A 56,692-nucleotide genomic window follows, 5' to 3' on the forward strand; every position below is an offset into this window, starting at 1 on the left:
GCCGTACGCGGCCTCGCGCAGCAGCGGGTGCCGGAACACCAGCCGCGGCTCGCCGTGGCCCAGCACGTTGGCCGCCATGGCGTCCTTGACCGCGCGCGCCACCTCGGGCACCAGCCGTCCGGACAGCCCGGCGATCTGCGCGATCGTGGCCTCGGCACCGAGCACGGCGGCCCAGCGCAGCACCTCGCGGGTGCGCTCGGGCAGCGACTGCGACGTCCGCTGGACGGCCGCGAACAGCGTGCGCGGCGCGTCCTCGGCCTGCGTCTCGTCCACGTGCGCCACGCCGTCGATCAGGTCGACGGCCTGGTCGCGGACCAGCGCGCCCACCATCTCCCGCAGGTACAGCGGGTTGCCCGCGGCGCGCGCGGTCAGCTTGCGCAGCTCCTGGCCGGGGCGGCCGCCGACCAGCTCGGCGGTCATCGAGTCCACGTCCAGGTAGGTCAGCGGTTCGAGGATCAGCACGTCGCCGTCGTTGGCCCGGACGCGGGAGCGCAGCTGGTCGAGCTCGGTCCGGCCGTGCCGCGAGCGCGAGCAGGTGACCAGCAGCAGCGGCAGCTGGCGGGTGGCCGCGGCGAGCCTGCGCCACAGCGACACCGACGACTCGTCGGCCCACTGGAGGTCGTCCAGGACCAGCACCGTGGGCGCCCGGTGGCACATCCGGTCCACCAGCGACAGGATCCGGTCCACCACGCTCTGGATCGGGTCGCCGTCCTCGGTGCCGCCGCCCTCCGGCCCGCCGGTGCGCAGCCTGCCCGCGAGGTCGGCGCGGTCCGGGTCGGAGGACGACTGGTCGATGCCGAGGCACTCGAGCAGCACCTGGAGGGGGAAGCGGCCCGCGAGCTGGTCGGCGACCGCCCAGCCGACCTGGCAGCCCAGCCGTTCGGAGTCCGCGAGGCCGACGGCGAGCAGCTCGGACTTGCCGATGCCGGGCTCGCCCTCGATCCACACCGTCCCGCCCACGCCCGCCGCGACGTCCACCAGCCGGTCCCGCAGCCGCCGCGCCTCCGCGTCGCGCCCGACGAAGACCTCGCTGTTCGCGTGCCGCAACGCGCTCGGACCGGACGGCTCGTCGGCCACCTCGACCCCGGCGGCGCCCTCGGGGGCCTCGTCGCCGCTGAGCACGACGGCGTGCGCCTGGCGCAGCGCCGGACCGGGCTTGGTGCCCAGCTCGCGCATCAGCGTCTCGCGCGCGTCGCGGAACACCGCGAGCGCCTCGGCCTGCCGTCCGCCGCGGCTGAGCGCGATCATCAGCAGCGCGCGCAGCGACTCGCGCAACGGGTAGTCCTGCACCAGCGCGCCGAGCTCGGCGGCCAGCTCGACGTGCGCGCCCAGCGCCAGGCGCGAGGTGGCCAGCGCCTCCACGGCGGCGACCCGGCGTTCGGCCCAGGTGGTGCGCATGTGCTCGGCGAACGGCCCCGGCACGCCGGAGAACGGCTCGCCGCGGAACAGCCCGAGCGCCTGCTCCAGCGTGCCCGCCGCGCCCCGGTGGTCACCGGCGCCCGCCATGGTCTCCGCGCGGGCGAACAGCTTGTCGAACGCCACCGTGTCGATCCGGTGCGGGTCGAGCCGCAGCGCGTAGCCGTGCTTGGTGGAGTGCAGCGTCTCCTTGCTGTCGGCCACCCCCGCCTCGGCGAGGGCGCGGCGCAGGGCCGAGACGTAGGTGTAGACGCTGCCCGGCGCGCTGACCGGGGCGGAGTCGCCCCACACCGCGGCGATGAGCTCCTCGCGGGACACGGCCTGGCCGGTCCTGGACGCCAGCACGGCGAACACCGCGCGCTGCCTGCTGGGTCCCAGCGGCACCTCCGCGCCGCCGAGCACCGCGCGGACCGGGCCCAGCAGCTCGACGTGCACCTGCTTGCCGCTTGTTTCCTGCACCTTCACTGGCGATCCCTCGAGGCGTCGGTGTGCTCATCTGGCTGGACGGACACCCCCGGACGCCACTGGTGCCAACGGGGCACGGGGGCGCAGCGGGGTCAAAGTATCAGGCTCGATCGAGTCGGGCGATCCTCTTGCGAACCTCCTCCGGTGTGAACAACGACGGTCCCACCCGGTGGATCCGGCTGTTCTCCACCAGTGCCGACGCCTCCTGCCACAGCCCCCGCGCGCGGACCGGGTCGCCCGCGCCGACGTGGGCGTCGCCGAGCAGCACCAGGCTCCCGACCTCGCCGACCAGGCTCGCCTGCGCCCGGTGCATGTCCACCGCGCGCTGCAGGCAGGTCACCGCCTCCTCGTACCGGTGCAGGCGCAGGTGCGCCTCGCCGAACTCCGCCCAGCAGTTGGCCTGGCCGTTGAGGTCGTCGGCCTGCCGGAACATCCCCATCGCGCGGTCCAGCAGGTCCAGGGCCTCGTCGGTGCGGCCGAGCCGCAGCGCGCAGACGCCCATGCCCTCCAACGAGATCGCCACCCCGCCGACGTGCCCCATGTCCCGGTACAGCCGGTGCGCCCGCTCGTAGTACCCGAACGCGCCCGCGTGGTCGCCGTACACGTCCTGTCCGCGCCGGGCCAGCACGTCGCCGATGTTGCGCTGCACGTAGGCCTGGTCGTCGACCCACCCGAGCCGGTCGAGCAGCTCGGCGGTGCGCCGCAGGTGCGCGAGCGCGCCCTCGGTGTCGCCCATGAAGTAGTGCGCGCCCGCCAGGCTGCGCAGCGTCCTGGCCTCGCCGACCTGGTCGTCGACCGACCTGGCCGCCCGCAGCGCCGCCCGCATCGTCGCGGCCCACGACAGGTGCACGCCCTGGCGCTGGAAGAACTCCTGCATGCTCACCGCGATCCGCCACGCGTGGTCGGCGAACCCGCGCTCCGCGGCCTGGTCGACGAAGTTGTGCAGCACGTGCTGCTCCGCGCGGAACCACGCCATCGCCCGGTCGCGGTCGCGCGCCACCTCGGGCGTGACACCGGGCGCGGGCGGTGCCTGCGGCGAGGAGGGCTGGTGCGGCTGGAGCACCAGGCCGATGCCGTGCGCGGAGTGCAGGTAGTGGTCGGCCGTCCGGCGCAGCGCCTCCCGGCGGTCCTGCTCGGTGTCCAGCCCGTCGCCCAGCTCCAGCCCGTACACCCGGATCAGGTCGTGGAACTGGAACCGGCCCGGCCGGTGCTCGGTCATCAGCCTGGTGCGGGTCAGCTCGCCCAGCGCGGCGCGCGCGGTCCGGACGTCCACGCCGAGCAGGCTCGCGCTCGCCGGCGTCGAGATGTCCGGGCCCCAGTGCCGCGCCAGCAGCCGGAACAGCCGGGCCGCCCGCGGGCTCAACGTGCGGTAGGACCAGGAGAACACCGCGCGCAGGTCGCTGGTGTCGTCGTAGGAGAACGCGTCCAGCCCGCCCTGCGCGTCGCGCAGCTCCCTGGCGATCGCGCTCAGCGGCACGTCGGGGTAGGCCGCCGCGCGGGCGGACACCACGGCCAGCGCGAGCGGCAGCCGTCCGCACATCGCGACGATCTCGTCCACGGCGTCGGGCTCGGCCGCGCTGCGGGCCGCGCCCAGCCGCAGCGCGACCATCGTGCGGGCCTCGTCGACCGGCATCGGGTCCAGCGTGAACGGCCGCGCGCCCTCCGCGGCGACCAGGCCGGTGAGCCGGTTGCGGCTGGTCACGATCGTCAGGCAGTCCGGTGCGCCGGGGATCAGCGGCAGCACGTGGTCGACGTCGCGGGCGTTGTCCAGCACCACGAGCATCCGCTTGCCCCGCAGCAGACTCCGGTACAGCCCGGTCTGCGCGTCCAGGTCCGGCGGGATGCGGTTGCTCGGCATGCCCAGCGCGTACAGGAAGCCGCGCAGCGCCTCGGCGGTCCCCATCACCGACCCGCTGGGGTCGAACCCGCGCAGGTTCACGAACAGCTGGCCGTCCGGGAACGCGTCGGCGGCCTCGCGGGCGAACCGGACGGCGACCGTGGTCTTGCCCGCGCCCGGCATGCCGTCGATGAGGGCCAGCGCCATCGGGTGGTGCTCGTCGTGCAGCGCGGTCAGCATCCCGGCCAGCTCGGCGTCGCGGCCGCTGAAGGTCGGCAGGTCGTTCGGCAGCTGGGCCGGTCTTATCAGGTCGATCACCTGGTCGCGGCGGCCGTCCTGGCCGTCGTCGCCGAGCAGCTGCTCGTGCGCGGCGCGCAGCCGGGGACCGGGGTCGATGCCCAGCTCGTCGACCAGCCGCCCGACGACGGCCCGGTGCACCGCCAGCGCCTCCGCCCGGTGGCCCTCGGCCGCCAGCACGAGCACCAGCCGGGCGTGCAGCTCCTCGTTCAACGGGTCCAGCGGCGCCAGGACGCGCAGCAGGTCGAGCACCTCGCCCGCGGCGCCGCACTCCAGCGCCACGTCGGCCATCTCGGCCGCGGCCGACAGGCATTCCCGGTCCAGCGCGGCGAAACCCGGCTCGGCGCCCGCGCTGCGGCGCAGCCCGGCGGCGCACCGGTCGTGCCACAGCCCCAACGCCTCGACGAAGAGCCGCACGGCGGCGTCGGGGTCCTCGCGCGTCACGGCCTCGCGCGCCCGGCCCACCAGCAGCCGGAACCGCGGCACGTCGGCGCACTCCTCGTCGACCCGCAACCGGTAGCCGCCGCCGTCGCGCAGCAGCCACTCGCCGGTCGCCCGCAGCGGCAGGCCGGGTTCCAGCACCCGCCGCAGCTGCCCCACGTTGCGGTGCACCACGTTGGCCGCGCTGGCGGGGGCGTCCTCGCCCCACAGCGCCCCGATCAGCTCGCTCAGCGGCACTGGCTGGCCCGCGTGCACGAGCAGCACGGCGAGGATCAGCCGCTGCTGCGGCGGACCGAGGTCCAGCTCCTCGTCCCCGCGCCACACCCGCACCGGGCCGAGCACCGAGAACCTCAGCCCCGCTAAGTCGTCGTACGCGGCAGGCATCACCGTAGAACCCTCCTCGCGGCCCGTGCTCCTCACCACCGCGGTGAACGGTGCCGCTCCACCCCGTGAAGCGGTGGTGCGCTCGGACCGGGGTGGTCCACTGCGGACGATCTTAGCGACGACGCCGGAGCAATTCGTTGATTGAGCAACTATTCCGGTCGTTTTCGATGCGGGGGATCCGCTGTGCCACCGGGATCCCTGCCGGCGCGCCGGGGCGATGTCAATCCGGATAGCGCGACGACTCCGTCTCATGTGGTCGGCGAAACCGCTCGGGGCGCACCCCTGGAAAGCGCTTCCGGATTGTGAGGATCTCATGAGGGGTGATAACCGCGATTCGGTGCGCGTTCAAGGGGTGGGCGGCGCGTCCCACTGGTCGCGAACACCCCCATTCGCCGCGCACCTGCCGCTGACCAGGTGTTCTTGTGGCGTGTTGTCGCCAACGTGCTGTCCACGGGGCGGGGTTCGGCACTACGGTGTCGCGACATCGGCCGTGCGCCGGTCCCGCGGGTGTCACCCGCCGGGCCGGGTCGTCACTACTTGGTCACTCTTTCCCCACAGGCTTCTGCCTACGCTGACGCGGACGCTTGGGCCGCGCCCTTCGGAGTTCTCGCTGCGGAGTCGGCCCCCGAAGGTGCCGGTCCCGGGATTCGCGCGCACGGGTATGGAGAAGACGATGACCGTTTCTGATGATCTGGTCCGGGTGGACAGGATGACCTCGACGCGCCACCGCGACGGCGACGGGGGATTCCCGGAATTGGCGATGCTCAACGAGCAGCAATTCCAGCTGATGCAAATGCTCGCGGGCGGCCTGCCCGACCGCTCGATCGCCCGCCGTCTTTGCCTCGCGCCGCGGACCCTGGCGCGCAGAATCTCCGAGATCTACCGCATCCTCGGTGTCGACACGCGCTTCCAGGCCGGTGTCGCGGCCCAGCGCCTCGGGCTCATCGGCGAGCCCGTCGGCGCCGGCAGGCCCGTCCGGGCCAGGGTCCAGGCCGCTCAGGGGTGACGTCCGGCGGGGGTGCGGTGGGAGGACCTCCTGGGCGGTGCCGGTCGCGCGAGCCGTGATCCGCGTCCTCCACCGCACACCTGCCGACGAAGTGCCGCGGCCGTCAAGGCCCCGGCCGCGTCCCGACGACGTTCAACCCTCGACGACCCCGCGGCGCGGCGGTCTCCGCGAGCCGGGAAGCCGGGCCTCCCAACAGGACCCCGCCCGCGGCGCGGTGGATCCCTTGGCCCGCCCCGTTCCGACGGCGCCGTCCACGCGCGCCCTCGTCAGATCCAGTAGGTGCGCACCTGGTTCACGCTGTCCACGAGCTCCTGCGGCACGGCCTCGGCCTGCTTGGTGGACGTGGCGTCGAGCGTGCGCACCACCGACTTCAGCCACCGGGTCGTGAACCGCGTCCGGCTGGCCACCACCGGGTCGGCCTCGCGGGCCGCCGCGGACATCGCGACCCGCAGGTCGGTCAGCGCCCTGGTCCACGCGACCGCCACGTCGACGGAGTGCAGCTCGACGATCCCACCGCGCTCCGGCAGCGTCGCCAGCACCGCGTTGAGCGCGTCGCGCAGCGGCCTGAGCACCTCGGGCTCCTGCCACCTCGACACCCCCGCGGACCGGCGCCGCAGGATCGCGCGCAGCCGCGGGTCGGTCGCCTCTGCGGCGGGGAAGGGCATGCCGAGCTCGCGCGACGAGTACCCGGCGAACCGGTCGTCCAGCAGGTCGCGCAGGCCGGTGAGGTAGGAGTGCAGCCTGCCGACCTCACCCCGCTCGAACACGCCCAGCACGAGGTGGTCGCCAACCCGGTCCCAGCAGATCATGACCGTCGCCTTCCTCGTGGTGCGTGGTACCCGTCGAGTAGACCACCGGGCGTTGCGCCGAATGCCGGGAACCGGGCGGAAGTGGTCGTCGGTACGTCCCACGTTGCACTTTCGCACCAAGGTCCGCGCAGGTCAGTGCGCGCGCAACAACCCGTCCCGCGATCCGGACGGCACCCGGTGGGCGCTCGGCTGGACGCGGCCCGCTGATGGCCCTCCGGGGCTGGGCGAGGCAAGTGGGAACCCGGTGCGCCCCGCAGCGGTGAGCGGGAACGACCGCCGTCACAACGCACTGGGCCCGCCGGGTACGGGCAGCGACGGCCAGCAGGTCCACCGGTGGGTGCCCGCGACCTCGGTCCGTCCGATGTGGACACCTGCTTCGCAGCGGCCTGCGGGCGCGACGCCGTGGCACCGCTGGAGCTGACGAAGTGGTTCGACACCAACCACCCCCACCTCGTCCCGGAGCCGGACCCGTCGACGGTGTTCGCGCTGACCGGTGACAAGCCGGTGGCGCGGTTCCGCGAGGCGCTCGCCCTCGGCGCGACGACCCGCCCGGTGCTCCTCGGTCCGGTGACGTTCCTGTTGCTGGCCAAGGCTTCCGCCGCGGCGCCACACGACTTCGTCCCGCTCGACCTGCTCGGCGCCCCGACCGCCCGCCCGGCTGCCTGCGCTGACGACTCCCCGCCACTCCCTTAACCTGGCCCGATGAGCATGCTGCTGGGAGTGGCGGGGACCGGCCAGGACGACGACGGCTGGGGAAGCGCAGCCCTGGACCTCGACGCGTACCTGGCCAGGATCGGCTACACCGGCGACCGCAAGCCCACCGCCGCCACCTTGCGAGCCCTCCAACACGCCCACGTCACCACCATCCCGTGGGAGAACGTCGACATGTTCCTCGGCCTCCCCACCCGCCTGGACATCCCTGGTTTGCAGCAGAAACTCGTCACCCGATCCCGCGGCGGCGCCTGCTCCGAACACACCACCCTCTTCGCCGCCGCCCTGGAGAAACTGGGCTACCCGGTCACCGCCCTCCAGGGCCGCGTCCGCATGGGCGCTAGAAAACGCCGCCCAGCCACCCACAACCTGCTCCGCGTGGTAGCCGACGACCGGATCTGGATCAGCGACGTCGGCTTCGGCAGCAGCCCCCTGGAACCCCTGGAACTGCAAGAAGGAAACGAGTCAACCCAAGGCGCCTGGCACTACCGCCTCACCAGGGAGGCGGACCTCTGGATCCTGCACTCCCACCGCGACAACACCTGGATCGCCGTGCACGCCTTCACCGAACAAACCCGCTACCCCGTCGACCTGGTGGTGACCAACCACTACAACGCCACCCACCCCAACTCCCCGTTCAACACCCGCCTACTGGCCCAGCACGTCACCGACAACCGCCTCGTGATGCTGGACAACACCAAGCTCATGACCGTCACACCACCAGCAGACCGCACAGACCGAACCCTGGAGCCCGACGAGGTCGCACAGGTGCTGGACACCACCTTCGGCATCAAGCTCAACAAGGACGAAGCAGCAAAGGCGACCAAGAAGCTAACCCTCCCAGCCACCTGACCGCCACCTCGCACCCAGCACTGAACACCCACCCGCTTCGCCCAACGCACAGCGAGGATGCCCTGTCCGACGCGCAGCGAGGATGCCTTCCCTGTCCGACGCGGAGCGAGGATCCCCACGTCGGGCGCAGCCCGCCACCCCGCCCCGTTGGGCGCAGCCCGCCAGCACGCATCCGGCGCGAAGCGCCTGGGGCCTTGTCGGCGCCAGCCGATGCCCTGAAGTCAGGCGCAGCCTGATGCTGGCGCAGCCAGACTTCCCCCTGCACCCCGATCCGAAGCCATCTCTATGCCCGCCCAAGCTTGTCAAGACAGCTTCACCGTCTTGACAAGCTTGGGCGGGCATAGAACACTCGGCGACCGGGGTAAAGGCACGTCCCCCAGTACCCAGCAGCCCCCGCCCAGCACCCCCTCACCCCGCATACGTATGCGTCTCCGTAGCCTTCACCGCCGCCCACAACCTCGCCCCCGGCACCAACCGCAACTCCGCCACCACCCCCGTGGTCACATCCGCCAACACCCCCGGACTCCCCTCCAGCCTCACCCGCACCGTGTGCGCGTGCTGCTCCACCCCCACCACCGTCACCGGCCACGTGTTCCGCGGACTCCCCTCCGGCCGGGCCGAGTGCAGGCTCACCGCCGACGGCGGGAACGCCACGTACACCACCCCCGACGCCGGCGCGGCGACCACCAGCTCCCCGCCCTCGTCCAGCGCCACGGACGTCCCCGACCCCCGCCCCCGGTACAGGTTCAGCCCCACCAGCTGCGCCACGTACTCGGTCCGCGGCTGCCGGGCCACCTCGGTGGGCGCCCCTTCCTGCACCACCCGCCCGCCTTCGACGATCACCAGCCGGTCCGCCAGCACCATCGCGTCCAGCGGGTCGTGCGTCACCAGCAGGGTGCGCCCGGTGTACTCGCCGAGGTGTCGCCCCAGTTCCGTGCGCACCAGCATCCGCGTGCTCGCGTCCAGCGCCGCCAACGGCTCGTCCAGCAGCAGCAACGACGGCGCCGTGGCCAACGCCCGTGCCAGCGCCACCCGTTGCGCCTGCCCGCCGGACAACGACCGCGGCCGGGCCCGCGCGTACTCCGCCAACCCGACCCGGTCCAGCCACTCCACGGCGGCGGCGTGCGCGGGTCGCCGGTCCATCCCGCGCGCCCGCAGCCCGAACGCCACGTTCTCCGCCGCGCTCAGGTGGGCGAACAGCAGGTAGTCCTGGAACACCACCCCGACCGGTCGCCGTTCGGGGCGCAGGAACACCTTCGGCGGCTCGTCCCACACCGCGTCGTCGACCCGCACGCTCCCACCGTCCAACGGCAGCAGCCCGGCCAGTGCCCGCAGCGCGGTCGTCTTGCCCGCACCGTTGGGGCCCAGCAGTGCGACGACCTCGCCGGGTGCGACGGACAGCGCCACGTCCAGCGCGAACGACCCGCGCGCCACCTGGAGGTCCGCGTGCAACGTCATGCGGCGCCGCCGACCCACCGGTCGCGCAGGCTGGCCAGCACGACGGCCGACACCAGCAGCAGCACGATACTCAGCACGATCGCCGCGTCCGGGTCGGTCTCCAGGGCGAGGTAGACCGCGAGCGGCATAGTCGTGGTCTTGCCGGGGAAGTTGCCCGCGAACGTGATGGTGGCGCCGAACTCGCCCAGCGCCCGCGCCCAGCACAGGACCGTGCCCGCGACGACGCCCGGCAGGATCGTCGGCAGCGTGACCCGGCGGAACGCCAGCCACCGCGAGGCCCCGAGCGTGGCGGCGGCCTCCTCGAACCTCGGGTCGGCCGCCCGCAGCGCGCCCTCGACGGAGATGACCAGGAACGGCATCGCCACGAACGCCTCGGCCACCACGACCCCGGCCGTGGTGAACGGCAACGAGATCCCGAACCAGGAGTAGAGGTGGGAGCCGACCAGGCCGCGCCTGCCCAGCACCAGCAGCAGCGCCACGCCGCCGACCACCGGTGGCAGCACGAGCGGCACGGTCACCAGTGCCCGCAGCAGCCCGCGGCCCGGCAGGTCCGCGCGCGCCAGCAGCCACGCGAGCGGGACCCCCAGCACCAGGCAGATCACCGTCGCCAGGCTCGCGCACAGCAGCGACAACGACAGCGCCTGCCCGACCGCCGGGCTGAACAGCTGGTCCGCCAGCGTGGCCCAGGGCGCGCGGACCAGCAGCCCGGCCAGCGGGACGAGCAGGAAGGCGAGCCCGACCAGCGCGGGCAGCACGAGGACGACGGGGAGCCGCCCCCGCGTGCCTGGGCGTCGGGTCACGGAGCGGCGAAGCCCGCCGCGGTCAGCACCGCGGTGCCCTTGCCGGACAGCACGAAGTCCACGAAGGCCTTGGCCGCGGCCGCGTTCGGGGCCTTGGCCAGCGGGGCGATCGGGTAGTCGTTGACGGCCTTGTCGGACTCCGGGAACTCGATGCCCTCGACGTCGGCGCCCGCCGCCTTCACGTCCGTCTTGTACACCAGCGCGGCGTCGACCTCGCCGAGCTTCACCTTGGTCAGCACGGCCTTGACGTCCTGCTCCAGCGTGTCCGGTGCCGCGGTGATCCCGGCGGTCTCGAACACCTTCTTGGCCGCCGCGCCGCACGGCACCTGCTCGGCGCACAGCGCGATCTTCAGGTCGGCCTTGCCGAAGTCGGCCAGCCCGGCGACCTTCGCGGGGTTGCCCTTGGGCACCGCGATCTCCAGCTTGTTCTTCACGAACGTGGTCGCGTCGCCGGTGATCCCGCCCGCGTCGCTGACCTGCTTCATGTTGGTCGGCGCCGCGGAGGCGAACACGTCGGCGGGCGCGCCGGAGTTGATCTGCTGCGCCAGCGCGGAGCTGCCCGCGAAGTTGAAGGTGACCTTGACGCCGGGGTTGGCGGCCTCGAAGTCCTTGCCCAGCTGCGTGAACGACTCCGTCAGCGACGCGGCCGCGAACACCGTGACGGCCCCGGTGACCGCGGGGGCGGACGATGCGGACGTGGCGCTGGGCTCCGTGGTGGACGCGGTGTCCTGCGCGGAGCACCCGGCCAGCGCCAGCAGGGCGAGCGCGGCCACACCAGTGCGACACAACATTCAGGCCTCCGGGATCTCTACGACGACGTGCGTGGACTTGATCGAGGCGACCGCGACGACCCCGACCTCCAGACCGAGCTCCTCGGCGGCCTCCCGGCTCATCAGGGACACCACGCGGAACGGCCCGGTCTGCATCTCGACCTGCGCCATCACGCCGTCCTTGACGACGCGGGTGACGATGCCGCGCATCCGGTTGCGGGCGGAGGCGGCGACGGTCGCGCCGGACTCGGGGTTGTCGGCGAGCTGCTGCGCGAACGCGGCGAGCGCGTGGCCCTCGACGGCCATCCGCCCGTTGTCGCCGTTCACCACGGGCAGTCGTCCCTGGTCGGCCCACCGGCGGACGGTGTCGTCGCTGACCCCCAGCAGCGCGGCGGCTTCGCTGATCCGCAAGTTCGGCATGAGGGGAAGTCTATAGCCGCGTCCACGGGAATCCGGCTAATCCGCACCTGCGGCACCAATCGTGATGATCCACCGTGAAGGCGCTCACTCTGTGATCCACGATCCGCATCCACGGGTGTGGAACTCACCACTGTTGGTGGCTTCTGCGGAGGCCTCCGTCGACCTACCGTGGTGGTCATGGACTTACTGCCGCAGGTGCGGGTCCCGGCCCAGCGTCCGCCGTTGCGCGACGACCAGGTGCTGGTCAGCGGCGACGTGGGCCGCGAGTGGGTCATCGCCACGCCGGACCTGCACGCCCACGCGGGCCTGCCGGTCGACGTCCGGTACGTCACGACCCGGCGCCGCGAGGTCCACCACGTGCAGGGCGTCCCGCTGCACCGGGTCCTCGCCAGGACCAGCCTGCTCGTCGACGACCGCCGGAAGATGGACCACCTGACGTTCGTGGTCATCGCCCGGTCCGAGGACGGCTTCCAGGTGCTGCTGTCGTGGGCGGAGGTGGACCCGGAGTTCGGCGGGTGCTCGGCGCTGCTCGCGACCCGCTACAACGGCGAGGTCCTCACCAGGCCGACGCTCGTGGTGCCGTCGGACGGCCGCTCCAGCCGGTACGTGCGGAAGGTGTGCGGGCTGCACCTGGCGCGGCTGGGCGACCGCGCGGGGGAGTAGCGCGCCTCAGGCGGCGGCCTCGCGGATCAGCTTCTCCGCGACCGGCCTCGCCGAGTCGAACGCCGCCACGTCGCCGGTCGACGTGGCCAGCGCGCTGGCGCCCTCGTAGAGCAGCATCAGGCTCCGGCCCAGGTCCTCGGGGTCCCGCAGGCCTGCCTCGCGCGCGGTGTCCGCGATCCGGCGGCGGAAGTTCTCCTTGTACGCGTGGATCACCGGCTGCGCGGGGTGGCCGGGGGTGGTCAGCTCCACGCTGGCGTTGTGGAACGGGCAGCCGCGGAACCGCTCGGGGTCCGGCCGGTCGAACAGCTGCGCCAACCGGTCGGCGGGCGCCAGCTCGTCGTCGAACAGCTTGCGCTCGACCGGGATCACCAGCTTGTCGCTCATGTGCTCCAGGTAGGCCGCGATCAGCTCGTCCTTGCCGCCGTAGAGCTGGTAGAGCGTGCGCTTGGAGACGCCCGCGACCTCGCACAGCTCGCTGACACCGGTCGACTGGATGCCGTTGCGGTAGAACAGCCTGATCGACGCCGCCAGCAGGCGCTTGCGCGGGCTGAGCGGTACGACATCTGCGCCGGTGTTCGCCATTGCTTTAGCCTACCGATCGCCCTTAGGTGAATAGGGCGTCGAGGTGAGCGAAATCTTGCCGGATCGCCGTCCGGGAAATCGCCAATTCGGTAGACGGCTGCCACTTCCGGGTAGAACGGGCAGTTCGGGGTAAATGTGCCCGATTCGCGGCGAAGTGGCATCGCACTACCGGTTGGCCGAGTGGTCCACCCGCGTCGGCGGCCGGCTCCGCCCCACGTCCCCTCGGCCCGGCACGGCGGGGGCTCGGGGTGCGGGTGTTCCGCCGCCACCTCCGGGTCGGGCTCGCCGCCGTCCGGTCCGCTTGTCGTGAACTGTCGGTTCCAGAGCTTTCATCACTTTTCCGCACGCCGTCGGCAATCGTTTGCACGGCCCTGGAAACCGTTCGGTACCCGATTGTCCGGCACGCGGTCGGGAAAGGTCACAGCAGCTTGCGCGCCCTGGCCCAGCGCGACAGTTCCCGCCGGTTCGGGAGCTGCAGCTTGCGCAGGACGGCGGCGGCGTGGGTCTCCACCGTCCGACCGGAGATCGACAGCCTCGCGCCCACCTCGCGGTAGGTGTACCCGGCGGCCACGAGCCGCAGGACGTCGCGCTCGCGCGGGGTGAGCCGGTCGAGGTCGGGGTCGCCGCGGAACGCGTCCAGCACGAAACCCGCCAGGTGCGGCGAGAAGTACGCGTCGCCCGCGTGCACCCGGCGGATCGCGGCCCGCAGGTCCGCGCCGGTGATCGCCTTGGTCACGTACCCCCGCGCGCCCGCCCGGATCACCGCGATCACGTCCTGGGTGGCGTCCGACACCGACAGCGCCAGGAACCGCACCGAGGGGAGTTCCGGCACGGTCGCCTCCAGCACCGCCCGCCCGCCGCCGCCGGGCAGGTGCACGTCCAGCAGCACCACGTCCGGCACCAGCGCGCGGACCGCCGCCACCGCCGACCCCACGTCCTCGGCCTCGCCGACCACGTCCACGTCGGACCCCATCTCGGCGCGCACACCGGACCGGACGACGGCGTGGTCGTCGACCACCAGCACGCGGATCACCGGTGCCCCAACGGCATGCGCAGCTCCACCTCGGTGCCCTCGCCCGGCGCGGTGCGGATCGCCGCCGTGCCGCCCTCGTGCGCCATCCGGCGTTCGATCGAGTCCGCGATGCCCCTGCGGTTCGCTCCACTCCGGACAGCCGGGTCGAAACCCCGGCCGCGGTCGCGGACCAGCGCGAACACCTCCGACTCGGTCACCTCCGCGAACACCGACACGCGCCGGGTCCCGCCGTGCTTGGCGGAGTTGGTCAACGCCTCCCGCATCGCGCCGACCACCGCGCGCGACCGGGGGTCCAGCTCGCACGTGCCGACGGACACCAGCTCCACCACCACGTCGAACGCGTCCTCCACGACCTCGGCGGTCGCCGCCACGGCGGCGGAGAAGTCGTTGCCCGCCAAGGGCTGCCGCCCGTACAGCCACGACCGCAGGTCGCGTTCGGTGCTCCTGGCCAGCTTGCGGACCTCCGTCGAGTCGGCCTGCTTCTGGATCAGCGTCAACGCCTGGAGCACCGAGTCGTGCAGGTGCGCCGCCAGGTCCGCGCGCTCCTCGGCACGGGCCCTGGCGGCGCGCTCCCTGGTGAGCATCCGGGTGGTCAGGAACAGCCACGGCAGCACCACCGCGCCGACCAGCGCCAGCCCGCCCGCGGTCAGGAACGACAGCATGACCGCGGGCGAGGCGAACTCCTCGCGGAACCCCTGCGGCAGCACGAACGCGACCCCGCCGACGGCGAACAGCACCGCCACCGCCACCCCCACCCGGAACAGCGGCAGCGCCTCCCGGTCGTGGCGCAGCCTGGTGTGCACCAGCGCCACCCACGGGCCCACGGTGATCACGACCACCACCAGCGTGATCGCGACCACCGCGGGCAGGCTGGGCCGCGCGGTGTTGCGCACCACCCACAGGAAGCAGCCGAACGCCAGGATCCCCAGGCACCCCAGCGCGACCAGACCGCGCGACCCCATGCGCATCCCCCTAGGAGACCCGGAAGACGGACCGGGCCAGATCGCGGCGCGGGACGTCGGTGTTCAGCGCGATCAGGTCGCCGAGGTCGTGCCGGTAGTCGACGCCGAACCGCTGCCGCAGCATCGTGAGCACCGGGTCCCCGGCGTAGAAGAACCGGTCCCCGTCGCGCATGGCCTCGAACTGCTTCTTCCAGATCGCCAGCTGCAGCTCGCCGAACTCCGTGCCCGGCACGTGCGGCTCGGCGCCCATGCCCACGAACGCGTCCAGCCCGACCACGTCCCCGTACAGCGCCTTGAGCCGCGCGGCGACCGTGGTCCGCCGCACACCGGGTGCCACGAAGTCGATGCTGTCCGGGTCGTCGATCTCCGCGCCCGGCGTCAGCTCCGGGTCGACCGGGAACGCCTCGGTGGCCTCGCCCGTGACGGCCTTGAACGACGTCCGCGGCGCCAGCCCGTAGGCCGCGCGCAGGTCGTTGTACGCCGGGATCCCGTGGTCGCGGCCGCGTTCCACGTCGATCGCCGCGATGTCGAAGATCGCCGTCTGGCAGTTCGGCTCGCACCCGGCGCGGGTCAGCGCCAGGCTGCGCACGACGTCGTCGACCTGCTCGTCGTTGCGCGACTGCGCCTGCCCGCCGAGCCCTTGCAGCAGCGGCCCGAGCTGCACCTCGCCGACCAGCTCCGGCCGGAACGCCCCGAGCGCCGGGGGGATCGTGATCTCGACGGTCGACCCGCTCTCCGCGATCCGCGCCCCCTTGGCGCGCAAGGCGTCCAGCTGCGCGGGTGCGTAGCGGGACTTCTCCGTGCGCACGACCACGTTGCCGCGCAGCATGCTGTGCGCCCGGTAGCCGACGGTCGCGAACTCGTTGGACAGCGTGGCGTCCACCGCCGGGTCGTACCCGCGGTAGGGCGCGAGCCGCACGCCCAGCGCGGGCAGGAACTCGGTGTAGGTGATGTACTGCTGCGTCGCGATGACCACCTTGCGCGCCAGCTGGAACCGCTGCTCCTCCGGCAGCCACGTCGGCAGCAGCCCCACGATCCTGTTCTGCTCACGCGCGAACAACGTCTGCACCGCCGTCAACGACACGTTCTCGTTGCCCCGGTCGTCTCCCGTCACCACCGCCCGCGCACCCATCCCGATCGGGTCGTCCGCCTCCGGCGCCGTCGCCACGTCCCCCCGCGCGTCCCGTCGAGGCAGCAAATCGTCCGGCATGAACAACTTCGCCCCGTCCCGCATCCACGCCAGCCGATCCGGCACGTGCCCGTACACCGCTTCCGCGTCCAGGTAGGAGTTGAGCTCGTTGCCCTGCTGCCGCGGCGTGGTCACCCCGCTCCCCGGCGAAGCCGCACTCCGCCCGAACGGCACCACCGGGATGTCGCTGTGGAAGTCCTCCATCGGCGCCCCGTTGACGAACGGCACCTCCACCGCCTCACCCCCTCCCACCCGCAGCCCGAACGAGTGGTCGAGGAACTGCCCCCACGCCGTCCCCCACTGGCTCACCCCGCGCTCCGAGACCTGCACCACCCCACCATCCGCGAACACCCTGTTGCTCACATACCGCGGACTGGGCCCACTTACCGGCACCCCGATCCCATCCCCATAACGCACCCCCGCCACCCGCGAGTAATCCGCCCCAGCCACCCCCCACTCCGGATGCCCCCTGTTGTTCCCCCTCCCATCCAACGCAGGCACCTCAAACCCAACCCCAACCCCAACACCCGCACCCGCCGTCCCCACCACCAACGACGACCCGGCAACAACAACCACCAACAACCCCAGCACTCTCCGATATCCCATACCCCCATGCTCACAACCCCCACCCACCCCCACATCCGTATCAGGCCCGCGCCATCCCCTTAGCCCAAACGGTCCCACCCACAAGCAGTGACACAAGAAGACCCAACAACGCTGGGAGCAGGCCACAAGCCCCTATCGACGCCGGAAGCGGCCAGCAAGCCGCCCTACCCAACGACGCTGGAAGCGAGCATGCTCGTCCGCTAGTGCGGTCGGCTTGACTTGGGGTTTTTGGGCTTAAAATTGGTCGGCGGGCAGGCTCTACCACCTGCCCTTTTTCGCCCGACGAAGCCCAAAAAAGGGGCCCCAAGTCAAGCCGACCGCACCCGGAGACAGCTGTAGCGACACCCCGTAGTCCGCTGCACCGACCCCCGGAGTCCGCTGCACCGCCCCCCGGAGCCCCCGCCACCCCACCAACGGTCCTCAAGGGAATCACCCGCGGCCACAACGGGGCGCATCACCCCCACACCCTGGCCCCCCGCACCCCATTCCACTTAGCTGCCCCCTGCCCCCACCGTCCGCACCCCCAGCAGGGAGACCCCCATGCGCTTCGCCCTGCTCGGCCACACCGAGATCCACACCGAGATCCACACCCACACCCACACCGACACCCACACCCCCGTCCTAGGCGACCTCCGCCGAGCCATCCTCGCCCTACTACTCCTGCGCGCCAACGAGTTCGTCTCGCGCGACCGGCTCATCGACGAGTGCTGGCGGGACCGTTCCGCCAAGGACCCCGTGAACGCGCTGCACCTGCACGTCGCCAAGCTGCGGACCGTGCTCGGCACCCGCTTGGAGACCCGCAGCTCCGGTTACCGGCTCACCGTCCTGCCGGGTGAGCTGGACGTGGACGTCTTCGGGCGGTTGCACCGGCAGGGCCGGGAGCTCGTCGCGCTGCACCGTTTCGAGCGCGCGAGCGAGGTGCTGCGGGAGGCGGACGCGGTGTGGCGCGGCCCGGCGTTGGCCGACGTGGCGGACGCGCCGTCCGTGGCGGGGGAGCGGGCCCGGTTGACCGAGCTGCGGCTCGGTGCGCGGGAGCTGGCCGTCGAGGCCGACCTCGCGCTGCGCAGGCACGCGGAGCTGGTGCCGGAGCTGACCCTGCTGGTCGCGGAGAACCCGTTGCGGGAGCGGCTGTCGAAGCAGCTGATGCTCGCGCTGTACCGGTGTGGACGGCAGGCCGAGGCGCTGGCGGTCTACGACTCCGCCCGCCGCCGCCTCGCCGAGTCGTCCGGCCTCGACCCGCTGCCGGGTCTGCGCGAGCTGCACAAGGCCGTGCTGCGCCAGGACGGGGCGCTCACCGGTGGGCTGGTCTCGACGTGGGCCTAGCACCGGCTCACCCGCGCACGACCGGCACCGACCAGCGTCCGCCGTGCTCCTCGTCGCCGATCTCCGGCACCCGCAGCAGCGCCGCCATCCCGATGAACCCGACGACCACCAACGTGCCGTAGAACAACGGGAAACCGCCCAGCGGCAGCAGGACCACGCCCAGCAGCGGCACGATCGACTGCGGCAGCGAGGTCGCCAGGTCGAGCACACCGAGGTCCTTGCCCGCGTCGGCCGGGTTGGGCAGCAACCGCACGCACAGCGCGAAGTCCACCGCGATGAACGTGCCGAACCCGATCGCCTGCACGCCGATCGCGAGGAACACGAACTCGTAGGACGGCGCGAACGCCACCCCCATCGTGCCGGTCGCCGCGAACAGCCCGGCCACGGCCACGAACGGCTTCTGCCGCCGCAGCTTGTCCGAGAAGTACCCGGAGCACAGCCCGGACAGGGTCTGCACGGTCACCGACAGCAGCACGGCCTTCAGGATCGTCGAGCTGACCTGGTCCGGGTCGAGCGCGAAGCGGTCGGTCATGTAGACGCCGGTGAACGCCACCGTCGCGATCGCGCAGCAGTTCAGGAACCGCACCAGCCACGCCCACGCGAACGCCGGGTGCCTGCGCGGGTCGATCCAGAACGTCCGCAGCATCGACCGCACGTCCACCGGTGGCCTGCTCACCCGGTCCGCGGGCACGTCGCGCACCAGGAACACGCTCGTCACACCGGCCGACACCGCGACCGCCGTCAGCAGGTACCACTGCCCGGCCGACCCGGCCTGCACCGTGCTCACCAGCGACAGACCGATCAGCGGGCCCAGCAGCCCCGGCAGCCCGAGGACACCCGCGACCCGGCCCTGCCGCCGCACCTCGACCTGGTCGGCGAACAGCGCGTCGGTGGCGATCTGCTGGAAGTTGAACAGCCACTGCACGAGGCTCCACAGCACGACCACGTGCCACACCTCGGTCGCCATGCCCACCCCGGCGAGGGCGAACCCGCCGGTCGTCGCCCCGAACAGCAGCCACGTCCGGCGCCGTCCGAACCGGATCGTCGTGGCGTCGCTGATCCGCCCGACGATCGGGTTGAACACCAGCGCCACCAGCGCGCCGATCCCCGTCACCAACCCGAACGACGCCGCGGCGCTGGCGCCGTCCAGCACCGAGGTCAGCTTCAGCGTCAGCAGCAGCTGGAGCGGCACCACGAGCGAGAGGTTCAACGACGTCTTCGAGATGATCAGCCCGAACACGAGGCGCCCCAAGGAGGACGGCGCGACCGGCGGCTCGACGGGTACCGGGGGAGAGACCTGGCTGGTGGTCATTGCTGGTGCCTCCTGGCACTGTGCGGGACAGGCCACCAGTCCACCTGGCTGTTCTGTCCTACCCCTGTCCTCGCCCTGTCCACTGCCGCGCGGACGGTCCACCGAGCTCGTCGGTCACCTCGTCCAGCAGCTCCCGCAGCACCGCGTGCCGCTCGGGCCCCAGCTTCTCCCGCACCCGCCGCTCGACCTCGAGCACAGCCGTGTCCGCCTCCTGCAACGCCTCGCTCCCCGCGTCGGTCAGGTGCAGCTCCTGCACGTTGCGGTGCCGCGGGTGCACCCGCCGCTCCAGCAGTCCGCGCGCCTCCAGCTTGGTCGCCAGCAGCGCCACCGCCTGCGTCGTCACCCCGAGCCGCCGCGCCAGCTCCGCCCCGCTCAGTCCGGGGAACAGGTGGACGTGCACCAGCAGCGCGTAGTGCGCCGCCGGGACGCCGACCGCCCGCAGCCCCGGCTCCTTGGCCGCCTGCACGGCCAGCTCGGCCCGGCGCAGGGCCCACACCACCCGGCTCAGGGCGTCCTCGAAAGCGGTACCCGACTCCATGGCCAGACCATAGCCCCTTGCCTATCGTCAAGCGCTTGACATGATTCAAGTCAATGACCAAGCTCAAGTCATGACATCCCGTCCCAAGGCGCTCGTCACCGGCGCGAGCAGCGGCATCGGCACGGCACTGGCCCGCAGGCTGTCCGCCGCCGACCACGACCTGGTCCTGGTGGCCCGCAGGCGCGACCGCCTGGAGGAGCTCGCCCGCGACCTCCCCACCGACGTCGAGGTGCTGGTCGCCGACCTCGGCACCCGCGACGGCGTCGACGCCGTCACCGCCCGCGTGCGGACCGGCGACCTCCGGGTCGTCATCTCGAACGCGGGCGTCGGCGGATACGCCCCGCTCGCCGAGGTCGACCCGCACGAGGTCGACCGGCTCTGGACGCTGAACTCCATCGCCCCCATCGCGATCGCCCGCGCCGCCCTGCCGTCCCTGATCGCCGCGGGTGAGGGCGGTGTCATCACGGTCGGCTCACTGCTCGCCTTCAGCTCCGGCCTCGGCAACGACCGCCTGCCCGCGCGCACCCTCTACGCGGGCGCCAAGGCCGCGACCGTCGCCTTCACCCGTGCCCTGGCGGGCGAGCTCATGGGGACCGGCGTCACCGCCACCGTCGTCTGCCCCGGTCTCGTCGCCACGGAGTGGCAGGGCGGCATGAACCAGGGCAACCCCAACGCCATGTCCGCCGCCGACGTCGCCGCGGCCGCGTGGACGGCCTTCACCCGCGGCGAGGTGCTCTGCGTGCCGGGCCTGGAGGACGCGGCCGCGGTCGACCGGTTCGCCGAGGCCGAGGCGGCACTGCTGTTCGGCGGCAACCGCGCGCCCCTGGCCGAGCGGTACCGGGCCTCGTGAGCCCGCGCGGTCACCGCGCTAGAGGTCTACGTCGGGATCGGCGAGCCGGTCGAGGTTGGGGGACGTGCCGATGAGCGCCTTGATCCGGTCGGACACGTCCCACACGTTGACGTTCATGCCGCCGAGAACCACCCCGTCGGCCAGCCAGAACGCGATGAACTCCCGGCTCGCCACGTCACCGCGGAACACGACCCGGTCGTACCCCTCGACCGTGCCGACGAACTCCATGCCCAGGTCGTACTGGTCGGTGAAGAAGTACGGCCGCTCCTGGTAGCTCGCCCCCTTGCCGAGGATCGCGGCGGCGACGGTGGCGGGCTGGCTCGCGGCGTTCGCCCAGTGCTCGACCCGCAGGTACCGCTCCAGCACCGGGTGGAAGGCCCTCGCCACGTCGCCGACCGCGAACACGTCGGGGTCGGAGGTGCGCAGGGTCGCGTCGACCACGACCCCGTCGTCGACCTCCAGCCCGGCGGCCTCGGCCAGCTCGGTGTTCGGCACCGCGCCGACGGCGACCAGCACGTGGTCGGCGGGCAGCGCGGACCCGTCGCCCAGCAGCACGGCGGACCCGGTGATCTCCACGACGTCGGCGTCGAACCGGAACTCGACCCCGTTCTCCTCGTGCAGCCCCACGAACACCCGTGCCACCTCGGGGCCGACCGCCCGGCGCAGCGGCACCGCCGACGAGTGCGCCACGGTGACCTCGACCCCCGCCTGCCGGGCGATGGACGCGACCTCCAGCCCGATCCACCCGGCCCCGACCACCACCAGCCGTCCCCCGGCCCGGAAGCTCCGCCGCAACCGGTCGGAGTCCTCCACGGTCCGCAGGTGCAGCGCCGAGTCCGCACCCGGCACGTCCAGCCGCCGCGGCCGGGAGCCGGTGGCCAGAACCAGCCGGTCGTAGTCGAGCGAGGAGCCGTCGTCGAGCGCGACCCGGTGCGCCTCCCGGTCGACCGCCGTCGCCGTCACGCCCGTGCGCAGGTCGACCCGGTGGTCGGCGTACCACCCGTCCGGGAACACCGCGAAGCTCGACCGCTCGTCCTTGCCGCCGAGGTAGCCCTTGGACAGCGGAGGACGCTCGTACGGGTGGTGCCGCTCGCCCGCGACCAGCACCACGTCACCGTCGTACCCCTGCTCCCGCAGGGCTTCCGCGGTCTTGGCGCCCGCCAGGCCGCCGCCCAGGATCACGATCGTCATGCACCCGTCCTACACCTCCCGCGCGCCCGCGGCAGGTCAGGGCTTGCGGCCGACGCCCGCGAAACCGGGGAACACCGCGCAGTCGTCGTCCAGCTCGTCCAGCGACTCCGGCCGCCACAGCGGCATCCGCGCCACCCCCGGCTCGACCAGCTCGAACCCGTCGAACAGCGCCGTCACCGCGACCTTGCCGCGCGAGGTCAGCGGGGTGACCGAGGCCGCGTACAGGTCGCGGTAGCGCAGCCAGCCCTCCGGCTCCTCACCCGGTTCGACGCCCAGGTGCGAGAGCGCGAGGTAGCTGCCGGGCGCGAGCCGGTCGCGGTAGCCCGCGATGATCCCCAGCGGGTCCTCGGAGTCCGGCATGAAGTGCAACAGCGCCACCATGAGCACCGCGACGGGCTGCTCCAGGTCGAGCAGGTCGCGCACCTCGGGGGAGGACAGGATCGTCTCCGGGTCGCGGATGTCGGACTGCAGCACGCTCACGCGCGGGTCGTCGCTGAGCAGCGACCGGCTGTGCGCCACCGCGACGGGGTCGATGTCGACGTAGACGACCCGCGACTCCGGGGCCTCCTGATGGGCCACCTCGTGGACGTTGCCGACGGTCGGGATGCCCGACCCGAGGTCGAGGAACTGCCGGACCCCTACCGACGTCAGGTACTTCACCGCCCTGCGCAGGAACGCCCGGTTGCCCATGATGGCCGCCTTCAGGCTGGGCATGATCCCCACCGCCTGGTCGGCCAGCTGCCGGTCGGCGGCGAAGTTGTGCGCTCCGTCCAGCCAGTAGTCGTAGACCCGCGCGATGCTCGGTCGTTCGAGGTCGATCTCGTGGGGTGCCCAGTCCGGTCGTGCCATCGCCCCATCATGACAGCCCGTGACAGCGCGCTGACGGCGATCCGGCAGCGGGGGTGGGGACAGTGGCCGGGAACCGACACCCGACACCGTGGAGCCACCATGAACACCCAGGTCCTGATCGTGGGAGCCGGTCCTACCGGCCTCGTCCTCGCCTGCGACCTCGCCCGCCGGGGCGTCCCGCACCGGATCGTCGACCGGGCGCCCTCGTACTTCCCCGGCTCGCGGGGGGACGGCCTGCAGCCCCGCACGCTGGAGGTGTTCGAGGACCTCGGCGTGCTCGACGCGGTCGTGGCGGCGGGGATGGGCGCACCGCTGCTCCGCGTCTACAACGGGGGCGAGGTGGTGGCCGAGATGCGGATGGCCGAGCCGACCGAGCCCACGCCGGACGTGCCGCACCCGAACCTCTGGTTCGTGCCGCAGTTCCGCACCGAGGAGATCCTGCGCGCCCGGCTCGCCGAGCTGGGCGGCCGCGTCGAGCTCGCCACCGAGCTGGTCGGCTTCGTCCAGGACGCCGACGGCGTGACCGCGACCCTGCGGCACGACGGCGTGGAGGAGGAGGTCCGCGCCGACTACCTGGTCGGCGCGGACGGCGGCGGCAGCACCGTGCGCAAGCGTGCGGGCATCGCGTTCGTCGGCGACACCGACGAGACCGCCAAGGCCCTGCTCGCCGACGTCCTGGTCGACGGCCTCGACCACTCGCCCGAGCACGGGTACGCGTGGATGCACGAGGGCGCGGGCGTCGGGCTGTCGCCGCTGCCGGTGGCGGACCTCTACAACCTCACCGCCCAGCCGCCCGCCGACGGCGTCGAGCCCACGCGGGAGTGGTTGCAGGAGCGGCTGGACACCGCCTCCGGTCGCACCGACATCCGGATCCGCGAGGTCGTGTGGGCGACGGTGTGGCGGCCCAACGTCCGCACCGCGGAGCGGTTCCAGGACGGCCGGGTGCTGCTCGTGGGCGACGCCGCGCACGTCTGCCCGCCCACCGGCGGACAGGGCCTGAACACCGGGGTGCAGGACGCGTACAACCTCGGCTGGAAGCTCGCCGCCTCCCGCCAGCTGGTCGACACCTACGCCGTGGAGCGGGAGCCGATCGCCCAGGGCGTGCTGGAGCTGGCCGCGCGCACGTTGCAGCGGCTCATGGACGGCGAGGAGGGCGCCTACCAGCGCGGCTCCGAGTTCCACCAGCTCGGGCTGAACTACCGCGGCGGCCCGCTCAGCCGCGACGACCGCGCGGTGCCGGGCCCGCTGCGGGCGGGCGACCGCGCGCCGGACGCGCCGTGCCGCGAGAACGGCTCGCCCGTCAGGCTGTTCGAGGTGTTCCGTGGTCCTGGGTGGACGGTCCTGGAGCTGCGCGACGGGCTCGCGCTGGCCGGTGACCGCACGCTCGTGGACACCGACGGCCACCTGGGCGCCGCCTACGGCGTCGACGGGTTCGTCGCCGTCCGCCCCGACGGGTACGTCGGCCTGGTCGCCGACGACCGCGCCGCCGTCGACACCTACCTGGACGCGGTCGCCACCGGTTCGCGGGCCGTCCGGTAGCGGACGCGGTCGGCGCCTACCTGGACTCGATCGCGGCCAGCGCCACCGGCTCGCGCCCGCCGCGTTCGCGGGCCGTCCGGTAACCCGCCTCCCCGAGGGCGCGGACGCAGCGGGCCCGCAGCGCCAGCACGTCGGGGTCGAGGGTGTCCTCGACCCCGCGCAGCGCGGCCGCGGCCCCGAGCGCGGCCGCCGCCTGCTCCGGGAACCCGTGGTCGATGCACCAGCGCGCGGCGTTCTCCACCACGAGCGCGCGCACCGGGCCGTCGAGGATGGTCGCGGACAGCTCCAGCGCCACCCGGTGCCGGTCGCGGGCCTCCTCGACCCGGCCGAGGCGGCCCAGGACGTCGGCGGCGGTGGTGTGCAGCAGGGCGAGGAAGTGCGGGGTGGGCTGGACGTCGTCGGCCGGGCCGACCGCCCGCACGACCGCCCACGACTCGTCGAGCCACCGGTCCGCCGCGGCCCAGTCGCCGCGGTGCCGGGCGACCTCGGCGCGCGCGTGCAGCACCCTGGCCAGCGCCACGGCGCCGGTGCGCTCGGCGGCCCGCCCGGCCAGGTCCAGCTCCGCCTCGGCGTCGTCGAGCCGACCGGCGCGCGCCCGCAGCCTGGCCGACGTGGTCAGCAGCATCACCGGCCCGAGCAGCACGTCGTCGCCGCCGAGCACGGCGCCGCTGGCGCGGGAGTCGTCCAGCGCGGCCGCCGCGCCCGGCGCGTCACCGCGGTTGTCCAGCACCACGGACAGCTCGTAGCAGGCGAACGTCCGCCCCCACCGGTCACCGGCGCGGTCGAAGCCCGCGAGCGCGTCCCGCAGGTGCCGTTCGGCCGACGGCGTGCCGCCGGGGGTCATCTCGGCGGCGACGATGCCGTGCATCAGGTGCCCGAACGCGCCGAGCCACGGATCGGGGCTCGCGGCGAACCGCCCGGCCAGCGCGGTGGCGTAGCGCAGCGGGTCGGCGGGCATCCAGGCGCCGACCGTCCACGCCGCGAACAGCGCCGGGTGCACGATCCGGTCGAGCACGTCGTCCAGGCCGGGCACCAGCCCGCCCTCGCCGTTGGCCAGCAGGACCAGCGCGTGCGCGTCCTCCAGCCCGGCGGGCGCCTCCGGTCCGACGGCCCGCAGCACGGCCTCCGCGCGTTCCGCCATCTCCCGGCGGGCACCGCGCACGAACCACGGCCACAGCCGGGCGGTGAACAGCCGCAGCGCGAGGTCCGCCCGTCCGGTCGCCAGCGCGTGGTCCAGCGCCGCGTCCAGGTTGCCGCGCTCCAGGTCCAGCCGCGCGAGCCACCGCCGCTGGTCCTGCCCGCGGACCCGCGGCTCGGCCGTCTCGGCCCAAGCCGCGAAGCACTCCGCGTGCCGGTCGCGGACCGCCGCGGTCCCCGTCCCCAGCTTCTCGGCGGCGTACTCCCGCACGGTCGCCAGCAGCCCGTACCGGACGTCGCCGTCGTGCTCGGCGACGACCGCCAGCGACTTGTCCACCAAGGCGGACAACAGGTCCAGCGGATCGCCGTCGACGCAGACGCGGCCCACCGCCTCCGCCGTCGCGCCGCCCACGAAGACCGACAGGCGGGCCAGCAGCCCGCGCTCGCCGTCGGCCAGCAGGTCCCAGCTCCAGTCGACCACCGCGCGCAGCGTCCGGTGCCGGGCCGCCGCCGTGCGGTCGCCCCGGTCCAGCAGCCGGAACCGGTCGCCGATCCGCTCGGCCAGCTGCTCGGGCGTCATCGACCGCAGCCTGGCCGCGGCCAGCTCGATCGCCAGCGGCAGCCCGTCCAGCTCCCGGCACACCCGCTCGACGTCCGGCGTGACCGCGAAACCCGGCCGCACGGCCGAAGCGCGGTCGGCGAACAGCGCCACCTGCGCCGTGGAGTCCAAAGTGGACACCGGGTGCAGCGCCTCGCCGGTGAGACCTAGGGGTTCCCGGCTGGTGGCCAGCACCCGCACCGCCGCCGTCCGCGACAGCAGCCGGTCGACCAGCACCGCCACGGCGTCCACGAGGTGCTCGCAGTTGTCCAGCACCAGCACCATCCGCCGGTCCGCGATGACCTCCAGCAGCCGGTCCACCGCGTCGGCCGGGCCCGGTTCGGGCAGCACGCCCACGCTGGGGCGGCCGAGCAGCGCGAGCACGGCGGGCACCACCCGGTCGGGGTCGGTCACCGCGCCCAGCTCGACGACCCACGCCCGCACGGGCAGCCGGGCCGCCACCTCCAGCGCGAGCCTCGTCTTGCCGACCCCGCCGGGGCCGGTCAGCGTGACCAGCCGGTGGTCCCGCAGCCGCAGGCCCACCTGCTCCAGGTCGGTCTCCCGGCCCACGAACGACGTCCAGCGGGCGGGCACGTGACCGCGTTCGGGCGCCGACTCGGCCCGCAGCGCCGCCAGGTGCGCCTCGCGCAGCTCCTGACCGGGGTCGGAGCCGAGCTCGTCGGCCAGCGCCCGGCGGATCCGCTCGTGCACCCGCAGCGCCTCGGCCTGCCTGCCCTCCGCGCACAGCGCCCGCATCAGCCGCACGTGCGCGCGTTCCCGCAGCGGGTGCGCCGCGCACAGCTCGGTCAGCTCCGGGACCAGCCCGGTCGCGCCGGTGTCGGCCAGGTCCTCGACGGCGGTCAGCCGCAGCTCGGCCAGCCTCGGCCCGTCGAACGGCAGGTCGCCCCGCCACAGCGCCAGCGCCTCCCGCAGCAGCGCGGCCGCCCGGACGGGGTCGGCCGACGCCGCCGCACCGATCAGGCGTTCGAACTCCCACGCGTCCACCGCGTCCGGCGGCAGGTCGAGCAGGTACCCGGTCGGCCGCGACCCGATCGCCGCCCGCCCGACCCCCGCGTCGGCGTCCAGCGCCCGCCGCAGCCTCGCGACCAGCGACTGCAACGCCGCCGTCGGGTCCGCCGGAGGGGTCTCCGGCCACAGGTCGGCGCACAACGTGGCGGGGCTCACGACGCGGCCCTTCGCCAGGGCGAGCCGCACCAGCAGCGCCCGCGGACCGCCGCCCCCGATCGCGACCGGTGTGCCGTCGGAGCCGTGCACCTCCAACGGTCCCAGGATCCCGATCCGCATCACGCCCCCATTCTTGTGCAGGCCAGGGGGCGGGCGGACAATGGCGCCCACTACGAGTTCCCGAACCCCGCGCACCCCGCGGGACCGCGGACGCGCCGCCTGGGACGTCGGTGGTTCGGGAATCGTTGGTTATCGTTGGCGCGGGGTCATGAGGCCCGCCGGTGGCCAGGTGCGACACCGACGGAACTGAACCGAACGACGGTGGGGTTAATGTCGACTATGGGGAATCTGCGCTCCCGTGTGCTCGCGAGGCTCGGGCGGGGCTACCTGGCGCGCTTGCAGAAGAAGCCGCTCGACCTGTCGACCCTGTCGTTCTTCCCCAGCTCCGCCCTCATGCCGCTGCGCCGCGACGGCGTCGACCCGGTGCCCGAGCTCGGGGTGCGGCGCAGGCGCGAGCCGGTCGGCAAGCTCAAGCTCCCGTTCGGCATCAACGTGTGGCTGGTGACCGGCTACGAGGAGTCGAAGGAGGTCCTGGGCAAGGTCGACGAGTTCAGCAACGACTTCGTCAACCTGGTCGGCACCTCCGGCGGCCTGTCCTCCGACAGCAACCCCGGCGGCCTCGGCTTCGCCGACCCGCCCGTCCACACCCGCCTGCGCAAGCTGCTGACGCCCGAGTTCACCATGCGCAGGCTGGGCCGTCTCGCCCCCCGCATCGAGGCCATCGTCACCGAGCGCCTCGACGAGATGGCCGCCACCGACGGCCCCGTCGACCTCGTCGAGGCCTTCGCCCTCCCCATCCCGTCCCTCGCCATCTGCGAACTCCTCGGCGTCCCCTACGAGGACCGCGAGGACTTCCAACGCCTCAGCATGGCCCGCTTCGACCTCTTCGCCGGCGCCAACCCGTCCCTCGGCGCCATGTCCGAGTCGCTCGCCTACTTCATGGACGTCGTCAAGAAGCAACGCGAACACCCCGGCGACGGTCTCATCGGGATGATCATCAAGGAGCACGGCGACGAGGTCGACGACCGCGAGCTCGCCGGCCTCGCCGACGGCGTCCTCACCGGCGGCTTCGAAACCACCGCCAGCATGCTCGCCCTGGGCGCGCTGGTGCTCCTGGAGGACCGCGAGGCCTTCGCCCGCGTCCGCGACGACGACTCCGCCATCAACCAGTTCGTCGAGGAGCTGCTCCGCCACCTCACCGTCGTCCAGGTGGCGTTCCCCCGCTTCGCCCGCACCGACATGGTCATCGGCGGCAAGCACATCGCCAAGGGCGACGTTGTTGTTTGCTCCCTCAGCGGCGCCAACCGCGACGAGTCCCTCGGCCCCAACATGGAATCCTTCGACCCGAACCGCAAGGCCCCTTCCCACCTCGCCTTCGGCTACGGCATCCACCGCTGCATCGGCGCCGAACTGGCCAGAATGGAACTCCGCGCCGCCTACCCGGCCCTCGTCCGCCGCTTCCCGGAAATGCGCCTCCACGGCACCCAGAACGACCTCGCCTTCCGCAAGACCTCCGTCGTCTACGGCGTAGAAGCCCTACCAGTCGTACTCGGCTAACCACCCAACGCGCCGGACGCTGGACACAAGTCGCTGGACCAAAGCCAACGTCCCAACGACGCTGAAACCGACACGCAAGCGGACCAACGACGCTGGAACCGAAAGCCAACGGCCCAACGACGCTGGAAGCGAGCACGCTCGTCCGCTAGTGCGGTCGGCTTGACTTGGGGTTTTTGGGCTTAAACTTGCGGCGGCGGGCAGGCTCTACCACCTGCCCTTTTTCGCCCGACGAAGCCCAAAAAAGGGGCCCCAAGTCAAGCCGACCGCACCCGGAGACAGCTGTAGCGACACCCCCGGAGCCCACCGCAGCGACACCCCCGTAGTCCGCTGCACCGACACCAGGCCCACTCACCCCCAGTCGATGTCCTCCACCCCCGCCAGCGGCCCCCTCCCAGCCCCCTCCAACACCTCAACCCCCACCGTATCCGCCTCGTGCAGCACAGCCGGGAACACCAACCCCGTCCTCTCCTCCACCTCCGCGACCCCCACCTGGAAGACCCGGAACTCGTCCAGGTCCAGCGCCTCCAGCTGATCCAGGTTCTGGGTCAACAGGAACGCCCTGGTCCGCAGCTCCCCGTCCACGGCGAACGTGATCACCTTCCAGAACTCCCTCGGCAGCGCCACGGTCCGGAACACCCGGTCGTCGGCGTTGAACACCGGGCCGCCGCTCACGCTCACCCGGAGGTCGTCGACCTCGACGTCGGCGAACAGCGCGTCTTCCAGCCGCCCCCACAGCCCGGCTTTGGCGCTCTGGTTGAAGTCGTCCATCTGCGGCGTGATGTTGGTGAAGAAGAAGGAGTCGGTGTTCGCCTTGTCCGCCACGGCGGCGGTGCCCCAGATGAGGTCCGCGCGCCGTGCGATGTGACCGCGGTCGAGCCGGTTGTTCTTGTACAGCTCGTCGCCGGTCTGGACGTCCGCGGGCAGCCGGGGGTCCTTGACGAACGGGATGCCGCTGCGGTCGAGCTTCTTCAGCGCGCCGCCGTCGATGTTCCACGCCACCCACAACGCGAACTTGCGGGACCTGCTCATCGCCAACGAGAAGTGGGTGTAGTCGATCCGCTCGCTGCCGTCGAGCAGCACCGCGTCGTCCTTGGTGGCGTCGGTCAGCGCGGGCGCGTCCACCCGCACCCCGAGGAAGTCGGCGTCGTACCCGGTCGGCACGGCCTGCGCGACGACCACCGACGGCGGGTCCAGCGTCACCTCCAGCTTCTCGAACACCGACCGCGGCAGGCACGCCAGCGCGTGCTCGTCCGGATCGCCGCCGCCCTCGCCCGCGAAGTGCAGGCCCGCCAGCACCTTGCTCGGTCTGCCGTTGCCCAGCTTGAAGATCCAGGCCGCGCCCGAGTCGCCGCCGGAGCTGATCTCGCCGTCGGCGGGCGCGTTGCGCGGGTCGACGCCGATCTCGAACCCGCCGATCTCCTGCTCGCCCTCGGCACCGCCGTAGTCGATCTTCACCAGGGTGTCGACCCGCCGCACGACCCCGTGCGTGACCCCGGTCGTCCGACCGCTCTTGACCACCTTGTCGCCGAGCTCCGGCTCGCCGATCTGCGTGACGGCGACGTCGAGCTCTATGGCGTTCGCGTCGTACGCGCGGTCCTCGATGGACGCGATCGCGCAGTCGCCCGCCTTGCCGAGGTAGGAGCGGACCAGCCTGCCCAGCCTGTTGCGGTCGACCCGGTTGTCGTCGTGCTTGCCGGGCTGCACCACGTCCTCGCCCAGCTCGCCGTCGGGGCCGTGCAGCACGTGCCAGTTGCTCAGCACGTACGGCGTCCCGTCGACCTTGTCGTAGACGATGCAGCCGATCGTCCCGGCGCTGACCTTCACATGGCCGACGCTCGCGCCCGGCGCGATGGGGTCGATGCGGGTCTTGCGGTCCACGGCGGCCGCCTCGGACACCACGCGGAAGTCCGCTTTGTACTGCCGTTGCAGGACGTCCGTCGGTACCTCGAAGCCGTCGACCACGACCACCGGCGGCAGCGCGGTCGTCCCCAGCGCCTCCAGCTCCTCGGGCTGCGCCTTGCGCCGCACGGTGAACTGGACCGAGATCTCCTTGGTGGGCTTGCCGTCCCGCTGCTTGTAGCCGACGCCGATCGAGGACACGTTGTCGTCGCGCAGGAAGTCCGACCCCTTGGCGCGGATGAACCTCCGCAACGCGGCCATCAGCTCGTCCGGTGCCGGGGCGGCCTTCCCGGTTCTCCTGGCTGCCATCGCGACCACTTCCTCCACGCGGGCACCGAACTTCGGATCACCTGGCTGTCGCCCGGTGTCCGACCGGTGTTACCGCGGGTGGGGGCCGCTCACCCGAACAGCCGAGCCGCCACGAGGGGGCGTTGCGTGGTGGGCGAGCTGACCGAGCTGTTGACGCTCCACCGGTACCGGGTGAAGCCGCCGGTGGCGTCGGAGGCGTAGAACATCATGTGCCCGTACCCGGCCCCGAGGTGCTGGGTGTCGGCGTCCACGATCCGGCTGTCCGGGAACGAGGAGTAGTCCCCGACGCCGAACACCCCGTGCGGCTCGGACGTGCAGTCCACGATCTCCACCGCGTGCTGCGCCTCACCGGGGTAGGACAACCGCCGGTCGTAGAGGCCCTTCACGCCGCGCACCATCACGATGTGCCCGGTGTTGCCGCCGTCGTCGGTGCGGAAGTCGATCGCCACCAGGTCGCCCGGCCGCAGGTCCTCGACCTTCCCGACCTCCTCGAAGTGCGGCACGCCCCCGCCCGCGAACCCGTTCAGGTAGTCGCGCGCGTACGGGCTGCGCGACCCGAAGTGCTTCGCGAAGAACCGCCCCGTCGCCCACTTCGGGTACGCCCGCTTCAGCACCGCCGTCACGAACGACGCGCACTGGCTCTGGTTCACCCAGCCGTCGGGCTGCCCCGGCTTCCCCCACCGCACCACGTTGCGCTGTGTCGGTTCCTTGTAGACGTTGTTCGCGGGCAGCAGGTTGTCCACCAACCGCTCGGCCACCACCAGGTGCCGCGGTCCCGCGAGTCCGGTCACGGCGCCGTCGAGAGTCGCCCGAGTGCTTCCCATGGCGGGAACGATAGGCAACCGACTCGCGAAGCCCGGCCGCTGGGGGTTGTTCCCCAGGTCAGCCGGGCTCCGGGCAGAGGTCGACGGTCATGTCCGCGCTTCCCGTCTAGTTGAGGAACACCATGAAGAGCGCCGTCAGGACGGTCATCGACGTGAGGGCCGTCGCCAGGCCGGTCATCGCGGTCCCCGCCGTGATGAGCAGGGTGGAGACCACGGCGATCAGCTTGCGGAGCAGGCGCGAGAGGGCGATCACGACGATCATGGCAACGACGAGCCCGGTGAACACGTAGGGGCTCCAGCTGGTGGACCCGGCGGTCTGGGCGAGGGTCTGGATGGTGGACATCGAGCGCTCCCTTGGTAGATGGACCTTGGGACTTCAGTTGATAACTGAAATTCACTGAACTCCAGTGAGGTTTAGTGTAAGACCAGTGTGAGGCGCTGACAAGGCAAAATGGTGGACAAGTCCCGCTTGACCTGCCCCGATCGGGCGGTATCCCGAAGTTAGGGGGACCTGATAGAGGGACGAGATCGTGTATGTTGCACACTTCAGCAAGTAGACTGAAGTTCACTGAAGGGCTCAGCACTTGCCAGTCGACCGGCCGTCCCCAGCACTCGCGCACCGCCTCAAGGCGTTGCGCCTGGAGAGCTGGCCAGGTGTCGCCATCACCCAGAAGCAGCTCGCCACGGCCTTCGGCGCCAGCTCACCCCTGCTGTCGTCGTGGGAGGCGGGCAAGGTGCCGCCGCTGGCCAGGCTGGCCGCCTACGCCACGTTCTTCGCCACCAGGCGGTCGGTGGAGGTCGAGCCCTACCGGGTCCCCGACCTCTCGGAGCTGACCGCGGAGGAGAACGCGCTGCGCGAGCGGCTGCTGGAGGAGCTGGCCGAGCTGGCCGGTTCCGGCGCACCAGGCCGGAGCTTCTGGTACTTCCCGGACAGGTACGACATCACCATCGTCGTCGCCCAGCTGACCGAGGAGCAGATGCCGCTGACGCCGTACACGGACCCGTTGAGCCCGGACTACGTGGAGCTCTACACCTACGCGGACCTGGACTCGCTGATCGAGCTGCACGGCCACATCCGGTCGGTCAACCCCGGCAGCCAGGTCCACTTCCGCACCGCGACCTCGTTGTCCCCCGACGACTACACCACGCACCTGGTGCTGCTCGGCGGTGTGGACTGGAACGTCGTGACCACCGACGTGGTGGACCGCGTCGAGCTGCCGGTGAACCAGGCCCAGCGCCCGGACGTATCCGATGTAGGCGGCTTCGAGGTGCTGGAGGGCGGTGAGTCCAGGGTCATCGAGCCGCTCGTCGTGCACGGCAAGCTCATCCAGGACGTGGCCCAGTTCTACCGGGGGGTGAGCCCCTACAACAAGAAGCGCACTGTCACCATCTGCAACGGCCAGTACGGCCGCGGCACGCTGGGTGCCGTCCGCGCGCTGACCGACTCGAAGTTCCGCGACCGCAACGAGGCATACCTCAAGGCTCGCTTCGCGGGGCACGACGCCTACAGCGTCATCACCCGCGTGACCATCGTGAACGGACAGGTCGTCACACCCGACTGGACGTCACCCGAGAACGTTCTCTTCGAATGGCCGGAGGGCCTGGGGTGACCCCACCGATCGACGCGAGGCACCACAGCTCGCACCGGCAGTTGCTGACCACCGTGGACGGCACCGCGTCCAGGTTGGACGCGATCATCGTGCCGACCAACCGCACACCGGACTACCTGGACACCGCGATGGGCCTGGCCCGCGAGCTGGGGTGCACGCTGCTCCTGCTGTGCAGCCAGAACGCCTCGGTGGAGCGGTCGGAGTCGCTCGCCGCCCAGCGCGGCGTCGACCTGATCGCGGTCGACGTCGACCGGCTGCCCGCCGGGCTGATGCCGTCGTTCCGGACCTCCGAGCTGCTGCTGGCCAACGGTTTCGAGCGCCGCACCGACACCAGCCTGAAGCGCAACCTCGGCCTGCTGTTCTCGCGGGCCGCGGGCTGGGAGCGGGTGGTGTTCCTCGACGACGACATCAAGGTGCCCACCCCGTCCGACCTCGCCGTGGCCGCGGGCCTGGTGGACAGCTACGCGGGCGTCGGCCTGGCCATCGGCGGGTTCGAGGACAACTCGGTGGTGTGCCACGCCCTGCGCGAGGTCGGCGCGTTCCAGGACACGTTCATCGGCGGCGGCGCGCTGGCGATCGGCGCGCACGCGATGACGTCGTTCTTCCCCAACGTCTACAACGAGGACTGGTTCTTCCTCCTCGACGACAACGGGTTGCGCCGCACGGCCATGACGGGCCTGGCGGAGCAGAAGACCTACGACCCGTTCGCCGATCCCGCCCGTGCGCGCACCGAGGAGTTCGGCGACTGCCTCGCCGAGGGCCTGTTCGCGCTGTTCGACGACGGCAAGGGCATCCGGGACGCCGACCTCGCGTACTGGGAGAGCTTCCTGCAGGGCCGCTACCGGCTGATCGAGGGCATCCTGGACAAGGTCGAGCACCCGCTGCGCAGCCGGGAGAGGACGCGGCTGATGACCGCGTCGCTCAACGCCGCGCGCGACCGGTGCCTGCGCATCGCGCCGGGGCTGTGCGTCGACTACCTGGCCGCGCTGGCCGAGGACCGGATCACCTGGCACACGTTCGTCCTCGGCCAGCCCGTGCTGGACGGCCCGGCCGCCGCGATGGCCGCGCTGGGCCTGGTCGGGTCACACCGACAGCATCCGGCGAACTCCCTCGTCGTGGAGGTCGGCGCTCGTGCCCGAGTGCACGACCTCGCCCGCGTCTAGGACGATGAAGCTGTCGGCCAGCCGCAGGGCGAAGTCGAGGTACTGCTCGACCAGCAGCACGGTCATGCCCGCTTCCCCGTGCAGGCGCTCGACGGCGTTCTCGATCTCGTCGATCACCGAGGGCTGGACGCCCTCGGTGGGCTCGTCGAGCAGCAGCAGGCGCGGCCGGGTGATCAGCGCCCTGGCGATGGCCAGCTGCTGCCGCTGACCACCCGACAGGAACCCCGCCGGGCGCTTGAGGAACGAGCGCAGCGCGGGGAAGACGTCGAGCGAGTCGTCGACGGCCGACCGGTCGCGGTGGGTCGTGGCCTCCAGCGCGACCTGGAGGTTCTCCCACACGGTGAGCTGCGGGAACGCGGCGTGGCCCTGCGGGACGTAGGCCATGCCGCGGCGGACGCGCAGGTGGGTCGGCAGACGGGTGATGTCCTCGCCGTCGAGCACGACGCTGCCCGCGCGCGGGGTCAGCGTGCCCATGACGGTGTCGAGCAGCGTCGTCTTGCCGACGCCGTTGCGGCCCATCACGCACACCAGCGACCCCGCGGGCACGGAGAGGTCGACGCCGAACAGGACCTGGGCCCGTCCGTGGGACACGTCCACACCGGACACCTCGAGCATCAGGAGACCTCCTCGGCGGCCGCTCCCCGGACCGCCGACCGGCCGAGGTACACCTCCCGGACCTCCGGGTCGTCCTGCACCTCGGCCACGGACCCCTCGCGCAGGACGCGCCCCTGGTGCATGACGGTGACCTTGCGGGCGTAGCGGCGCAGGAACTCCATGTCGTGCTCGACCACGACCACGGTGTGCGTGGCCGCGATGCGCTGCAACAGCTCGCCCGTGCGTTCCCGCTCGTCCTTGCTCATGCCCGCCACCGGCTCGTCCAGCAGCAGGAGCCGAGGCCGCTGGACGAGGAGCATGCCGATCTCCAGCCACTGGCGCTGGCCGTGCGACAGGACACCGGCGGGCCGGTCGGCGAGCGCGGTCAGCTCCGCGGTCTCCAACGCCGAGGCGACCTCGTCGGAGACGCCGCGGCGCTTGCGCAGCAGCGACGGCAGGGACAGCCGGAACGACGCCGCCAGGTCGAGGTTCTCCAGCACGGTCAGTTCCTCGAACACCGTGGCGGTCTGGAACGTGCGGCCGACTCCCAGCCGCACGATCCGGTGCTCGCGCCGCCCGACGAGCTCGGTGCCGCCGAACCGCACGCTGCCCGCCACCGGTCTGGTCAGCCCGGTGACCACGTCGATCAGCGTGGTCTTGCCCGCGCCGTTCGGGCCGATCAGGAACCGCAGCTCGCCCTCCTCCACGGTGAGGTCGAGCCCGTCCAGCGCGACGAACCCGGAGAAGACGACCCGCAGGCCGCGCACGTCCAGCAGCACCGTCATGCGACCCGCTCCTTCCGCACGCGGGCGGCGAGCCGTTCCCGCGCGCCGGTCACCAGGCCCGCCAGTCCCTTGGGGGCGAACACCAGCACCAGCACGAACAGCCCACCCTGCAGGTACAGCCAGCCCTCCGCGAAGTCCTCGCTGAACGCGGTCTTCGCGTAGTTGACCAGGATCGCGCCGCCGATCGCGCCCGCCAGCACGAACCGGCCGCCGACCGCGACCCCGACCAGCAGCTCCAACGACGGCACGATCCCCAGCAGCGCGGGGGAGATGATGCCCACGATCGGCACGAACAGCGCGCCCGCCAATCCGGCCATCACCGCCGACATGGTGAACGTGACCGTCTTGACCACGGCCGGGTCGTAACCGAGGAACCGGACGCGGTCCTCGCCGTCGCGCACGGCGACCAGCAGCCTGCCGAACCGGCCGCGGATCACCAGCCGCGCCACCAGGTACACCAGGCCCAGCACGACCGCCGCGATGGCGTAGACGGCGCGCTGGCCGTTCGGGTCGGTGAGGTCGAGCTGGAAGAACCGGCTGAAGTTGGTCAGCCCGTTGGTGCCGCCGGTGATCCCCTGCCTGCCGACCAGCAGGATCACGAACGCGGCGGCGAGCGCCTGCGACAGGATCGCGAAGTAGGCGCCGCGCACCCGTTGGCGGAACACCAGCAGCCCCAGCAGGAACGCGACCAGACCGGGCACCAGCACGACCGCGGCGAGGGCGAAAACGGGGTTGGCGAACGGTTTCCACAACGCGGGCAGCTCCTCGACACCGCTCCACACCATGAAGTCGGGCAGCCCGGCCGACCCGGCCTCGCTGAGCTTGAGGTACATCCCCATCGCGTAGCCGCCGAGGCCGAAGAACACGCCCTGGCCGAGCACCAGCATGCCGCCCTGGCCCCACGCCAGCGCGATGCCGACCGCGACGATCGCGAAGCACAGGTACTTCGCCAGCAGCCCCAACCTGAAGGGGGACAACGTGAACGGCGCCACGGCCAGGAGCAGCACGCACAGCGCCAGCGCGATCCGGGAACTCATACCAGCGACCTCCCCCGGAGCACGAACATCCCCTGTGGACGGACCTGGAGGAACGCGATGACCACCACGAACACCAGCACCTTGGCGAGGCTGGCGTCCGACCAGAACTCCAGGAAGCTGTTGAGCATCCCCAGCGCCACGGCCGCGATCACCGCGCCGCGCAGCTGCCCGAGCCCGCCCGCGACGACGACCAGGAACGCGTCGACGATGTAGAACGTGCCGAGGCCCGGCCCGACCGGGCCGACCAGGGTCAGCGCGACCCCGGCGACCCCGGCCAGCCCCGAGCCCAGCAGGAACGTGAACCGGTCGACCCGCCCGGTCGCGATCCCGCTGTAGGCGGCCAGCTCCCGGTCCTGCACGACCGCGCGCATCCGGCGGCCCTGCGGCGACTTCGCCAGGTACCACCACACGCCGACCACGCACACCACGGCCAGGCCGAGGATGAACAGCCGGTTGTAGGGCATGCGGACGCCCATCAGGTCGATCCCGCCGGTGAGCCAGCCCGGCGCGGTGGCCTGGACGTTGGGCGCGCCGAAGAGGTCGCGGGCCAGCTGCTGCAGGATCAGGCTCACACCCCACGTGAGCAGCAGCGTGTCCAGCGGTCGGCCGTAGAACCTCCTGATGAGCGCCCATTCCAGCAGCAGGCCGAGCAGCCCGGCCACGGCGAAGGCGACGGGCAGCGCCAGCAGGAACGACTGCTCGCCCGCCCAGCCCTGCAACAGGTACGCGGTGTAGGCCCCGGCCATGATGAACTCGCCGTGCGCCATGTTGATCACGCCCATCTGACCGAACGTGAAGGTCAGGCCGAGCGCGATCAGCAGCAGGACGGCGGCGATGCTCAGACCGATGGGCAGCTGGTTCGCCAGCGCCTCCACTAGGGCGCCAACCCCGAGGCCCAGTCGTAGCCCTTCAGGTACGGGTCGGGTGTGATCGGCGCGCCGGAGCTCCAGACCTCCTTGATCTGGCCGTCCGGTTCCACCACGCCGATCCGCGCCGTCTTCGACACGTGCTGGTTCCCGCCGTCGATGGTCGTGGTGCCCTCGGGCGCGTCGATCGCGATGCCGCCCGCGGCCTTCTTCACCGCCTCGACGTCCGTGCTGCCCGCCTTGGTGACGGCCGCGGCCCACAGCTTGACCGCGTTGTACCCGGCCTCCATCGGGTCCGAGGTCACCTTGTCCACGCCGTACTTCGCCTTGAACGCCTTGACGAACGTGTCGTTCGCGGGCGTCCGCGTGGTCTGGTAGTAGTTCCACGCCACGAGGTGGCCCGCCACGTTGTCCGGGCCGATGCCCTTGACCTCCTCCTCGGCGACGCTCACCGACACCACCGGCGTGCCCGCCGCCGTGATGCCCGCGCTGCGCAGCTGCTTGAAGAACGCCACGTTGCTGTCGCCGTTGAGGGTGTTGAACACCGCGTCCGGCTTGGCGTCGACCAGCTTGTTGACCAGGGTGCCGTACTCCGTGTGCCCCAACGGGGTGTACTCCTCGCCGAGCACCTCGATGCCCTTGGCGGCGGCGTACGCCTTGATGATCTTGTTGGCGGTGCGCGGGAACACGTAGTCGCTGCCCACCAGGAACAGCTTCTTCTTGCCCTGCGCGGCGAGGTAGTCCAGTGCCGGGACGATCTGCTGGTTCGTGGTCGCGCCGGTGTAGAAGATGTACGGCGAGCTCTCCAGGCCCTCGTACTGCACCGGGTACCACAGCAGCGCCTTGTTGCGCTCGAACACCGGCAGCATCGCCTTGCGGCTGGCCGAGGTCCAGCCGCCGAACACGGTCGCGACCTTGTCCTGCGAGATCAGCTTCTGCGCCTTCTCCGCGAACGTCGGCCAGTCCGAGGCGCCGTCCTCCGTCACGGGCACCAGCTTCTTGCCGAGCACTCCACCCGAGGCGTTGAGCTCCTCGATCGCCAGCAGCTCCGCGTCCTTCACGGTGACCTCGCTGATCGCCATCGTGCCGCTCAACGAGTGCAGGACGCCGACCTTGATGCCGTCCCCGCCGACACCGGGTGACGCGCCCGTGCCGGGTTCGGAGACGCAGCCCGCCACGAGGACGACGGGGAGGGTGAGGGAGAGGGTGAGTGCCTTCAGGAGTCTCGACCGCATGGGAGTCCTCTCAGCAGTGGAACCTCGAAGCTAAGGAGCGCAGGTGACCGGGGGTGTGCCGCTCGTTACGTTCATGTGGCGAGATGCTCATCGCGGCCCCGGATTGGGCCATTAGGCTCGACGTGCGCCCGGCTGACCGGGTGCTCGGCGGAGCCTGGAGGAAAGTGCATGACGGTCACCGAGGGTCGGCAGAAGTGGCTGACCGTCGCCGAGGAGCTGGCGACGGCGCTGCGCGTCGACGCCGCCGAGCGCGATCGCCTCGGCGAGCCCCCGGTGCGGGAGCTGGACCTGCTGCGGCAGTCCGGGCTGCTGACGATCACCGACTGGACGACCCAGCAGGCGGTCACCAGGGTGGTCGGCGCGGCGGACGCGAACATCGGGCACCTGCTCGGCTACCACTACCTGCAGATCTGGCGCACGGGACTGTTCGACAAGCCGTTCGAGCCGGGGGACAACCTCTTCTGGGCGGGTGTCAGCAACCCGCTGGACGCCGCCCTCTCGCTGACCCCGGCCGAGGACGGCTTCGTCGTCGACGGCCGCAAGACCTTCGCCACCGGCGCGGCCCTCGCGGACCGGCTGGTGGTCAGCGCGACCCGCACCGACACCGGCGAGAAGCTCACGTTCCTGGTCGACGGGCGCGCCCCCGGCATCACCTTCTCGGGTGACTGGGACAACATGGGCCAACGGCTCACCGCCAGCGGCGGCGTCGTGTTCGAGCGGGTCCCGGTGGCCGCCGCGGACGTGCTCGGCAGGCAGCCCGACGACGAGACCTCGCCGCGGCTGTCGCTGGCCTCGCTCGGCTTCCAGCTCGTGCTCTCGCAGCTCCACGTGGCCATCGCCGAGGGCGCGCTGGCCGAGGCCGCCCGCTACACCCGGTCGACCACCCGCCCGTGGTTCCTCAGCGGCGTGGACAGCGCCACCGACGACCCGTACGTGCTCGGCACCTACGGCGAGCTCGTCGCCGGGGTCGAGGCGGCCGGGCTGCTGGCCGACCACGCCTCCCTCGCCCTGCTGGCGGCCTCCGAGCAGGGGGAGGCGCTGACCGCCGAGCAGCGCGCGGCGACCGCGGCGGCGATCTCGTCGGCCAAGGTGTTCTCCACCGGGGTCGTGATCGAGACCACCGGCAAGGTGTTCGAGCTGTGCGGCGCCCGTGCCACCGCTTCCGGCTACGGGTTCGACCGGTTCTGGCGCAACGCGCGCACGCTGACCCTGCACGACCCGGTGAGCTACAAGGCCCGCGAGGTGGGGGAGTACTTCCTGACCGGCGGGCGGCCGCCCTACACCGGGTACAGCTGATGGAGCCGGTGCTCGCGCACAGCGTGCGCCTGGCCGACGACGGCGTGCACGTCCTGGACCGCCGCAGCTTCCCGTTCGAGCGGACCTGGGTGCGCTGCGCGACCGTCGCCGACGTCGCCAAGGCGATCGAGGACATGGTCACCCAGTCCTCCGGCCCGTACTTCGCCGTGCTGTGGGGCATGGTGCTCGCCGCCCGCGAGGCGTCCGGCCTGGACGCGGCGGACGCCCGCGCCCACGTGGGCCGGGCCGGTGAGCTGCTGGAGGCCACCCGGCGGACGAACAACCACCTGCGCAAGGCCGTCGCCGCGGTGCTGACCGCCGTCGACGCCGCCGGTCCGGTCACCGGCGCGGCCCTGGAGGCCGCCGCGCTGGCCGGTGCCGTGGCCGGTGACGAGCGGTACCGGTCGCGCAGCCGCGCGCTCGGCACGGCCACCGCGGCCCTGCTGCCCGCCGACGGCTGCGTGCTCACGCACTGCTGGGCCGACCTGTACCTGACCGAGACCGTGGCCGCCGCCCACCGCGACGGCAAGCGTTTGCGGTTCATCTGCACGGAGACCCGTCCCTACCTCCAGGGTGCCCGGCTCACCGCCGAGACGCTGGCCGAGATGGGCGTGGACACGACGTTGATCACCGACGGGATGGGCGCGGCCGTGCTCAGCTCGGGTGAGGTGGACGCGCTGGTCACGGCGGGGGACCGGGTGACGATGGACGGGCACGTGGTCAACAAGGTCGGCACACTGGGGCTCGCGGTGGCCGCGCACGCGTTCGACGTCCCGTTCCTCGCCCTGGTGCAGGCACCGGACCGGCTGGCGCCGACCGCGGCCGACGTGCCGATCGAGTACCGCCCCGGCGAGGAGGTGCTGAGCACCCTGGGCAGGCGCACCGCGAGCGACCGGGTGCGCGGCCTCTACCCGGCCTTCGACGTGACGCCACCGCGGTTCGTCACGTCCGTGGTGACCGACCGCGGCGTGTTCGCGCCGGACCGGCTCGCCGACTACTACCGAGGAGAACAGCAGTGAGCAGCCCGACGTGGGTCGTCCTGGACATCGAGGGCACCCTCAGCTCGACCCACCAGGTGTTGGTCGTCCTGTACGACTACGCCCGCCCGCGCCTGGGCCCGTGGATCGACGGCCACCCCGACGACCCGGCCGTCGTCGAGGCCGTCGCGGAGATCCGCGAGCTCGCCGGACTGCCGGGGTCGGCGGGCACGCCCGAGCTGGTCGCCGTGCTGCACGACTGGATGGACCGCGACCAGAAGGTCGGTCCCCTCAAGGCGTTGCAGGGCCTGGTCTGGCAGCAGGGCTACCGCGACGGCGACCTCCTCGCCGAGCTCTTCCCCGACGTCGTCCCCGCCCTGAAGTCGTGGCACGGGAACGGGTCCCGCCTCGCCGTGTTCTCCTCCGGCTCGGTCGCGGGGCAGGTCGCGTTCTTCGGCCACACGACCGAGGGTGACCTGACGGGGTTGTTCGAGCACCACTTCGACACCGTCAACGCGGGCCCGAAGCGCGAGGAGGCCTCGTACCGGGCCATCGCCGCCGTGCTGGACGCCCCCGCCGACGAGATCGTGTTCTACTCCGACGTCCCCGCCGAGCTGCACGCCGCCGCGGCCGCGGGCTGGGGCACCGTCGGCGTCGCCCGTGACGGCGAGCCCTACGGCGACGCCGACTTCGGTCCACACCGGACGGTGCGCTCCCTGTGATGGACATCGACGACGCCGGGCGCGCACTGGCCGCCGAGTGCGCCCGCTACACCGCGATGGGCTGGATGCGCGGCACCTCCGGCAACCTCTCCGTCGTCCTCGACCGCGACCCGCTGCGCCTCGCCGTCACCGTCAGCGGCCGCGACAAGGGCGAGCTGACCGCTTCCGACGTCGTCGTCATCGACGCCCACGGCACCACCACCGACCCCGTCCGCGTCCCTTCGGCCGAGGCGGGCCTGCACGGCCGCATCGCCGCCGTCTCCGGTGCCGGCGCGGTCGTCCACGTCCACGCCATGGCCCCCGTCGTCGCGGGCGAGTACTGGCCCGGCGGCGTCCACCTGCGCGACCTCGAGATGCTCAAGGGTTTCGGCCGCGCCGCCCACGACGACACCGTCACCATCCCGGTCGTCCCCAACTCCCAGGACATGCAGGTCCTCGGCGACGCCTTCGAATCCCACCACCGCCCCGACACCCCGGCCTTGATCGTGGCCCGCCACGGGGTGTACGTGTGGGGTGACGACCTCCACCAGGCCCGCCACCGCCTCGAATGCCTGGACTGGCTGCTCCGCTTCACCGTCGAGACAAGGGGAACCCGATGACCCTGCTGACCGTCTGGCCCGACACCGACCCGTCCACGGTGCTGCTGCGAACCACCTCACCCGACGACATCCTCGTAGAGCTCAAACGCCTGGGCGTCCGCTACGAGAACTGGCCCGTCATCGACGGCCTCCCACCCACCCCCTCCTCCGACGAGGTCCTCGACGCCTACCGCACCAACGTCGACCGCATCATCGACACCGAGGGCTACATCCTCGTGGACGCCATGCACATGACCCCCTCCGACGACCCGGACTGGTTGAGCAAGGCCTCCGAGGCCCGCCAGAAGTTCCTCGCCGAACACACCCACGACGACGACGAGGACCGCTTCTTCGCCCGCGGCTCCGGCGTCTTCTACCTCCACATCGACAACCGCGTCTACGGCATCCTCTGCGAAGCAGGCGACCTCCTCAGCGTCCCCGCCAACACCACCCACTGGTTCGACATGGGCACCTCCCCGAACTACGTCTCCATCCGCTTCTTCCACGACGACGACGGCTGGGTCGCCAACTTCACCGGCAACGACATCGCCAAGAACTTCCCCACCTACGACCAACTAATGGCCAACCACCACCAATAGCCCCACCACAAACAGGCCTTCGGCCAACACAGACGAGCCACCCACCCCTCCACGCTGGGCGCAGCCCGCCAACACGCATCCGGCGCGAAGCGCCTGGGGCTCTGTCCGACGCGCAGCGAGGATCCCAACGTTGGGCGCAGCCCGCCAGCGCGCATCCGGCGCGGAGCGCCCGGGGCCTTGTCGGCGCGAGCCGATGCCTTGTCCGCCGCGAAGCGCGGATGCCCTGTCCGACGGCGAAGCCGAGGATGCAGTGTCGGACGGAGTCCGATGCTGGCGAAGCCAGACTTCCCCTCTGCCCCCGATCCACAGCGCCCTCCTGCTTGATCTTGCTTGTCAAGACAGCTTCACCGTCTTGACAAACTAGGGCAGGGCATTGAGACAATCGCGCGCCGGGGGCCGGGCTCCGCCAGAGGGTGGGCACCCCAGAACACGCACAAAGCCCAGAACACGCCCAGGTGACCACAACGCAACCACCCCCAACCCCCACCCCCTAAAGCCCCTCCAACTCCCCCTCAAGATTCCTCCGAGCCCCCACCTCCCAAAGCCCCCTCCCCACCTCCGTCACAAACAACTCCCCCTTCCCCAGCAACGCCCTCAAAACCCCCGCCCTCCCCACCCTCCAAGCCTCATCCGGCACATGCGCGTACTCCGACCGCACCGCCGCCCGATACCTCTCGTACCCCACCGGATCCGACCCCAGAATCGCCAGGTCCGCATCCAGCAGCACCGCCGCCAACCGATCCCCTGGCGCCGCCTCGTGCGTCAACGTCGCGAGCACCAGCTCCTGCACCCGAGCCGTGTCCTCGCCCGCCACGCCCGCGGCCGACAACTGATCACGCGCCCACTCCGCGCTGCGCCGCTCGTCATCCCCCGGCTTCCCGTCGTACACGACGTCGTGCGCCAACGCCGCCAGCGTCACCAGCGCCCGATCGCGCTCGCATTCGTCCGCACCAAGCAGAAGCGCGTCCCGGACGACCTGCTTCACGTGGTCGGTGTTGTGGTAGCCCCGATGGGGCTCGGTGTACCGCTCGCACAGGTCCGTCGGCTTGGGCACCCCACCCAGGACCCGCACCGCGTCGTCCCACAGAGCTTCCACCTCACACCCCCGGTGCCAGCGTCACGGTGAAGCAGGCGCCGCCTTCCGGGGCGGGGCCCGCTGTGATCGTGCCACCCAGGCGGGTCACCAGACCGTGCACGAGCGCGAGTCCGATCCCTGTTCCCACGGGCCGGGAGAGCTCGTACTTGGCGTGCAGGGCACCGCGGTCGAAAGCGATTCGGTAGTCCTCGTCGGACAGTCCGGGGCCGCCGTCGCGGACCTGGAGCACGGAGCTGAGCGACAGCACCACCGGACGGCCGGTGGGCGTGACGCGGACGGCGTTCTCCAGCAGGCCGTCCATCACCTGCCGGATCCGCCGGGCGTCGGTCCGGACGACCACCGGGTGGATCGGCATCTCCAGGGTGAACTTGAGGCCCTTGGCCGCGCAGCGGGCGTGCCACACGTCGGCGGCCGAGCGCACCACCGGTACGAGGTCGACGTCGGCGACGTCCAGCCGGAAGTCGTCGGCACCCAGCCGCGCGAGGTCGAGCAGGTCGGTGACCAGGCGGTCGAGGCGCTGCGACTCCTCGTGGATGGTGCGGCCCACCTCCACCACGTCCGACCCCGTCACGACCCCGTCGGCCAGCGACTCGGAGAACCCGATCACCGCCGTCAACGGCGTCCGCAGCTCGTGCGACACCGACAGCAGGAAGTCCCGCTGCCGCGCCTCGCTGTGCTGCAACGCGTCCGCGAGCCCGTTCACCGCGATGGCCACGTCGGACACCTCGACCGGCCCGTGCTCCGGCGCCCGCAGGTCGCGGCGGCCGGAGCTCATCGCCATCGCGACCCCCGCCGTCCGACGCAGCGGTCTCGACAGCAGGTTGCCCAGCAGCCCACCCGCGACCGCCGCCAGCGCCAGCCCGAACGCCAGCGCCAACGCGATGTTGCGGATCAGCTTGCGCGTCGTGTCGCCCGCGTAGTCCGCCCTCTGCACGAGCGCGAACCTGTCCCGCACCTCCACGATCCACAGCCCCGTGACACCGCTCTTGCGGTTGGCGTCGCGAACGGCCTGCACAGCGGCCGCGTCACCGCGCAGCGCACCACCCACCCCGATCCGCACGACCGAGATCCCCTGGCCTTGCAGGATCTCCACGACCCGACCCCTGGGGGTCTCGCCGATCTGGTCGTTCACCACGTCGGCCTGGTTCGCCAACGTCGTCCGCGTGACGTCCCGCGCGGTGGTGATCACCAGCCGCACCGACACGAACCCGGCCACCAGCACCGCGATCCCGGCGATCACGACCGTCAACGCGGTGATCCGCCCCGCCAGGCTCGTCTTGGCCAGACTCCTCTTCACCGGGCTCGTCTTCTCAGGCCCCACCTTCCCCCTGCCCACCTTCCAGGGACCCACCTTCCCCGCCCCCGGACCGACTTCCCCTGGGCCAACTTCCCCAGGACCGTTCTCCCCTGGGCCCGCGTTCGCGGAACTCGTCCTCACGGCGCCTCCGCCGAGTAGCCGACCCCGCGCACCGTGCGGATCGGGCTGTGCGCACCGAGCTTCGCCCGCAGCTGCGCCACGTGCACGTCGACCGTCCGCGTACCCGCCGCGGCCGCGTACCCCCACACCGCGCTGAGCAGCTGCTCCCGCTCGAACACCCGACCGGGGTGCCGCATGAGGTGCGCGAGCAGCTCGAACTCCGTCGACGTGAGCGCGACCTCCTCCTCGGCCGCCCACACCCGACGCCGCTCGACGTCCAACCGCACCGCGCCCACCACGTGCTGCGCCGCCGCACCCGAGTGCGCACCGCGCCGCAGCACCGTGCGCACCCGAGCGGCCAGCTCCCGCGGGCTGAACGGCTTGGTCACGTAGTCGTCGGCACCCATCTCCAGGCCCAACACCCGGTCGACCTCGTCGTCCCGCGCCGTCACGAACAGCACCGGCGTCCAGTCACCCGCCGCCCGCATCGTCCGGCACACCTCGACGCCGTCCATCCCCGGCAGCCCCACGTCGAGCAGCACCGCCACCGGTTTCAACCGCCGCAGCGCACCCAACGCCGCCTGCCCGTCGGCCTCGACGTGCACACCGAAGCCGTCCCGGCGCAGGTACAACGAGATCAGGTCGGAGATGGCGCGCTCATCCTCGACCACCAGCACGAGGCCGCGGGCAGACTGGTCCGGTTGCACGGTGGGCAATGCTGTCACGGTTGGTCGAGATCGGCCTCGATGCCGTTCAACGTCGACTCGATGCTGCTCAGCTCCCCGTCGGGGTTGCCGCTCCGCGGCGTCGCCTCGTCCTGGCACCCGGACAGCCCCACCACCGCCATCAGCGCGAAGACGACAGCCAGGGCTCTCACTTCGTGCCACCGGGGTAGTTGCAGTGCTCGGACTGGAACGTGTCGATCCGCTTCTGCGCGTCACCCAGCTTGGTCAGCTTCTCGCCGCGCAGCTCCTTGCGCGCGTCGAACAGCTTCGCCTTCGCCTCGTGCCCGGCGTCCCGAGCGGCCTTGGCCTGCGCCTCCAGCCACTTCGTCGAGCCACGGGTGTTCTCGTCGCCGTTGATCCGGTCGGTCGCGGCCTTGATCCGCGCCTCGATCTTCGGCACCCGCTCCTCGCACCGCTGCTTCACCTGGTCGGCACTGATCGTCATCGGCGCCGGCCCTGTCGGCGTCTCGTCCGCACTCGCGACACCGGTCAACGCGAGGCCCAGCATCGCGGTGCTGCCCGCGACGGCGAAAATTCGAGTCCATGAGGTCATGGGGAGAACTCTGACCGAGTTCGATGAGTGATCCATACGGCGAATGTTCGGGTTCTGCAAAGGCGTCGGCGGGGCTCCTCCTACGGTGCGGAAGCGAGGCGGTTCACCCCGCCCCGATCCCCCGGAAACCCTCGTCGGCCGCCTCCCGGTACCGCGGGAACCGCCGCTCCAGCACCATCAGCCACCCGGTCACGTGCAGCCTCCGCAGCCGGAGGTGGAACGCCAGGTCGACCACCTGCGGGTACGCACGCGCCGCGGCCATGCCGTCCAGCCTGCTCGTGAGCGCCAAGCACGCGAGATCCCAGGCGACGGGGCCGTGCCAGGTGTCCTCGAAGTCGTTCCAGAGCGGGCCGTGCGGGGTCAGCAGGAGGTTGCCGGGGTGGGCGTCGCCGTGCAGCGGCCGGGACCCGGTGGTGGGCCAGGTCGCGGCGAGGGTGTCGCGTTCGGCGGTGAAGGCGGCCAGCTCGTCGGGGGAGCGGGTCCAGGTGGTGATGGCGTGGTCGACGTCGGACAGCGGCAGGCGGGTCGGGAGCGGGTCGGGGTAGTCGAGCAGTTCGGTGTGCAGCTCGGCCAGTCGTGCCGCGAAGGACGTGGGGACCCACGTCGGGTCGTGGGGGACGTGCTGGGCGAAGCTCACGACGAGGTCGTCGTGCACGAACGGGCCTGGTGGGAACAGGGGGCTCGCGGGGACGACGGGGACGCCGCGCGCGGCCAGCCAGCGCGTCACGGACTCGGCGCGGCGGAAGTGGCCGAGGACGTCGGGGCGGCCGAGCGCGGTGGACGTGGCGACGCGGGCCACGACGGGGGCGGGGCGGAGGTGGACGAGGAGGTTGCTGGCGTCGCGGAGCACGACGGGGGTGTCGACGCGGACGTCGTGGGACCTGGCGACGGCCACGGCGGCGCGGATGCCACGGGCGGTCAGGTCGTCCACGGGGTCACCCCGCGGTGAGGTTGGCGGTGAGCCTGCGCAGCGCGAGGCGGAGCTGGTCGATCTCGGCCTCGGGCATCCCCATGGCGGCTCCGATGGACGCGGGCACGTCGCGGGCGGCCTCGCGCAGGGCGCTGCCCTCGGGGGTGAGGCCGACCTGGACTGAGCGCTCGTCGTCGGCCCGGCGCTGCCGGGTGACCAGGCCCGCTGACTCCAGGCGCTTGAGCAGCGGCGTCAACGTGCCGTAGTCCAGCTGCAGGGTGTCGCCCAGGTCCTTGACCGGCATGGACTCCCGGTCCCACAGGGCGAGCATGACGAGGTACTGGGGGTAGGTGAGCCCCAGGTCCTGCAGCAGCGGCCGGTAGGCGGCGGTCACCGCCCTGGAGGCGGCGTACAGCGCGAAGCACACCAGGTCGTCGACCGGGGACTCCTGCTCTTCGGGCACGGCGTTCATCTGGTCACCCCTTCCGGTTCACCTCCCATGATGCCACGTGTGCCATTAGCCACTACGCAACTAACTTGCGTACAAGTTAAACGTTCGCTAGTTTTGCTCTCGGCAGCAGCGACCTGAAGGAGAGCAACGATGAGCAGCAGCACCCCCACCGTCGTCCTGGTCCACGGCGCGTTCGCGGACGGCTCCAGCTGGGCGCAGGTCGTCGAGCGCCTGCGGGCGCAGGGCGTCGAGGCGCTCGCCGTGGGCAACCCGCTGCGGGGCCTCACCCACGACGGCGAGTACGTGGCGAGCCTCGTCAAGCAGATCGACGGCCCGGTCGTCCTGGTCGGCCACTCCTACGGCGGCCCGGTCATCACCTACGCGGGCTCGCGGGCCGACAACGCGAAGGCCCTCGTTTACGTGGCCTCGTTCGGCGTCGACAAGGGCGAGAGCGCCCTCGGCTCGGTGGCGGAGTTCCCCGAGGTCGAGCTGGCCACCTCGCTCGTGCCGCACCAGTTCCCCTCCGGTGACGGCACCGACACCGAGTTCACGATCCGCGAGGACGTGTTCGCCAGCGTGTTCGCCGCCGACCTCCCGGCCGAGGTCACGGCCGTCGCCGCGGTCAGCCAGCGCCCGGTGGCGCAGGCCGCCCTCGGCGAGCCGCTGGGCGTCGAGCCCGCGTGGAAGGCGCTGCCGTCGTGGTTCGCCGTGGCGACCGCCGACAACGCCATCCACCCGGACTCGCAGCGCGCCGCCGCCAAGCGCCTCGGCGCCACGACCATCGAGGTCGAGGGTGGTTCGCACGCCATCGCCGTGTCGCACCCGGACGAGGTCGCCGCGCTCGTGCTCGCGGCGGTGCGCTCGCTCGGCTGACCGGGAGGTGGACCGAGGGGCCCGCCTCACGGGGTGGGCCCCGTTCACCTGTCCGGGTTCCCCTGTGGACGCCGGGACCTGATCCACTATGGATGTGCTGGCCACGCCCCCACGGGGGTCTCGGGAGCGTCCCGACCCCGATGTGACCTGGGCAACGCGGGCGCGGGGCAGTCCTCCCCCGACATGTACCCGCCGATAGCGCGGTCTACGATCCGGTGAGCCACTGGGCGGTCCTCGCCGTTCGATGGCGCCCGAACGACGTTGGTCCCACCAAGGCCACCATGTAGGTGAACAGTGCAGGAGGCACCGTGACGGCCGTAGTTCCGCAGCCGATCGCTACGCGTCCTTTCCCGGCGCGCGAAGCGGTCAAGGGTTCGTTCCTGCTGCGGATGTTCCGCACCACGGACCACAAGCAGATCGGCATTCTCTACCTCGTCACGTCCTTCGCCTTCTTCATGGTGGGCGGCGCGATGGCCATGCTGATCCGCACCGAGCTGGCTCAGCCGGGGATGCAGTTCCTGTCGAGCGAGCAGTACAACCAGCTGTTCACCATGCACGGCACGGTGATGCTGCTGCTCTACGCGACCCCGATCGTCTTCGGCTTCGCCAACTTCGTCCTGCCGCTGCAGATCGGCTCGCCCGACGTGGCGTTCCCGCGGCTCAACGCCTTCTCGTACTGGCTGTACCTGTTCGGCGGCCTGATCGTGATGTCGGGCTTCGTGACGCCCGGCGGCGCCGCCGACTTCGGCTGGTTCGCCTACACGCCGCTGAGCAACGCCATCCACTCGCCCGGCGTCGGCGCCGACCTGTGGATCGCCGGCCTGGTCATCGGTGGTCTGGGCACGATCCTCGGCGCGGTCAACATGATCACCACGGTGGTCTGCCTGCGCGCGCCCGGCATGACGATGTTCCGCATGCCGATCTTCACCTGGAACATCCTGGTGACGAGCATCCTCGTGCTGCTGGCCTTCCCGATCCTGACCGCGGCCCTGCTGGGCCTGCTGGCGGACCGGCACCTCGGCGCGCACGTGTTCGACCCGGCCAACGGCGGCGTGATCCTCTGGCAGCACCTCTTCTGGTTCTTCGGCCACCCCGAGGTCTACATCGTCGCCCTGCCGTTTTTCGGCATCGTGTCGGAGATCTTCCCGGTGTTCAGCCGCAAACCCGTGTTCGGCTACAACGGCCTGGTCTACGCGACGCTGGGCATCGCGGCGCTGTCCGTGGCCGTGTGGGCGCACCACATGTACGCCACCGGCGCCGTGCTGCTGCCGTTCTTCGCGTTCATGACGTTCCTGATCGCGGTGCCGACCGGCGTGAAGTTCTTCAACTGGATCGGCACGATGTGGAAGGGGCAGCTGACGTTCGAGACGCCGATGCTGTTCTCCATCGGCTTCATCGTGACGTTCCTCTTCGGTGGTCTGTCCGGCGTGCTGCTGGCCGCCCCGGCGATCGACTTCCACGTGTCGGACACGTACTTCGTCGTCGCGCACTTCCACTACGTGCTCTACGGCACCATCGTGTTCGCCACGTTCGCGGGCATCTACTTCTGGTTCCCGAAGATCACCGGCCGGATGCTCGACGAGCCGCTGGGCAAGCTGCACTTCTGGACCACGTTCCTCGGCTTCCACGCGACGTTCCTCGTCCAGCACTGGCTGGGCAACGAGGGCATGCCGCGCCGGTACGCCGACTACCTGGCCAGCGACGGCTTCACCACGCTGAACACGATCTCCACGATCGGCGCGTACATCCTCGGCGCCTCGACGCTGCCGTTCATCTGGAACGTCTTCAAGAGCTACCGGTACGGCGAGGTCGTCACGGTGGACGACCCGTGGGGCTTCGGCAACTCGCTGGAGTGGGCCACGAGCTGCCCGCCGCCGCGGCACAACTTCACCGAGCTGCCCCGGATCCGCTCCGAGCGCCCGGCGTTCGAGCTGCACTACCCGCACATGATCGAGCGCATCCACAACGAGGCGCACGTGACGTTCACGGGCAAGACCATCCCGCACGACGAGGCCACCCCGGCCCTCTCCGAGATGGCCACGAACGTCGTGGAGTCCGGCACGGCGGCCGGCGCCGCCGAGCCCGACCACAAGTAGCCCGACCACCGGTAACCTGAGCACAGGTTCAACGTCGAGCCCCGACAGCCGCCTTGGCTGTCGGGGCTCTTCGCATTCCGGAGGAGTCCAGTGAACAAGGCCAAGGCCACGCCAGTGCTGATCACGGTCACCGGACCGGACAAACCGGGGGTGTCCTCGGTGCTGTTCGCGGTGCTGACCAGGCACGGGGTGGACGTGCTCGACGTCGAGCAGGTCGTCATCCGCGGTCGGCTGGTCCTGGGTGTGCTGGTCGAGGCCGACCACGACCCCGAGGGGCTGCAGGAGTCGGTCGAGCAGGCCATGGCGACGGTGTCCATGCAGGTGGAGATCGAGCTGGGCGCCGACTCCCGGCGCACCGCGCGGCTGGAGTCCAGCCACGTGCTGATCGTGCTCGGCCGCCCGGTGACGGCGCGGGCGTTCACCGAGGTCGCGCGCAGGCTGGCGTCGCTGGGCGTGAACATCGACGCGATCCGCGGTGTCGCCGACTACCCGGTGACCGGCCTGGAGCTGCGGGTCTCGGTCGCCGCCGACACCGCCGAGAGCGACGCCGAGCTGCGGTCCGCGCTGGCCGACGTGTCCGTGCGGGTCGGCCTGGACGTGGCCGTGGAACGCGCGGGCCTGGCCCGCCGGGCGAAGCGCCTGGTGGTGTTCGACGTCGACTCCACGCTCATCCAGGGCGAGGTCATCGAGATGCTGGCCGCGCACGTCGGCTGCGAGGACAAGGTCCGCGAGATCACCGACGCCGCGATGCGCGGCGAGCTGGACTTCACCGAGTCGCTGCGCCGCCGCGTCGCCCTGCTGGAAGGGCTGCCGGAGGGCGTGCTGGACGAGGTCGGCGCGAACCTGGAGCTGACCGCGGGCGCGCGCACCACGATCCGCACGCTCAAGCGGCTCGGCTTCCGCTGCGGGGTCGTGTCGGGCGGGTTCACCAGGGTCATCCAGGGGCTCGTCGAGGAGCTGTCGCTGGACTTCTGCGCGGCCAACGAGCTGGAGGTCGTCGACGGCAAGCTGACCGGCCGGGTGGTCGGCGACGTGGTCGACCGGGCGGGCAAGGCCGTGGCGCTGCGCCGGTTCGCCGAGGAGGCCGACGTGCCGCTGGCGCAGTGCGTGGCGGTCGGCGACGGCGCCAACGACATCGACATGCTCGGCACCGCGGGCCTCGGCGTGGCGTTCAACGCCAAGCCCGCGCTGCGCGAGGTGGCCGACACCGCGCTGTCGCACCCGTTCCTCGACGCCGTGCTGTTCGTGCTCGGCGTGACCAGGGGCGAGGTGGAGGCCGCCGACGCGGCCGACGGGCTGGAGCTGGTGCGGCCGTGAGCGAGGTCCTGGACCTGCTGGTCGGTCGCAGCTACTCGACCGACGAGGAAGACCCCGCGCTGGTGCGCGCCATGCCCGTGGTGCTGCGCATCGAACGCGCCACACCGCCGAGCCGCACCGCGATCCTGGAGGCCGCCGCCGCGGCCGCCATCGCGGTCTGCCTCGACCCGCGCGCCGAGCCGGAGGGGGAGTGGCACGACGAGGTCGTGACGTGGGTCCACGGCCGGATCCGCAAGGTCTCCCGCCGGGCCCGCGGGGCGCACTGGGAGGCCGTGCAGGCCCTGCCCGGTGTGACGATCTCCGTGGACGGCGCCGAGGCCCGCGCGCTCGTGCCCGGCCTGGTCGTGGAGGCGCCCAAGGAGCTCACCCGGTTGCAGATCTCGGGCAGCGAGCTGCCCGAGGACGACCCAGGCCCGCTCCCGGACGGGGTGCCGGTGCTGTGGCTGAACCCGAAGGTGCCGATGACGGCGGGGAAGGCGGCCGCGCAGGTCGGCCACGCGACCATGCTGCTCGCGCCGACGCTGTCCGAGGACCGGCTCAAGGCCTGGATCGCCGCCGACTTCCGCACGGCCGTCCGCACCCCCTCCGCGGAGAGGTGGGAGTCGCTGCTGGCGGCGGGCGCGGTGGCCGTGCGCGACGCGGGGTTCACCGAGGTCGCGCCGGGTACCACGACGGTCGTGGCGGAGTGGCCGGGCGTTTGACCGGTCCGATTCGGGGTAAAGACGAGGTGTGGGCCTATTCGACACGCTCGACGACCGCCTCGGTGACCAGCTGGAGGGTGTGCTGTGCGCGCACCACGACCGGCGCCTCACGAAGCTCGGCTGGGGTGAGGTGCTCGGCGACGGCGCGACGGGGTGGTTCTCGCCCCGCGTGCCGGTCCGGCACGGCAACCGCATCCGGTTGCTGCTCGACGGCTCGGAAGCCCTCCCGGTCATCGCGAAGGCGATCGAGGGGGCCCGCTCCCACGTCCACATCGCCAGTTGGCACGCGAGCCCCGACTTCAAGCTGAGCCGCGAGCCCGGCGAGCCGACGTTCAGCGAGCTGCTCACCACCGTGGCCGACCGCGTCCCGGTCCGGCTGCTGCTGTGGGCGGGCCCGCCGGTGCCGATGTTCGAGCCGACCCGCAAACGCGTGCTGGGCAACCAGAAGGCGTTCACCGAGAACAGCGCCGTGCAGTGCGTGCTCGACTCGCGTGAACGCTCGATGCACTGCCACCACGAGAAGATCGTGGTCATCGACGACGAGGTCGCGTTCGTCGGCGGCATCGACTTCACCGCGCTGGAGGGCGACCGCCACGACAGCCACGAGCACCCTGCGGAACGCCCCATCGGCTGGCACGACCACAGCTCCAAGATCGAGGGCCCCGCCGTGGCGGACGTGGCCGAGCACTTCCGCAGCCGGTGGACCGAGGTGGCGGGCCAGAAACTGCCGAAACCGGTTGTGCCAGCCCCCGTCGGCACGTCGTCCATCCAGGTCACGCGCACGGTGCCGGAACGCAACTACGACTTCGCCCCGCGCGGCGAGTTCAGCATCCTCGACGCCTACATGCGCGCCCTGCGCAGCTCGGAACACCTGGTGTACCTGGAGAACCAGTTCCTCTGGTCACCGGAGATCACCGAGATCCTGATCGACAAGCTGAAGAACCCGCCGAACGACGACTACCGCGTTGTTCTTGTCCTGCCGCGCAAGCCGAGCAACGGGTCCGACACCACCAGGGGGCAGCTGGGCAGGCTGATCGACGCCGACGGGGGGAACGGGCGGTTGGTCGCGTCGACGATCGAGACGCACGACGGGGAGAACACAACGCAGGTGTACGTGCACGCCAAGCTCGGAATCGTGGACGACCGCTGGTTGACTGTTGGATCGGCGAACTTGAACGAGCACTCGCTGTTCAACGACACCGAGGTGAACGTGGTGACGGATGATCCGGTGGTTGCACGGGATACGCGGTTGAGGTTGTGGTCGGAGCACCTGCAACGGCCGGTGGGGGAGATCGACGGGAGTCCGGCGGAGGTTGTGGATCGGGTTTGGAGGGCGGCTATGGAGGGGGAGGGGAGGTTGACCGAGCTGCCTGGGGTGTCTAGGAGGGCGGGGAGGTTGCAGGGGCCGCTTCGGGGGTTGTTGGTGGATGGGTAGGTAGGTGTCGCGGCTGAGGTGAACGGGGTGTCGCTGCGGCCGTGGGCGGTGCGGCCGGCTTGACTTGGGGCCCCTTTTTTGGGCTTCGTCGGGCGAAAAGGGCAGGTGGTAGAGCCTGCCCGCCGCCGCAAGTTTAAGCCCAAAAACCCCAAGTCAAGCCGGCCGCCAGCGGACGGGTGCCGCTCGCTTTCAGCTTCGTTGGGTGGTTGGTGTTTTCGGGCAGTTGGTTGGCATTCTGGTTGTTGCTACTTCTTCTTTTTGTTTCCGTCGTCGTCTACGGCGGCGTCCAGGCGTTTTAGTGCTGCTCGTACGACTTCGGGGTCGTAGGTCGTCCAGTACGGCGGCAGCGAAGCCCGTAGGAAGCCGCCGTATCGGGCGGTCGCCAGGCGCGGGTCCAGGATGGCGACTACGCCTTTGTCGTTCATGGAGCGGAGTAGGCGGCCGGCGCCCTGGGCGAGCAGGAGTGCGGCGTGGGTGGCGGCGACGGTGAGGAAGCCGTTGCCGCCGCGTTCGGACACGGCCTTCTGGCGTGCCGAGGCGAGGGGGTCGTCGGGGCGGGGGAAGGGGATGCGGTCCATGATGACGAGTTGCAGTGAGGGGCCGGGGACGTCCACGCCCTGCCACAGCGACAGCGTGCCGAAGAGGCAGCTGCGGGGGTCTTCGGAAAACTTCTTGACGAGCTGGCCGGTCGCGTCGTCGCCCTGGCAGTACACGGTGTACTCCAGCTTGTCGCGCAGCGCCTCCGCGGCGGACTTGGCCGCGCGCATGGAGGAGAACAGGCCGAGGGTTCGGCCGCCTGCGGCGTTGACGAGTCCTTCGATCTCGTCCACGTAGGACGGGGGGAGGCCGTCGCGGCCGGGAGGCGGCAGGTGCCTTGCCACGTAGAGGATTCCGCTGCTGCCGTGCTGGAACGGTGAGCCGACGTCGAGGCCGGTCCAGCGGGGACCGGACGAGTCGGACGGTGGTTCCTTGTCGGTGGCGGTGCCTTCGGCCTTCCGGACGGTGGAGGACGCGGGTAGTCCCCACTGGCGGGCGAGGGTGTCGAAGGTGCCGCCGAGGGTGAGCGTGGCGGAGGTCAACACGGTGGTGCGCTTGCCGAACAGCCGTTCGCGCAGCAGTCCGCCGACGCCGAGCGGGGCGACCCGCAGCGTCGGGGCGCGGCCGCGGTCGGCGAAGTCGCCGGACACCCACACGACGTCGCGCTCCTCGTCGAACGCGTCGAGGATGCGCACCGCGCCGTCGTGCACCTCCTCCAGCAGCGACAGCGCGAGCTTGCGCGAGGTGGCGCCCTCGACGTCCTCCTTGCGCTCCGGCCCGAGCGACGTCACGCACGCGTGCGCCGCGTCCCGGACCGCGGCCAGCGTGGCCGCGAGGGGGCGGGGCAGCTCGTCCATGCGCCCGACCGGCAGGTCCTCCAGCAGCATCGCCAGCCCGTCGCTGGCCTCGGCCATCCGGTCGGCCACGTCCTGGTCGATCAGCCGACCGCACCGGCGGGCCGCCGCGGCGATGGCGGCCGCGCTGAGCTCCTCGGTGGCCACGGACGTGACGCGGTCGACCAGGTCGTGCGCCTCGTCGATCACGACGACGTCGTGCTCGGGCAGCACCTGGTAGCCCTCGATGGCGTCGATCGCGAGCATCGCGTGGTTGGTCACCACCACGTCGGCCTTGCCCGCCTCGGCCCGCGCCCTCTCGGCGAAGCAGTCGACGCCGATCGGGCACTTGGCCACGCCGAGGCACTCGCGCGCCGTCACGGACACCTGCCGCCAGGCCTGCTCGGACACACC

General features: G+C 71.8%; 52 protein-coding genes (2 of these 52 only partly in view). 20 read left to right on the plus strand and 32 right to left on the minus strand.

Annotated features, from left to right (window positions below; translation table 11 throughout):
- Both CLV43_RS37450 and CLV43_RS37455 read right to left on the minus strand, forming a co-directional pair.
- Positions 1–1,881 carry the 5' portion of a BTAD domain-containing putative transcriptional regulator gene (locus CLV43_RS37450; protein WP_245887260.1) on the minus strand. The gene continues 1,815 nt to the left of window position 1, outside the view, so 1,881 of the gene's 3,696 nt are visible here — the first part of the coding sequence; its start codon is at positions 1,879–1,881; the stop codon falls past the left edge of the window.
- 100 nt (positions 1,882–1,981) lie between these two features.
- Complete coding sequence (locus CLV43_RS37455) at positions 1,982–4,840, minus strand: AfsR/SARP family transcriptional regulator (RefSeq protein ID WP_170156187.1); 2,859 nt, start codon at positions 4,838–4,840, stop codon at positions 1,982–1,984.
- A 673-nt stretch (positions 4,841–5,513) separates the two neighbouring features.
- On the opposite strand from CLV43_RS37455, the gene CLV43_RS48140 reads away from it, so the two are divergent.
- Positions 5,514–5,846 carry a response regulator transcription factor gene (locus CLV43_RS48140; protein WP_170156188.1) on the plus strand — a complete coding sequence of 111 codons (333 nt, stop codon included), beginning with the start codon at positions 5,514–5,516 and terminating at the stop codon, positions 5,844–5,846.
- A 266-nt stretch (positions 5,847–6,112) separates the two neighbouring features.
- On the opposite strand, the gene CLV43_RS37465 is transcribed toward CLV43_RS48140, so the two are convergent.
- Complete coding sequence (locus tag CLV43_RS37465) at positions 6,113–6,655, minus strand: DUF2017 family protein (protein WP_106193624.1); 543 nt, start codon at positions 6,653–6,655, stop codon at positions 6,113–6,115.
- A 333-nt stretch (positions 6,656–6,988) separates the two neighbouring features.
- Between CLV43_RS37465 and CLV43_RS37470 the strand changes: the two genes are divergently transcribed.
- Positions 6,989–7,348, plus strand: coding sequence for a hypothetical protein (locus tag CLV43_RS37470; protein ID WP_106193626.1), 360 nt, complete (start codon positions 6,989–6,991; stop codon positions 7,346–7,348).
- Positions 7,349–7,357: 9 nt separating this feature from the next.
- Positions 7,358–8,218 (plus strand): arylamine N-acetyltransferase family protein, encoded by an 861-nt coding sequence (locus CLV43_RS37475; protein WP_211304748.1) that lies wholly within the window; start codon positions 7,358–7,360, stop codon positions 8,216–8,218.
- A 408-nt stretch (positions 8,219–8,626) separates the two neighbouring features.
- Here CLV43_RS37475 and CLV43_RS37480 read toward each other — a convergent pair whose 3' ends face one another.
- Genes CLV43_RS37480 through CLV43_RS37495 form a run of 4 tightly spaced genes read right to left on the minus strand, consistent with a single transcriptional unit; the run spans position 8,627 to position 11,666 of the window.
- Positions 8,627–9,676 carry an ABC transporter ATP-binding protein gene (locus tag CLV43_RS37480; protein ID WP_106193996.1) on the minus strand — a complete coding sequence of 350 codons (1,050 nt, stop codon included), beginning with the start codon at positions 9,674–9,676 and terminating at the stop codon, positions 8,627–8,629.
- Entirely contained in the window at positions 9,673–10,476 is an 804-nt protein-coding gene (modB, locus tag CLV43_RS37485) for a molybdate ABC transporter permease subunit (protein ID WP_106193627.1), read from the minus strand. The genes CLV43_RS37480 and modB overlap by 4 nt, the downstream gene beginning before the upstream one ends.
- The gene (modA, locus tag CLV43_RS37490) at positions 10,473–11,267 is read right to left on the minus strand and encodes a molybdate ABC transporter substrate-binding protein (RefSeq protein WP_106193629.1); all 795 of its coding nucleotides are present in this window, start codon (positions 11,265–11,267) and stop codon (positions 10,473–10,475) included. The genes modB and modA overlap by 4 nt, the downstream gene beginning before the upstream one ends.
- A complete protein-coding gene (locus CLV43_RS37495; RefSeq protein ID WP_106193630.1) occupies positions 11,268–11,666 on the minus strand; it encodes a TOBE domain-containing protein in 399 nt (132 codons plus the stop codon).
- A gap of 177 nt (positions 11,667–11,843) precedes the next feature.
- Between CLV43_RS37495 and CLV43_RS37500 the strand changes: the two genes are divergently transcribed.
- Positions 11,844–12,329, plus strand: a complete 486-nt coding sequence (locus tag CLV43_RS37500) for a molybdopterin-binding protein (RefSeq protein ID WP_106193998.1) — start codon at positions 11,844–11,846, stop codon at positions 12,327–12,329.
- Between the two features lie 6 nt (positions 12,330–12,335).
- Here the strand turns inward: CLV43_RS37500 and CLV43_RS37505 are convergent, their stop codons facing one another.
- From CLV43_RS37505 to CLV43_RS37520, 4 genes are all read right to left on the minus strand, one after another.
- Entirely contained in the window at positions 12,336–12,911 is a 576-nt protein-coding gene (locus CLV43_RS37505; RefSeq protein WP_106193632.1) for a TetR/AcrR family transcriptional regulator, read from the minus strand.
- Between the two features lie 418 nt (positions 12,912–13,329).
- The gene (locus CLV43_RS37510; RefSeq protein WP_211304761.1) at positions 13,330–13,941 is read right to left on the minus strand and encodes a response regulator; all 612 of its coding nucleotides are present in this window, start codon (positions 13,939–13,941) and stop codon (positions 13,330–13,332) included.
- On the minus strand, positions 13,941–14,906 hold the full coding sequence (locus tag CLV43_RS37515) for a sensor histidine kinase (RefSeq protein ID WP_106193635.1): 966 nt from the start codon (positions 14,904–14,906) through the stop codon (positions 13,941–13,943). Before CLV43_RS37515 ends, CLV43_RS37510 begins: the two co-directional genes overlap by 1 nt.
- 10 nt (positions 14,907–14,916) lie before the next feature.
- On the minus strand, positions 14,917–16,701 hold the full coding sequence (locus CLV43_RS37520; protein WP_106193637.1) for a peroxidase family protein: 1,785 nt from the start codon (positions 16,699–16,701) through the stop codon (positions 14,917–14,919).
- Between the two features lie 540 nt (positions 16,702–17,241).
- Between CLV43_RS37520 and CLV43_RS37525 the strand changes: the two genes are divergently transcribed.
- Positions 17,242–18,024, plus strand: a complete 783-nt coding sequence (locus CLV43_RS37525; RefSeq protein WP_106193638.1) for an AfsR/SARP family transcriptional regulator — start codon at positions 17,242–17,244, stop codon at positions 18,022–18,024.
- Positions 18,025–18,031: 7 nt separating this feature from the next.
- Here the strand turns inward: CLV43_RS37525 and CLV43_RS37530 are convergent, their stop codons facing one another.
- Both CLV43_RS37530 and CLV43_RS37535 read right to left on the minus strand, forming a co-directional pair.
- The gene (locus tag CLV43_RS37530; RefSeq protein WP_106193640.1) at positions 18,032–19,336 is read right to left on the minus strand and encodes an MFS transporter; all 1,305 of its coding nucleotides are present in this window, start codon (positions 19,334–19,336) and stop codon (positions 18,032–18,034) included.
- Between the two features lie 58 nt (positions 19,337–19,394).
- Positions 19,395–19,874, minus strand: coding sequence for a MarR family winged helix-turn-helix transcriptional regulator (locus tag CLV43_RS37535; RefSeq protein ID WP_106193642.1), 480 nt, complete (start codon positions 19,872–19,874; stop codon positions 19,395–19,397).
- Positions 19,875–19,944: 70 nt separating this feature from the next.
- Between CLV43_RS37535 and CLV43_RS37540 the strand changes: the two genes are divergently transcribed.
- Positions 19,945–20,724: an SDR family NAD(P)-dependent oxidoreductase gene (locus tag CLV43_RS37540; protein ID WP_106193643.1), complete on the plus strand. Its 780-nt coding sequence runs from the start codon at positions 19,945–19,947 to the stop codon at positions 20,722–20,724.
- 18 nt (positions 20,725–20,742) lie between these two features.
- Here the strand turns inward: CLV43_RS37540 and CLV43_RS37545 are convergent, their stop codons facing one another.
- Both CLV43_RS37545 and CLV43_RS37550 read right to left on the minus strand, forming a co-directional pair.
- Positions 20,743–21,915, minus strand: a complete 1,173-nt coding sequence (locus CLV43_RS37545) for an NAD(P)/FAD-dependent oxidoreductase (protein WP_106193645.1) — start codon at positions 21,913–21,915, stop codon at positions 20,743–20,745.
- A 36-nt stretch (positions 21,916–21,951) separates the two neighbouring features.
- Positions 21,952–22,764, minus strand: a complete 813-nt coding sequence (locus CLV43_RS37550) for an SAM-dependent methyltransferase (RefSeq protein WP_106193646.1) — start codon at positions 22,762–22,764, stop codon at positions 21,952–21,954.
- 99 nt (positions 22,765–22,863) lie between these two features.
- Here CLV43_RS37550 and CLV43_RS37555 point away from each other — a divergent pair, with 99 nt between their 5' ends.
- Positions 22,864–24,303, plus strand: coding sequence for an FAD-dependent monooxygenase (locus CLV43_RS37555; protein WP_106193648.1), 1,440 nt, complete (start codon positions 22,864–22,866; stop codon positions 24,301–24,303).
- Positions 24,304–24,319: 16 nt separating this feature from the next.
- Here CLV43_RS37555 and CLV43_RS37560 read toward each other — a convergent pair whose 3' ends face one another.
- Positions 24,320–27,343 (minus strand): AfsR/SARP family transcriptional regulator, encoded by a 3,024-nt coding sequence (locus tag CLV43_RS37560; RefSeq protein ID WP_146175059.1) that lies wholly within the window; start codon positions 27,341–27,343, stop codon positions 24,320–24,322.
- 219 nt (positions 27,344–27,562) lie between these two features.
- Here CLV43_RS37560 and CLV43_RS37565 point away from each other — a divergent pair, with 219 nt between their 5' ends.
- Positions 27,563–28,840, plus strand: coding sequence for a cytochrome P450 (locus tag CLV43_RS37565; protein ID WP_106193651.1), 1,278 nt, complete (start codon positions 27,563–27,565; stop codon positions 28,838–28,840).
- A 348-nt stretch (positions 28,841–29,188) separates the two neighbouring features.
- Here CLV43_RS37565 and CLV43_RS37570 read toward each other — a convergent pair whose 3' ends face one another.
- The 3 genes from CLV43_RS37570 to CLV43_RS37580 form a co-directional block, all read right to left on the minus strand.
- Entirely contained in the window at positions 29,189–31,048 is a 1,860-nt protein-coding gene (locus CLV43_RS37570) for a DNA/RNA non-specific endonuclease (protein WP_106193999.1), read from the minus strand.
- Positions 31,049–31,137: 89 nt separating this feature from the next.
- Complete coding sequence (locus tag CLV43_RS37575; protein ID WP_146175060.1) at positions 31,138–31,872, minus strand: hypothetical protein; 735 nt, start codon at positions 31,870–31,872, stop codon at positions 31,138–31,140.
- Between the two features lie 106 nt (positions 31,873–31,978).
- Positions 31,979–32,215 carry a hypothetical protein gene (locus CLV43_RS37580; protein ID WP_106193654.1) on the minus strand — a complete coding sequence of 79 codons (237 nt, stop codon included), beginning with the start codon at positions 32,213–32,215 and terminating at the stop codon, positions 31,979–31,981.
- A gap of 241 nt (positions 32,216–32,456) precedes the next feature.
- On the opposite strand from CLV43_RS37580, the gene CLV43_RS37585 reads away from it, so the two are divergent.
- Together CLV43_RS37585 and CLV43_RS37590 are read left to right on the plus strand one after the other, a co-directional pair.
- Complete coding sequence (locus CLV43_RS37585; protein ID WP_106193656.1) at positions 32,457–33,482, plus strand: helix-turn-helix domain-containing protein; 1,026 nt, start codon at positions 32,457–32,459, stop codon at positions 33,480–33,482.
- The gene (locus CLV43_RS37590) at positions 33,479–34,645 is read left to right on the plus strand and encodes a hypothetical protein (protein ID WP_106193658.1); all 1,167 of its coding nucleotides are present in this window, start codon (positions 33,479–33,481) and stop codon (positions 34,643–34,645) included. Before CLV43_RS37585 ends, CLV43_RS37590 begins: the two co-directional genes overlap by 4 nt.
- Here the strand turns inward: CLV43_RS37590 and urtE are convergent.
- The 5 genes from urtE to urtA are packed head-to-tail and all read right to left on the minus strand — an operon-like array spanning position 34,565 to position 39,162.
- Positions 34,565–35,260 carry an urea ABC transporter ATP-binding subunit UrtE gene (urtE, locus tag CLV43_RS37595; RefSeq protein WP_106193659.1) on the minus strand — a complete coding sequence of 232 codons (696 nt, stop codon included), beginning with the start codon at positions 35,258–35,260 and terminating at the stop codon, positions 34,565–34,567. The two genes, CLV43_RS37590 and urtE, sit on opposite strands and share 81 nt — an antisense overlap.
- Positions 35,260–36,024, minus strand: a complete 765-nt coding sequence (gene urtD, locus CLV43_RS37600) for an urea ABC transporter ATP-binding protein UrtD (protein WP_106193661.1) — start codon at positions 36,022–36,024, stop codon at positions 35,260–35,262. Before urtD ends, urtE begins: the two co-directional genes overlap by 1 nt.
- The gene (urtC, locus tag CLV43_RS37605) at positions 36,021–37,061 is read right to left on the minus strand and encodes an urea ABC transporter permease subunit UrtC (protein WP_106193663.1); all 1,041 of its coding nucleotides are present in this window, start codon (positions 37,059–37,061) and stop codon (positions 36,021–36,023) included. Before urtC ends, urtD begins: the two co-directional genes overlap by 4 nt.
- Positions 37,058–37,936 (minus strand): urea ABC transporter permease subunit UrtB, encoded by an 879-nt coding sequence (urtB, locus tag CLV43_RS37610; protein WP_106193664.1) that lies wholly within the window; start codon positions 37,934–37,936, stop codon positions 37,058–37,060. The genes urtC and urtB overlap by 4 nt, the downstream gene beginning before the upstream one ends.
- Complete coding sequence (urtA, locus tag CLV43_RS37615) at positions 37,936–39,162, minus strand: urea ABC transporter substrate-binding protein (protein ID WP_106193666.1); 1,227 nt, start codon at positions 39,160–39,162, stop codon at positions 37,936–37,938. The genes urtB and urtA overlap by 1 nt, the downstream gene beginning before the upstream one ends.
- Positions 39,163–39,330: 168 nt before the next feature.
- Here urtA and CLV43_RS37620 point away from each other — a divergent pair, with 168 nt between their 5' ends.
- The 5 genes from CLV43_RS37620 to CLV43_RS37640 are packed head-to-tail and all read left to right on the plus strand — an operon-like array spanning position 39,331 to position 43,334.
- Positions 39,331–40,458 carry an acyl-CoA dehydrogenase family protein gene (locus CLV43_RS37620; RefSeq protein ID WP_106193668.1) on the plus strand — a complete coding sequence of 376 codons (1,128 nt, stop codon included), beginning with the start codon at positions 39,331–39,333 and terminating at the stop codon, positions 40,456–40,458.
- Positions 40,458–41,477 carry a s-methyl-5-thioribose-1-phosphate isomerase gene (locus CLV43_RS37625; protein ID WP_106193669.1) on the plus strand — a complete coding sequence of 340 codons (1,020 nt, stop codon included), beginning with the start codon at positions 40,458–40,460 and terminating at the stop codon, positions 41,475–41,477. The genes CLV43_RS37620 and CLV43_RS37625 overlap by 1 nt, the downstream gene beginning before the upstream one ends.
- On the plus strand, positions 41,474–42,157 hold the full coding sequence (gene mtnC, locus CLV43_RS37630) for an acireductone synthase (protein ID WP_106193671.1): 684 nt from the start codon (positions 41,474–41,476) through the stop codon (positions 42,155–42,157). The genes CLV43_RS37625 and mtnC overlap by 4 nt, the downstream gene beginning before the upstream one ends.
- Positions 42,157–42,756 carry a methylthioribulose 1-phosphate dehydratase gene (gene mtnB, locus CLV43_RS37635; RefSeq protein ID WP_106193673.1) on the plus strand — a complete coding sequence of 200 codons (600 nt, stop codon included), beginning with the start codon at positions 42,157–42,159 and terminating at the stop codon, positions 42,754–42,756. The genes mtnC and mtnB overlap by 1 nt, the downstream gene beginning before the upstream one ends.
- Positions 42,753–43,334 (plus strand): 1,2-dihydroxy-3-keto-5-methylthiopentene dioxygenase, encoded by a 582-nt coding sequence (locus CLV43_RS37640; RefSeq protein ID WP_106193674.1) that lies wholly within the window; start codon positions 42,753–42,755, stop codon positions 43,332–43,334. Before mtnB ends, CLV43_RS37640 begins: the two co-directional genes overlap by 4 nt.
- Positions 43,335–43,824: 490 nt before the next feature.
- On the opposite strand, the gene CLV43_RS37645 is transcribed toward CLV43_RS37640, so the two are convergent.
- The 7 genes from CLV43_RS37645 to CLV43_RS37670 form a co-directional block, all read right to left on the minus strand.
- Complete coding sequence (locus tag CLV43_RS37645; RefSeq protein ID WP_106193676.1) at positions 43,825–44,430, minus strand: HD domain-containing protein; 606 nt, start codon at positions 44,428–44,430, stop codon at positions 43,825–43,827.
- 1 nt (position 44,431) lies between these two features.
- Complete coding sequence (locus CLV43_RS37650) at positions 44,432–45,727, minus strand: HAMP domain-containing sensor histidine kinase (protein ID WP_245887263.1); 1,296 nt, start codon at positions 45,725–45,727, stop codon at positions 44,432–44,434.
- A gap of 137 nt (positions 45,728–45,864) precedes the next feature.
- Positions 45,865–46,554: a response regulator transcription factor gene (locus CLV43_RS37655; protein ID WP_245887266.1), complete on the minus strand. Its 690-nt coding sequence runs from the start codon at positions 46,552–46,554 to the stop codon at positions 45,865–45,867.
- Between the two features lie 14 nt (positions 46,555–46,568).
- A complete protein-coding gene (locus CLV43_RS48145; protein ID WP_170156190.1) occupies positions 46,569–46,724 on the minus strand; it encodes a hypothetical protein in 156 nt (51 codons plus the stop codon).
- Positions 46,721–47,125, minus strand: coding sequence for a hypothetical protein (locus CLV43_RS37660; RefSeq protein ID WP_146175061.1), 405 nt, complete (start codon positions 47,123–47,125; stop codon positions 46,721–46,723). The genes CLV43_RS48145 and CLV43_RS37660 overlap by 4 nt, the downstream gene beginning before the upstream one ends.
- A gap of 103 nt (positions 47,126–47,228) precedes the next feature.
- Positions 47,229–48,056: a phosphotransferase gene (locus CLV43_RS37665; protein ID WP_106193681.1), complete on the minus strand. Its 828-nt coding sequence runs from the start codon at positions 48,054–48,056 to the stop codon at positions 47,229–47,231.
- A 4-nt stretch (positions 48,057–48,060) separates the two neighbouring features.
- On the minus strand, positions 48,061–48,507 hold the full coding sequence (locus CLV43_RS37670; protein WP_106193682.1) for a MarR family winged helix-turn-helix transcriptional regulator: 447 nt from the start codon (positions 48,505–48,507) through the stop codon (positions 48,061–48,063).
- 129 nt (positions 48,508–48,636) lie between these two features.
- Between CLV43_RS37670 and CLV43_RS37675 the strand changes: the two genes are divergently transcribed.
- From CLV43_RS37675 to CLV43_RS37695, 5 genes are all read left to right on the plus strand, one after another.
- The gene (locus tag CLV43_RS37675) at positions 48,637–49,359 is read left to right on the plus strand and encodes an alpha/beta fold hydrolase (RefSeq protein WP_106193683.1); all 723 of its coding nucleotides are present in this window, start codon (positions 48,637–48,639) and stop codon (positions 49,357–49,359) included.
- A 308-nt stretch (positions 49,360–49,667) separates the two neighbouring features.
- Positions 49,668–51,455, plus strand: a complete 1,788-nt coding sequence (ctaD, locus tag CLV43_RS37680; protein ID WP_106193685.1) for an aa3-type cytochrome oxidase subunit I — start codon at positions 49,668–49,670, stop codon at positions 51,453–51,455.
- A gap of 90 nt (positions 51,456–51,545) precedes the next feature.
- Positions 51,546–52,772: a phosphoserine phosphatase SerB gene (serB, locus tag CLV43_RS37685; RefSeq protein ID WP_106193687.1), complete on the plus strand. Its 1,227-nt coding sequence runs from the start codon at positions 51,546–51,548 to the stop codon at positions 52,770–52,772.
- On the plus strand, positions 52,769–53,473 hold the full coding sequence (locus CLV43_RS37690) for a peptidyl-tRNA hydrolase (RefSeq protein WP_245887268.1): 705 nt from the start codon (positions 52,769–52,771) through the stop codon (positions 53,471–53,473). Before serB ends, CLV43_RS37690 begins: the two co-directional genes overlap by 4 nt.
- Before the next feature lie 28 nt (positions 53,474–53,501).
- Positions 53,502–54,908, plus strand: coding sequence for a phospholipase D-like domain-containing protein (locus tag CLV43_RS37695; RefSeq protein WP_106193688.1), 1,407 nt, complete (start codon positions 53,502–53,504; stop codon positions 54,906–54,908).
- Between the two features lie 245 nt (positions 54,909–55,153).
- Here the strand turns inward: CLV43_RS37695 and CLV43_RS37700 are convergent, their stop codons facing one another.
- On the minus strand, positions 55,154–56,692 hold the 3' portion of the coding sequence (locus tag CLV43_RS37700; RefSeq protein ID WP_211304749.1) for an ATP-dependent DNA helicase. It continues 513 nt past the right edge of the window; 1,539 of the gene's 2,052 nt are visible here — the last part of the coding sequence; its start codon lies beyond the right edge, outside the window; it ends in the stop codon at positions 55,154–55,156.

This window comes from Umezawaea tangerina (genome assembly GCF_003002815.1).
GTDB classification, from domain to species: Bacteria; Actinomycetota; Actinomycetes; order Mycobacteriales; family Pseudonocardiaceae; genus Umezawaea; species Umezawaea tangerina.

Excerpts from the sequence above, each read along its gene's own strand:
- CLV43_RS37455 (WP_170156187.1), bottom strand. The coding sequence starts at position 4,840 with ATGCCTGCCGCGTACGACGACTTAGCGGGGCTGAGGTTCTCGGTGCTC.
- CLV43_RS48140 (WP_170156188.1), top strand. The coding sequence starts at position 5,514 with ATGACCGTTTCTGATGATCTGGTCCGGGTGGACAGGATGACCTCGACG.
- CLV43_RS37465 (WP_106193624.1), bottom strand. The coding sequence starts at position 6,655 with ATGATCTGCTGGGACCGGGTTGGCGACCACCTCGTGCTGGGCGTGTTC.
- CLV43_RS37475 (WP_211304748.1), top strand. The coding sequence starts at position 7,358 with ATGAGCATGCTGCTGGGAGTGGCGGGGACCGGCCAGGACGACGACGGC.
- CLV43_RS37480 (WP_106193996.1), bottom strand. The coding sequence starts at position 9,676 with ATGACGTTGCACGCGGACCTCCAGGTGGCGCGCGGGTCGTTCGCGCTG.
- modA (WP_106193629.1), bottom strand. The coding sequence starts at position 11,267 with ATGTTGTGTCGCACTGGTGTGGCCGCGCTCGCCCTGCTGGCGCTGGCC.
- CLV43_RS37495 (WP_106193630.1), bottom strand. The coding sequence starts at position 11,666 with ATGCCGAACTTGCGGATCAGCGAAGCCGCCGCGCTGCTGGGGGTCAGC.
- CLV43_RS37500 (WP_106193998.1), top strand. The coding sequence starts at position 11,844 with ATGGACTTACTGCCGCAGGTGCGGGTCCCGGCCCAGCGTCCGCCGTTG.
- CLV43_RS37505 (WP_106193632.1), bottom strand. The coding sequence starts at position 12,911 with ATGGCGAACACCGGCGCAGATGTCGTACCGCTCAGCCCGCGCAAGCGC.
- CLV43_RS37515 (WP_106193635.1), bottom strand. The coding sequence starts at position 14,906 with ATGGGGTCGCGCGGTCTGGTCGCGCTGGGGTGCCTGGGGATCCTGGCG.
- CLV43_RS37520 (WP_106193637.1), bottom strand. The coding sequence starts at position 16,701 with ATGGGATATCGGAGAGTGCTGGGGTTGTTGGTGGTTGTTGTTGCCGGG.
- CLV43_RS37525 (WP_106193638.1), top strand. The coding sequence starts at position 17,242 with ATGCGCTTCGCCCTGCTCGGCCACACCGAGATCCACACCGAGATCCAC.
- CLV43_RS37530 (WP_106193640.1), bottom strand. The coding sequence starts at position 19,336 with ATGACCACCAGCCAGGTCTCTCCCCCGGTACCCGTCGAGCCGCCGGTC.
- CLV43_RS37535 (WP_106193642.1), bottom strand. The coding sequence starts at position 19,874 with ATGGAGTCGGGTACCGCTTTCGAGGACGCCCTGAGCCGGGTGGTGTGG.
- CLV43_RS37540 (WP_106193643.1), top strand. The coding sequence starts at position 19,945 with ATGACATCCCGTCCCAAGGCGCTCGTCACCGGCGCGAGCAGCGGCATC.
- CLV43_RS37545 (WP_106193645.1), bottom strand. The coding sequence starts at position 21,915 with ATGACGATCGTGATCCTGGGCGGCGGCCTGGCGGGCGCCAAGACCGCG.
- CLV43_RS37550 (WP_106193646.1), bottom strand. The coding sequence starts at position 22,764 with ATGGCACGACCGGACTGGGCACCCCACGAGATCGACCTCGAACGACCG.
- CLV43_RS37555 (WP_106193648.1), top strand. The coding sequence starts at position 22,864 with ATGAACACCCAGGTCCTGATCGTGGGAGCCGGTCCTACCGGCCTCGTC.
- CLV43_RS37560 (WP_146175059.1), bottom strand. The coding sequence starts at position 27,343 with ATGCGGATCGGGATCCTGGGACCGTTGGAGGTGCACGGCTCCGACGGC.
- CLV43_RS37565 (WP_106193651.1), top strand. The coding sequence starts at position 27,563 with ATGGGGAATCTGCGCTCCCGTGTGCTCGCGAGGCTCGGGCGGGGCTAC.
- CLV43_RS37570 (WP_106193999.1), bottom strand. The coding sequence starts at position 31,048 with ATGGCAGCCAGGAGAACCGGGAAGGCCGCCCCGGCACCGGACGAGCTG.
- CLV43_RS37575 (WP_146175060.1), bottom strand. The coding sequence starts at position 31,872 with ATGGGAAGCACTCGGGCGACTCTCGACGGCGCCGTGACCGGACTCGCG.
- CLV43_RS37580 (WP_106193654.1), bottom strand. The coding sequence starts at position 32,215 with ATGTCCACCATCCAGACCCTCGCCCAGACCGCCGGGTCCACCAGCTGG.
- urtE (WP_106193659.1), bottom strand. The coding sequence starts at position 35,260 with ATGCTCGAGGTGTCCGGTGTGGACGTGTCCCACGGACGGGCCCAGGTC.
- urtD (WP_106193661.1), bottom strand. The coding sequence starts at position 36,024 with ATGACGGTGCTGCTGGACGTGCGCGGCCTGCGGGTCGTCTTCTCCGGG.
- urtC (WP_106193663.1), bottom strand. The coding sequence starts at position 37,061 with ATGAGTTCCCGGATCGCGCTGGCGCTGTGCGTGCTGCTCCTGGCCGTG.
- urtA (WP_106193666.1), bottom strand. The coding sequence starts at position 39,162 with ATGCGGTCGAGACTCCTGAAGGCACTCACCCTCTCCCTCACCCTCCCC.
- CLV43_RS37620 (WP_106193668.1), top strand. The coding sequence starts at position 39,331 with ATGACGGTCACCGAGGGTCGGCAGAAGTGGCTGACCGTCGCCGAGGAG.
- CLV43_RS37625 (WP_106193669.1), top strand. The coding sequence starts at position 40,458 with ATGGAGCCGGTGCTCGCGCACAGCGTGCGCCTGGCCGACGACGGCGTG.
- mtnB (WP_106193673.1), top strand. The coding sequence starts at position 42,157 with ATGGACATCGACGACGCCGGGCGCGCACTGGCCGCCGAGTGCGCCCGC.
- CLV43_RS37640 (WP_106193674.1), top strand. The coding sequence starts at position 42,753 with ATGACCCTGCTGACCGTCTGGCCCGACACCGACCCGTCCACGGTGCTG.
- CLV43_RS37660 (WP_146175061.1), bottom strand. The coding sequence starts at position 47,125 with ATGACCTCATGGACTCGAATTTTCGCCGTCGCGGGCAGCACCGCGATG.
- CLV43_RS37670 (WP_106193682.1), bottom strand. The coding sequence starts at position 48,507 with ATGAACGCCGTGCCCGAAGAGCAGGAGTCCCCGGTCGACGACCTGGTG.
- CLV43_RS37675 (WP_106193683.1), top strand. The coding sequence starts at position 48,637 with ATGAGCAGCAGCACCCCCACCGTCGTCCTGGTCCACGGCGCGTTCGCG.